69 protein-coding genes, 5 tRNA genes, 1 rRNA gene and 2 other annotated features (1 of these 77 only partly in view) are annotated in these 56616 nt (G+C 34.5%); all 75 genes read left to right on the plus strand.

The window, feature by feature from the left end:
- Window positions 1-94 (plus strand): 5S ribosomal RNA (gene rrf / locus BX659_RS13340); the annotation flags it as partial.
- 9 nt (window positions 95-103) lie between these two features.
- A tRNA-Asn gene (locus BX659_RS13345) sits at window positions 104-179 on the plus strand.
- Between the two features lie 257 nt (window positions 180-436).
- Window positions 437-898 (plus strand): CtsR family transcriptional regulator, encoded by a 462-nt coding sequence (locus BX659_RS13350; protein WP_097018195.1) that lies wholly within the window; start codon window positions 437-439, stop codon window positions 896-898.
- 4 nt (window positions 899-902) lie between these two features.
- Window positions 903-1412: a UvrB/UvrC motif-containing protein gene (locus BX659_RS13355; protein ID WP_097018194.1), complete on the plus strand. Its 510-nt coding sequence runs from the start codon at window positions 903-905 to the stop codon at window positions 1410-1412.
- A gap of 15 nt (window positions 1413-1427) precedes the next feature.
- On the plus strand, window positions 1428-2459 hold the full coding sequence (locus BX659_RS13360; RefSeq protein WP_097018193.1) for a protein arginine kinase: 1032 nt from the start codon (window positions 1428-1430) through the stop codon (window positions 2457-2459).
- 12 nt (window positions 2460-2471) lie between these two features.
- Window positions 2472-4904 carry an ATP-dependent Clp protease ATP-binding subunit gene (locus BX659_RS13365; RefSeq protein ID WP_216358798.1) on the plus strand — a complete coding sequence of 811 codons (2433 nt, stop codon included), beginning with the start codon at window positions 2472-2474 and terminating at the stop codon, window positions 4902-4904.
- A gap of 229 nt (window positions 4905-5133) precedes the next feature.
- A complete protein-coding gene (radA, locus tag BX659_RS13370) occupies window positions 5134-6495 on the plus strand; it encodes a DNA repair protein RadA (protein ID WP_097018192.1) in 1362 nt (453 codons plus the stop codon).
- Window positions 6496-6499: 4 nt separating this feature from the next.
- Complete coding sequence (disA, locus tag BX659_RS13375) at window positions 6500-7588, plus strand: DNA integrity scanning diadenylate cyclase DisA (protein ID WP_097018191.1); 1089 nt, start codon at window positions 6500-6502, stop codon at window positions 7586-7588.
- 75 nt (window positions 7589-7663) lie between these two features.
- Window positions 7664-8161 (plus strand): CarD family transcriptional regulator, encoded by a 498-nt coding sequence (locus tag BX659_RS13380; RefSeq protein WP_097018190.1) that lies wholly within the window; start codon window positions 7664-7666, stop codon window positions 8159-8161.
- A 308-nt stretch (window positions 8162-8469) separates the two neighbouring features.
- Window positions 8470-9570 (plus strand): PIN/TRAM domain-containing protein, encoded by a 1101-nt coding sequence (locus BX659_RS13385; RefSeq protein ID WP_097018189.1) that lies wholly within the window; start codon window positions 8470-8472, stop codon window positions 9568-9570.
- A 72-nt stretch (window positions 9571-9642) separates the two neighbouring features.
- Window positions 9643-10335, plus strand: coding sequence for a 2-C-methyl-D-erythritol 4-phosphate cytidylyltransferase (gene ispD / locus BX659_RS13390; RefSeq protein WP_097018188.1), 693 nt, complete (start codon window positions 9643-9645; stop codon window positions 10333-10335).
- Window positions 10332-10805, plus strand: coding sequence for a 2-C-methyl-D-erythritol 2,4-cyclodiphosphate synthase (gene ispF / locus BX659_RS13395; protein WP_097018187.1), 474 nt, complete (start codon window positions 10332-10334; stop codon window positions 10803-10805). The genes ispD and ispF overlap by 4 nt, the downstream gene beginning before the upstream one ends.
- 9 nt (window positions 10806-10814) lie before the next feature.
- Window positions 10815-11585 carry a HutP family protein gene (locus BX659_RS13400; RefSeq protein ID WP_172431913.1) on the plus strand — a complete coding sequence of 257 codons (771 nt, stop codon included), beginning with the start codon at window positions 10815-10817 and terminating at the stop codon, window positions 11583-11585.
- Between the two features lie 124 nt (window positions 11586-11709).
- On the plus strand, window positions 11710-13167 hold the full coding sequence (gene gltX / locus BX659_RS13405; RefSeq protein WP_097018185.1) for a glutamate--tRNA ligase: 1458 nt from the start codon (window positions 11710-11712) through the stop codon (window positions 13165-13167).
- Between the two features lie 12 nt (window positions 13168-13179).
- Window positions 13180-13406: a binding site (T-box leader), on the plus strand.
- Between the two features lie 42 nt (window positions 13407-13448).
- Window positions 13449-14096 carry a serine O-acetyltransferase gene (gene cysE / locus BX659_RS13410; RefSeq protein WP_097018184.1) on the plus strand — a complete coding sequence of 216 codons (648 nt, stop codon included), beginning with the start codon at window positions 13449-13451 and terminating at the stop codon, window positions 14094-14096.
- 5 nt (window positions 14097-14101) lie between these two features.
- Complete coding sequence (gene cysS / locus BX659_RS13415) at window positions 14102-15532, plus strand: cysteine--tRNA ligase (RefSeq protein ID WP_097018183.1); 1431 nt, start codon at window positions 14102-14104, stop codon at window positions 15530-15532.
- 240 nt (window positions 15533-15772) lie between these two features.
- On the plus strand, window positions 15773-16168 hold the full coding sequence (locus BX659_RS13420) for a Mini-ribonuclease 3 (RefSeq protein WP_097018182.1): 396 nt from the start codon (window positions 15773-15775) through the stop codon (window positions 16166-16168).
- Window positions 16169-16190: 22 nt separating this feature from the next.
- Entirely contained in the window at window positions 16191-17516 is a 1326-nt protein-coding gene (locus BX659_RS13425) for an FAD-dependent thymidylate synthase (RefSeq protein WP_216358797.1), read from the plus strand.
- Between the two features lie 106 nt (window positions 17517-17622).
- Window positions 17623-18354, plus strand: coding sequence for a 23S rRNA (guanosine(2251)-2'-O)-methyltransferase RlmB (rlmB, locus tag BX659_RS13430; RefSeq protein WP_097018181.1), 732 nt, complete (start codon window positions 17623-17625; stop codon window positions 18352-18354).
- A gap of 4 nt (window positions 18355-18358) precedes the next feature.
- The gene (locus BX659_RS13435; RefSeq protein ID WP_253250742.1) at window positions 18359-19171 is read left to right on the plus strand and encodes a VanW family protein; all 813 of its coding nucleotides are present in this window, start codon (window positions 18359-18361) and stop codon (window positions 19169-19171) included.
- Window positions 19172-19272: 101 nt separating this feature from the next.
- Window positions 19273-19917, plus strand: coding sequence for an RNA polymerase sporulation sigma factor SigH (sigH, locus tag BX659_RS13440; RefSeq protein WP_097018179.1), 645 nt, complete (start codon window positions 19273-19275; stop codon window positions 19915-19917).
- Between the two features lie 139 nt (window positions 19918-20056).
- Window positions 20057-20141: transfer RNA gene (locus BX659_RS13445), tRNA-Tyr, on the plus strand.
- Between the two features lie 131 nt (window positions 20142-20272).
- Window positions 20273-20349, plus strand: a tRNA-Gly gene (locus BX659_RS13450).
- Window positions 20350-20425: transfer RNA gene (locus BX659_RS13455), tRNA-Thr, on the plus strand.
- Window positions 20426-20512: 87 nt separating this feature from the next.
- The gene (tuf, locus tag BX659_RS13460; protein ID WP_097018168.1) at window positions 20513-21694 is read left to right on the plus strand and encodes an elongation factor Tu; all 1182 of its coding nucleotides are present in this window, start codon (window positions 20513-20515) and stop codon (window positions 21692-21694) included.
- 188 nt (window positions 21695-21882) lie between these two features.
- On the plus strand, window positions 21883-22032 hold the full coding sequence (gene rpmG / locus BX659_RS13465) for a 50S ribosomal protein L33 (RefSeq protein ID WP_097018178.1): 150 nt from the start codon (window positions 21883-21885) through the stop codon (window positions 22030-22032).
- A 24-nt stretch (window positions 22033-22056) separates the two neighbouring features.
- Window positions 22057-22133: transfer RNA gene (locus BX659_RS13470), tRNA-Trp, on the plus strand.
- A gap of 40 nt (window positions 22134-22173) precedes the next feature.
- Window positions 22174-22377, plus strand: a complete 204-nt coding sequence (gene secE, locus BX659_RS13475; protein ID WP_097018177.1) for a preprotein translocase subunit SecE — start codon at window positions 22174-22176, stop codon at window positions 22375-22377.
- A gap of 39 nt (window positions 22378-22416) precedes the next feature.
- Window positions 22417-22947 carry a transcription termination/antitermination protein NusG gene (nusG, locus tag BX659_RS13480; RefSeq protein ID WP_097018199.1) on the plus strand — a complete coding sequence of 177 codons (531 nt, stop codon included), beginning with the start codon at window positions 22417-22419 and terminating at the stop codon, window positions 22945-22947.
- 13 nt (window positions 22948-22960) lie between these two features.
- A complete protein-coding gene (gene rplK, locus BX659_RS13485) occupies window positions 22961-23386 on the plus strand; it encodes a 50S ribosomal protein L11 (RefSeq protein ID WP_068716007.1) in 426 nt (141 codons plus the stop codon).
- Window positions 23387-23447: 61 nt separating this feature from the next.
- Complete coding sequence (gene rplA, locus BX659_RS13490; protein ID WP_097018176.1) at window positions 23448-24143, plus strand: 50S ribosomal protein L1; 696 nt, start codon at window positions 23448-23450, stop codon at window positions 24141-24143.
- Between the two features lie 59 nt (window positions 24144-24202).
- Window positions 24203-24370 (plus strand) — a sequence feature (ribosomal protein L10 leader region).
- An 18-nt stretch (window positions 24371-24388) separates the two neighbouring features.
- Entirely contained in the window at window positions 24389-24910 is a 522-nt protein-coding gene (gene rplJ, locus BX659_RS13495; RefSeq protein WP_097018175.1) for a 50S ribosomal protein L10, read from the plus strand.
- A 25-nt stretch (window positions 24911-24935) separates the two neighbouring features.
- Window positions 24936-25304 (plus strand): 50S ribosomal protein L7/L12, encoded by a 369-nt coding sequence (rplL, locus tag BX659_RS13500; RefSeq protein WP_097018174.1) that lies wholly within the window; start codon window positions 24936-24938, stop codon window positions 25302-25304.
- Window positions 25305-25690: 386 nt separating this feature from the next.
- Window positions 25691-28939, plus strand: coding sequence for a DNA-directed RNA polymerase subunit beta (gene rpoB, locus BX659_RS13505; protein WP_097018173.1), 3249 nt, complete (start codon window positions 25691-25693; stop codon window positions 28937-28939).
- A 45-nt stretch (window positions 28940-28984) separates the two neighbouring features.
- On the plus strand, window positions 28985-32419 hold the full coding sequence (gene rpoC / locus BX659_RS13510) for a DNA-directed RNA polymerase subunit beta' (protein WP_097018172.1): 3435 nt from the start codon (window positions 28985-28987) through the stop codon (window positions 32417-32419).
- A gap of 203 nt (window positions 32420-32622) precedes the next feature.
- Entirely contained in the window at window positions 32623-32997 is a 375-nt protein-coding gene (rpsL, locus tag BX659_RS13515; RefSeq protein WP_097018171.1) for a 30S ribosomal protein S12, read from the plus strand.
- A 32-nt stretch (window positions 32998-33029) separates the two neighbouring features.
- Window positions 33030-33503, plus strand: coding sequence for a 30S ribosomal protein S7 (rpsG, locus tag BX659_RS13520; RefSeq protein WP_097018170.1), 474 nt, complete (start codon window positions 33030-33032; stop codon window positions 33501-33503).
- A 27-nt stretch (window positions 33504-33530) separates the two neighbouring features.
- On the plus strand, window positions 33531-35603 hold the full coding sequence (gene fusA, locus BX659_RS13525) for an elongation factor G (RefSeq protein ID WP_097018169.1): 2073 nt from the start codon (window positions 33531-33533) through the stop codon (window positions 35601-35603).
- A gap of 19 nt (window positions 35604-35622) precedes the next feature.
- Complete coding sequence (gene tuf, locus BX659_RS13530; RefSeq protein WP_097018168.1) at window positions 35623-36804, plus strand: elongation factor Tu; 1182 nt, start codon at window positions 35623-35625, stop codon at window positions 36802-36804.
- Between the two features lie 86 nt (window positions 36805-36890).
- Window positions 36891-37208 carry a 30S ribosomal protein S10 gene (rpsJ, locus tag BX659_RS13535; protein WP_097018167.1) on the plus strand — a complete coding sequence of 106 codons (318 nt, stop codon included), beginning with the start codon at window positions 36891-36893 and terminating at the stop codon, window positions 37206-37208.
- A gap of 33 nt (window positions 37209-37241) precedes the next feature.
- The gene (rplC, locus tag BX659_RS13540; RefSeq protein ID WP_097018166.1) at window positions 37242-37865 is read left to right on the plus strand and encodes a 50S ribosomal protein L3; all 624 of its coding nucleotides are present in this window, start codon (window positions 37242-37244) and stop codon (window positions 37863-37865) included.
- Window positions 37866-37886: 21 nt separating this feature from the next.
- Window positions 37887-38513: a 50S ribosomal protein L4 gene (rplD, locus tag BX659_RS13545; protein WP_097018165.1), complete on the plus strand. Its 627-nt coding sequence runs from the start codon at window positions 37887-37889 to the stop codon at window positions 38511-38513.
- Window positions 38513-38800 (plus strand): 50S ribosomal protein L23, encoded by a 288-nt coding sequence (gene rplW / locus BX659_RS13550; RefSeq protein ID WP_068715980.1) that lies wholly within the window; start codon window positions 38513-38515, stop codon window positions 38798-38800. Before rplD ends, rplW begins: the two co-directional genes overlap by 1 nt.
- A gap of 27 nt (window positions 38801-38827) precedes the next feature.
- Window positions 38828-39673: a 50S ribosomal protein L2 gene (rplB, locus tag BX659_RS13555; RefSeq protein ID WP_097018164.1), complete on the plus strand. Its 846-nt coding sequence runs from the start codon at window positions 38828-38830 to the stop codon at window positions 39671-39673.
- A gap of 22 nt (window positions 39674-39695) precedes the next feature.
- A complete protein-coding gene (gene rpsS / locus BX659_RS13560; protein WP_097018163.1) occupies window positions 39696-39980 on the plus strand; it encodes a 30S ribosomal protein S19 in 285 nt (94 codons plus the stop codon).
- 28 nt (window positions 39981-40008) lie between these two features.
- Window positions 40009-40350 carry a 50S ribosomal protein L22 gene (gene rplV, locus BX659_RS13565; protein ID WP_097018162.1) on the plus strand — a complete coding sequence of 114 codons (342 nt, stop codon included), beginning with the start codon at window positions 40009-40011 and terminating at the stop codon, window positions 40348-40350.
- Window positions 40351-40353: 3 nt separating this feature from the next.
- The gene (rpsC, locus tag BX659_RS13570) at window positions 40354-41001 is read left to right on the plus strand and encodes a 30S ribosomal protein S3 (RefSeq protein ID WP_097018161.1); all 648 of its coding nucleotides are present in this window, start codon (window positions 40354-40356) and stop codon (window positions 40999-41001) included.
- 20 nt (window positions 41002-41021) lie between these two features.
- Window positions 41022-41456 carry a 50S ribosomal protein L16 gene (gene rplP, locus BX659_RS13575; RefSeq protein WP_097018160.1) on the plus strand — a complete coding sequence of 145 codons (435 nt, stop codon included), beginning with the start codon at window positions 41022-41024 and terminating at the stop codon, window positions 41454-41456.
- A complete protein-coding gene (gene rpmC / locus BX659_RS13580; RefSeq protein WP_097018159.1) occupies window positions 41446-41649 on the plus strand; it encodes a 50S ribosomal protein L29 in 204 nt (67 codons plus the stop codon). Before rplP ends, rpmC begins: the two co-directional genes overlap by 11 nt.
- Before the next feature lie 17 nt (window positions 41650-41666).
- Window positions 41667-41924, plus strand: a complete 258-nt coding sequence (gene rpsQ / locus BX659_RS13585; RefSeq protein ID WP_097018158.1) for a 30S ribosomal protein S17 — start codon at window positions 41667-41669, stop codon at window positions 41922-41924.
- Window positions 41925-41950: 26 nt separating this feature from the next.
- Entirely contained in the window at window positions 41951-42319 is a 369-nt protein-coding gene (gene rplN, locus BX659_RS13590; protein WP_068715963.1) for a 50S ribosomal protein L14, read from the plus strand.
- Between the two features lie 31 nt (window positions 42320-42350).
- On the plus strand, window positions 42351-42671 hold the full coding sequence (gene rplX, locus BX659_RS13595) for a 50S ribosomal protein L24 (protein ID WP_143786670.1): 321 nt from the start codon (window positions 42351-42353) through the stop codon (window positions 42669-42671).
- A gap of 25 nt (window positions 42672-42696) precedes the next feature.
- Window positions 42697-43236, plus strand: coding sequence for a 50S ribosomal protein L5 (gene rplE / locus BX659_RS13600; RefSeq protein ID WP_097018156.1), 540 nt, complete (start codon window positions 42697-42699; stop codon window positions 43234-43236).
- Window positions 43237-43252: 16 nt separating this feature from the next.
- Complete coding sequence (locus BX659_RS13605) at window positions 43253-43438, plus strand: type Z 30S ribosomal protein S14 (protein WP_097018155.1); 186 nt, start codon at window positions 43253-43255, stop codon at window positions 43436-43438.
- Window positions 43439-43477: 39 nt separating this feature from the next.
- Complete coding sequence (rpsH, locus tag BX659_RS13610; RefSeq protein ID WP_097018154.1) at window positions 43478-43876, plus strand: 30S ribosomal protein S8; 399 nt, start codon at window positions 43478-43480, stop codon at window positions 43874-43876.
- A 28-nt stretch (window positions 43877-43904) separates the two neighbouring features.
- A complete protein-coding gene (gene rplF, locus BX659_RS13615; protein ID WP_097018153.1) occupies window positions 43905-44435 on the plus strand; it encodes a 50S ribosomal protein L6 in 531 nt (176 codons plus the stop codon).
- A 30-nt stretch (window positions 44436-44465) separates the two neighbouring features.
- Window positions 44466-44831 (plus strand): 50S ribosomal protein L18, encoded by a 366-nt coding sequence (gene rplR, locus BX659_RS13620; RefSeq protein ID WP_097018152.1) that lies wholly within the window; start codon window positions 44466-44468, stop codon window positions 44829-44831.
- 29 nt (window positions 44832-44860) lie between these two features.
- The gene (gene rpsE, locus BX659_RS13625) at window positions 44861-45364 is read left to right on the plus strand and encodes a 30S ribosomal protein S5 (protein ID WP_097018151.1); all 504 of its coding nucleotides are present in this window, start codon (window positions 44861-44863) and stop codon (window positions 45362-45364) included.
- Window positions 45365-45409: 45 nt separating this feature from the next.
- Complete coding sequence (rplO, locus tag BX659_RS13630) at window positions 45410-45853, plus strand: 50S ribosomal protein L15 (RefSeq protein ID WP_097018150.1); 444 nt, start codon at window positions 45410-45412, stop codon at window positions 45851-45853.
- 4 nt (window positions 45854-45857) lie between these two features.
- Complete coding sequence (gene secY / locus BX659_RS13635; protein WP_097018149.1) at window positions 45858-47117, plus strand: preprotein translocase subunit SecY; 1260 nt, start codon at window positions 45858-45860, stop codon at window positions 47115-47117.
- Window positions 47118-47134: 17 nt separating this feature from the next.
- Window positions 47135-47785: an adenylate kinase gene (locus BX659_RS13640; RefSeq protein WP_097018148.1), complete on the plus strand. Its 651-nt coding sequence runs from the start codon at window positions 47135-47137 to the stop codon at window positions 47783-47785.
- A gap of 458 nt (window positions 47786-48243) precedes the next feature.
- Window positions 48244-48465 (plus strand): translation initiation factor IF-1, encoded by a 222-nt coding sequence (gene infA / locus BX659_RS13645; protein WP_018249335.1) that lies wholly within the window; start codon window positions 48244-48246, stop codon window positions 48463-48465.
- 27 nt (window positions 48466-48492) lie between these two features.
- Window positions 48493-48606: a 50S ribosomal protein L36 gene (rpmJ, locus tag BX659_RS13650; protein ID WP_027339519.1), complete on the plus strand. Its 114-nt coding sequence runs from the start codon at window positions 48493-48495 to the stop codon at window positions 48604-48606.
- Between the two features lie 34 nt (window positions 48607-48640).
- On the plus strand, window positions 48641-49012 hold the full coding sequence (gene rpsM / locus BX659_RS13655; protein ID WP_097018147.1) for a 30S ribosomal protein S13: 372 nt from the start codon (window positions 48641-48643) through the stop codon (window positions 49010-49012).
- Between the two features lie 35 nt (window positions 49013-49047).
- Window positions 49048-49437 (plus strand): 30S ribosomal protein S11, encoded by a 390-nt coding sequence (gene rpsK, locus BX659_RS13660; RefSeq protein ID WP_097018146.1) that lies wholly within the window; start codon window positions 49048-49050, stop codon window positions 49435-49437.
- A gap of 60 nt (window positions 49438-49497) precedes the next feature.
- Complete coding sequence (rpsD, locus tag BX659_RS13665) at window positions 49498-50127, plus strand: 30S ribosomal protein S4 (RefSeq protein WP_097018145.1); 630 nt, start codon at window positions 49498-49500, stop codon at window positions 50125-50127.
- A gap of 115 nt (window positions 50128-50242) precedes the next feature.
- A complete protein-coding gene (locus tag BX659_RS13670; RefSeq protein WP_097018144.1) occupies window positions 50243-51184 on the plus strand; it encodes a DNA-directed RNA polymerase subunit alpha in 942 nt (313 codons plus the stop codon).
- Between the two features lie 33 nt (window positions 51185-51217).
- Complete coding sequence (gene rplQ / locus BX659_RS13675; RefSeq protein ID WP_097018143.1) at window positions 51218-51559, plus strand: 50S ribosomal protein L17; 342 nt, start codon at window positions 51218-51220, stop codon at window positions 51557-51559.
- A gap of 168 nt (window positions 51560-51727) precedes the next feature.
- Entirely contained in the window at window positions 51728-52588 is an 861-nt protein-coding gene (locus tag BX659_RS13680) for an energy-coupling factor transporter ATPase (RefSeq protein WP_097018142.1), read from the plus strand.
- The gene (locus BX659_RS13685) at window positions 52573-53427 is read left to right on the plus strand and encodes an energy-coupling factor transporter ATPase (protein ID WP_097018141.1); all 855 of its coding nucleotides are present in this window, start codon (window positions 52573-52575) and stop codon (window positions 53425-53427) included. The genes BX659_RS13680 and BX659_RS13685 overlap by 16 nt, the downstream gene beginning before the upstream one ends.
- A gap of 3 nt (window positions 53428-53430) precedes the next feature.
- Window positions 53431-54225: an energy-coupling factor transporter transmembrane component T family protein gene (locus tag BX659_RS13690; protein WP_097018140.1), complete on the plus strand. Its 795-nt coding sequence runs from the start codon at window positions 53431-53433 to the stop codon at window positions 54223-54225.
- 12 nt (window positions 54226-54237) lie between these two features.
- Window positions 54238-54972 carry a tRNA pseudouridine(38-40) synthase TruA gene (gene truA, locus BX659_RS13695; RefSeq protein ID WP_097018139.1) on the plus strand — a complete coding sequence of 245 codons (735 nt, stop codon included), beginning with the start codon at window positions 54238-54240 and terminating at the stop codon, window positions 54970-54972.
- Between the two features lie 206 nt (window positions 54973-55178).
- Window positions 55179-55607 (plus strand): 50S ribosomal protein L13, encoded by a 429-nt coding sequence (gene rplM / locus BX659_RS13700; protein WP_097018138.1) that lies wholly within the window; start codon window positions 55179-55181, stop codon window positions 55605-55607.
- Window positions 55608-55627: 20 nt separating this feature from the next.
- Window positions 55628-56023, plus strand: a complete 396-nt coding sequence (rpsI, locus tag BX659_RS13705) for a 30S ribosomal protein S9 (RefSeq protein WP_097018137.1) — start codon at window positions 55628-55630, stop codon at window positions 56021-56023.
- Between the two features lie 137 nt (window positions 56024-56160).
- Window positions 56161-56616 carry the 5' end (the start) of an alanine/ornithine racemase family PLP-dependent enzyme gene (locus BX659_RS13710; RefSeq protein ID WP_253250740.1) on the plus strand. It continues 615 nt past the right edge of the window, so the window shows 456 of its 1071 coding nt (coding positions 1-456); the start codon lies at window positions 56161-56163; its stop codon lies off the right edge, out of view.

The following is a 56616-nucleotide window of genomic DNA, read 5'->3' on the forward strand; positions in this document are numbered from 1 at the left end:
CACACCTGTTCTCATTTCGAACACAGCAGTTAAGTCCTCCAGCGCCGATTGTACTGCAGGGGCAGCCTTGTGGGAGAGTAGGTCACTGCCAGAATCGTAGTGTTCCCTGATAGCTCAGTTGGTAGAGCAGATGGCTGTTAACCATCGAGTCGCAGGTTCGAGTCCTGCTCGGGGAGCCATTTTTTATTTTTTGATACCTTATTTTTAAGGTATCTTTTTTTATTTGTATATATATTTTTTTCTGTTGAATACTAATTATTAATATTATAAAAAGATTTTATGTATAAAGTTAAGTAATAATTAATCTGAGAGAGCTAATTAATAATAATTGCTATTAATAAGACCTAATAGGATTTGTACTTTTATACTGTTTTTATTATATAATATAGATAAAGGTCAGAGTAGGTCAGAAAAGTCAATTTAAGGAGAGATTGGTATGAAAAGTCTTTCTGATAATATAGAAGACTATATTAAAAGTTTATTAGAAGCTAATAGCACTATAAAAATCCAAAGAAATAAATTAGCTGATAAATTTAAGTGTGTACCTTCTCAAATTAATTATGTTTTAAAAACTAGATTTTCTGTTGAAAGAGGTTATATAATAGAGAGTTATCGTGGTGGAAATGGATATATTAAAATTACAAAGCTTAGTTTAGATATTAATCAAAATCTAATAAATAGATTATACAATATAATAGGAAATTATATTAATCAAAAACAATCTTTTAGTATAATAGAACGATTATTTGAAGAAGATATTATAAGTTTTTCAGAAAAGTCATTATTAAAAACCATGGTCAATAGAGATAGTATAGGATTAAGCTTGCCGGCAAGGGATAAAGTAAGGGCTCGATTGCTTAAAAATGTCTTAGAGACTTTGTTAAGAGAAAAGGGGTGAGTATATGTTATGTCAAAACTGTCAAGAGAATGATGCAAAAGTACATGTAAGTAAGATTATTAATGGGGAAAAAGAGGACATATATCTTTGTGAAGAATGTGCTCATATAACTGGAGACTTAGATTTTGGTCTTGATTTTTCTTTTAATAATCTATTGACTGGATTATTAAATAATCAGTTTCATCCTCACCATAAAATTAATTTATCAAATAATAACATTAAATGTGAATTTTGTGAGTTGACTTATGACACATTTAGTAAAAGTGGTAGATTAGGTTGTAATGAGTGCTATAACTCCTTTACAGACAAGATAGATAAAGTTTTACGAAGAATTCATGGAAATAACAGACATACAGGAAAGATACCTAAAAGGGCTGGAGAGAAAGTAATGGCTAAAAGAAAGGTCAAAAAACTTAGAAAGTTAATGGATGAAGCAGTAGCAAAAGAAGAATTTGAAAGAGCAGCAGAGCTTAGAGATGAAATTAAAGAATTGAAAGATGAAATTGGTGAATAAGAAAGGAGGGGGATCATGACTGGTGAAGTTATAAGTCAATGGATGAAAAAGACAGGGCCGGATTCTGATGTGGTAATCAGTAGTAGAATCAGGTTAGCTCGTAATTTGGAAAACATTAGATTTACTAATCAAGCAAGTGATGATGAGTTAAAAGAAGTAATAGGTAAGATTAATAATTTATTATTAAATAATAATAAATTTGATTTAAATTTATTAGAATTAGGTGATTTGTCTAAGAATAAGAGGAATATGCTAGTAGAAAAACATCTAATTAGTCCTGATTTATCTGAAAAAAATATCAATAATGCAGTAGCATTATCTTCTGAAGAAATTATTAGTTTAATGATCAATGAAGAGGATCATTTGCGTTTGCAGGTTCTTTTACCTGGTTTACAGTTGCAAGAGGCATGGGAGATGGCCGATAAAATAGATGATTACCTAGAGCAAGAAATCAATATAGCTTTTGATGAAAAGTATGGTTATTTAACATCCTGTCCTACAAATGTAGGAACAGGATTAAGATCATCTATAATGGTTCATCTACCTGCCTTAACTATGGTAAATAGGGTCAAAAAATTTATATCTGCAATATCTCAACTAGGTTTAGCAGTTAGAGGGTTGTATGGTGAGGGAACCGAAACGGTAGGAAACTTATATCAAATATCCAATCAAGTAACTTTGGGAAGGTCTGAAGATGAGATAATAGAGAACTTAATAGAAGTAACTCATCAAATTATTACTCAGGAAAGAAATGCTAGAGAGATCTTATTAAAAGAAAAAGAGATATTTTTAAAAGATCAGATTTATCGTGCTTATGGCACTTTAAAGTATGCTTATAAGATATCTGTAGAGGAGGCAATGAAGCTTATTTCAAATGTAAGATTGGGTATTGATTTGGGTATAATAGAAGACATAGAATCTACGATTTTAAATCAGCTCATGGTAATTATTAGACCGGCTACTCTACAGGTGCTTAAAGGAGAAGAGATGACAATAGAAGATAGACATATTTATAGAGCACAATTGATAAGAGAAAGGTTACAGTGAGGAGGGAGTTAAATGATTTTTAGTAGATTTACTGACAGGTCTCGAAAAGTAATGGCGTTATCTCAAGAAGAAGCAAAGAGATTTAATCATAACTATATAGGAACAGAGCATTTGTTGTTAGGTTTAATTAAAGAAGGAGAAGGAATAGCTGCCAAAGCTTTAAAAAGCAGTGGTTTTAGCTTAGAGCAATTAAGAAAAAAAGTAGAAGAGATGATTGGAAAAGGGAAAGAAGAGGTTAGTGATAATAATCTACCTTTTACTCCTAGAACCAAGAAAGTTTTAAATTTATCTTTGGAAGAAGCAAGGCGTTTAGGTCATAACTATATAGGAACAGAGCATTTATTACTAGGACTGCTTAAAGAAGGAGAAGGAATAGCTGCACGAGTTTTAAATGAAGAAGGTGCAGAATTCAATAAGATCCAATCAGAAATTATTAAATTATTAGGGGGGACTAATATTAGTGGAAAAGGGAATTATTCTCCTAAAACTAGCTCAAAGAATTTACAGCAATTCAGTACAGATTTAACTCAATTAGCTAGTGAGAATCAGCTAGATCCAGTAATTGGACGGAGTAAAGAGATAGAAAGAGTAATCCAGATTCTAAGTCGTCGCAAAAAAAATAACCCATGTTTGATTGGTGAACCAGGTGTAGGAAAAACAGCAATTGTCGAGGGGTTAGCTCAAAAGATTGTAGAAGGTGATGTTCCTGAAACCTTAATGAATAAAAGGGTATTGGCCTTAGATTTAAGTTCTTTATTAGCAGGTTCTAAATATAGAGGAGAGTTTGAAAAGAGACTAAAAGCAGTAATGAATGAAATCAAAGAGTCTGGAGATGTTGTTTTATTCATTGATGAGTTGCATACATTGGTAGGTGCTGGAGGAGCAGAAGGTGCTATCGATGCTGCTAATATTCTAAAACCACCTTTAGCTAGAGGTGAACTACAGACTATAGGAGCTACAACTTTAGATGAATATCGTAAATATATTGAGAAAGACTCTGCTTTAGAGAGAAGATTCCAATCAGTTGGAGTTGAAGAGCCTAGTGTAGAAGATACCAAAAAGATTTTAAAAGGGTTGCGTGATGCTTATGAAGCTCATCATAGGGTTAAAATTACCGATGATGCAATCAATGCAGCAGCAGAATTATCCCATCGTTATATTGCTGACCGATTCCTACCTGATAAAGCCATTGATTTAATAGATGAAGCAGGTTCAAAAGCTAGGTTACAACAGAATACTGCTCCAAGTGAGATAAAAGAGTTGGATAAAGAATTAGAAAAAATTCAACAAGAAAAAGAAGCAACTATTAAAGCTCAAGAGTTTGAAGCAGCAGCTAAGTTAAGGGATAAAGAAAAGAGTATTAAAGAACGTTTAGAAGGGGTAAAGACTGAGTGGAAGAATGAAAAGGGAATGAACAATACTGATATTACTCGAGAGTGTATTGCTGGAATAGTTTCTGACTGGACTGGCATTCCTGTTATGAAGCTAGCTGAAGCAGAGTCAGATAAGTTGCTTAATTTGGAGGAAGAGCTTCATAATCGAGTTATAGGTCAAGATGAAGCTGTTTACGCTGTTTCTCAAGCTATTAGAAGATCTAGAGCAGGATTAAAAGATCCTAAAAGACCAATTGGTTCATTTATCTTCTTAGGTCCAACAGGTGTAGGAAAGACAGAATTAGCCAAAACATTAGCTGAAGTAATGTTTGATGATGAAGATGCAATGATTAGAATTGATATGTCAGAATATATGGAAAAGCATTCAGTCTCTAGACTGGTTGGTTCCCCTCCAGGTTATATTGGTCATGATGAAGGTGGACAATTAACTGAGAAGGTAAGGCGACGACCTTATTCAGTTATCTTATTTGATGAGATTGAGAAAGCTCATCCTGAAGTTTTTAATATATTATTACAGGTACTAGAAGATGGTCAATTAACAGACTCACAGGGGAGAACTGTAGACTTTAGAAATACAGCCTTGATTATGACTTCAAATGTAGGAGCTAATGTTATCCAGAATAAATCAGGTAGTCTTGGATTTAAAACTATCGAAACTAATGTAGAGAATAAAGAATATGAAGAGATGAAAAGTAGAGTAAAAACAAAGTTAAAAGAGACATTTAGACCAGAATTTTTAAATAGGTTAGATGAGATTATTGTCTTTCATGCACTTGGTGAGGAGCATATTAAAGAGATTGTAGACTTAATGCTAGAAGAATTAGAAAATAGATTAAAAGAGCGTAATATAAAAATTGAGATGAGCCAAGCAGCTAAAGAGATGCTTGTTAGAGAAGGTTATGATAGAGAATTTGGTGCAAGACCTTTGCGTAGAACGATAAGACGCCTTGTTGAGAACCCTCTTGCTGAAAAATTCTTATCTAAAGAATTTGATGATGGTGATACTATTAAGATAGACTTTGAGGATGATTCTCTAAAATTTACTAAATAGCAGAAGGGAGCAGTGGTGAATTCACCCTGCTTTCTTTTTATATCATTTCAACTTTATAGTGTTAATAACTGGTGATATTAACATATTAATCTATCAAAACATGTCTAAAACCTTTATAAAATCACTTGTTGACCTTAAATCTTCATAAAAGCTTGCTTACTTGTTAATTTTACAAAAAAATGTTATAATAAAATGCATGATATTAATTATTTAATTAGGTGATTTTTTAATGGCAAAGAAGAAAAGAAGGTATATATGTCAAAAATGCGGTTATCAGGCCTTAAAATGGAGTGGAAAGTGCTTAGGGTGTAATAGCTGGAATACATTAGTTGAAGAGATTATTGATACTAAAGAGCAGAAAAAGGAATCACAGGTGACTACGAATATAAAACCAGAAAAGATAAGTGAGATAGAGATTAAATCAGAAGATAGAAAGAAGACTGGTTTTTCAGAGTTAGATAGAGTATTAGGTGGAGGAATTGTCCCGGGCTCCTTAATTCTAATTGGAGGAGATCCTGGAATAGGTAAATCCACTCTTTTATTGCAAACAGCCTATAATGTTAGTCAGATATACGATAAAATTTTATACATATCAGGGGAAGAATCATCAAGGCAAATAAAATTACGGGCTGATAGATTAAAAACTGTTAACTCAAGTATGTATATATTAGCAGAAACAAATTTATTAACCATTATCAATAATGTTGAAGAGTTAAATCCTGATTTATTAATCATCGATTCTATCCAAACCATATATAATCCCAATTTGGAATCTGCTCCTGGAAGCGTTAGTCAAGTAAGAGATGGGACAGGGAGACTGATGAGGTTGGCTAAAAAGAACAATATTCCAATCTTTATTGTTGGTCATGTTACTAAAGAAGGTTCCATTGCTGGTCCAAGGGTTTTGGAACATATGGTAGATACGGTATTGTATTTTGAAGGAGATCGTCATTATACATATCGAGTTTTAAGGGCTGTCAAAAATCGCTTTGGATCTACCAATGAGATAGGTATCTTTGAGATGAGACAAGGTGGTTTAGCAGAGGTTTTAAATCCTTCCCAGTTATTTATTTCAGAAAGGGCTGATAATGTTTCAGGTTCTGTTATTATTCCTTGTATGGAAGGAAGCAGACCTATTTTAATAGAGCTACAGTCTTTGGTGAGTTCTGCTAACTTTGGGACACCAAGTAGAATGACAACAGGGGTAGATCACAAACGTGTCTCTTTACTTTTAGCTGTATTAGAGAAGAAGTTAGGAATTCACATCCAAGGACAAGATGTCTATATTAATATTGCTGGTGGTTTTCAAGTTGATGAACCAGCAGTAGATTTGGGGTTGATTGCAGCAGTTGTTTCTAGTTTTAGAGATATTGTTATACCTCAAGATTTTGTTATTTTGGGTGAAGTTGGTTTATCTGGTGAAGTAAGAGCCATCAGTCAAATTGAAAAGAGAATTAATGAAGCCAGTAAATTGGGCTTTACTAAATTTATTATACCTAAAAGTAATAGTGAAGAATTAGATTATTCAGATATAGAGATTTGTGGAGTTAGTAATGTCTATCAAGTCTTGGATCTTATATTAGGGGGGTGAATAAATGAGTTTCAATGATGAAGAGTTTACTGAAATCTTAAAATTGGTTGCTCCAGGAACCCCTTTTAGAGAAGGATTAGAGAATGTTTTACGAGCTAAGACTGGGGCTTTAATTGTAGTAGGTGATAGTGAAGAGGTCTTAGCGGCTGTTGATGGAGGATTTAATATTAATTGTGAGATGACTCCTACTAGATTATATGAACTTGCTAAAATGGATGGGGCGATTGTATTAAGTAGTGATGCCCAGAGAATTTTGTGTGCTAATACACAATTGGTTCCTGATCCTTCAATCTCTTCGGTAGAAACAGGTACTAGACACCGTACTGCTGAAAGAATAGCCAAACAGACTAGAGAACTTGTTGTATCAATTTCTCAAAGAAGAAATATAATAACTTTATATAAAGAAGATAAAAAATATATATTAGAGCAGATTAGTGTTATTTTAACAAAGGCTAATCAAGCAATTCAGACCTTAGAAAAGTACAGGAGTGTTTTAGACCAAGTCTTAACTAATTTAAGTGCTTTGGAGTTTGAAGATTTAGTTACTATTTCTGATGTAGCTACTGCTGTTCAGAGGGCAGAGATGGTATTAAGGATTGTTGAAGAAATAGAGAAGTATATCAATGAGCTAGGTAGTGAGGGTCGTTTGATTAAGATGCAGTTAGAAGAGTTAGTGGCCAATGTTAAAGAAGAGGGATTATTAATTATTAAGGATTATCAAGCTGAGATGGAAGGTGAAGAAGAGGTAAATGACGAAGAATCTATTGATATTTTTGAAAAGTTCTCTTCATATGTATCCGATGAATTGCTCAGTTTATCCACAATAAGTAAGCACTTAGGTTATGGTGGTAATATAAATGCTTTAGATCTATCTATTTCACCTAGAGGTTATAGGTTATTACGAAAGATTCCCCGACTACCAATGGCAGTTATTGAAAACTTGGTAGAGGTCTTTGGGGATTTTCAAGAGATACTCAATGCATCTATTGATGAATTAGATGATGTTGATGGAATTGGGGAAGTAAGAGCCCAGGCTATAAAAGAAGGATTGAAGCGGTTAAGGGATCAAGTCTTATTAGATCGGCATATTTAGTGGTATTCATTGACATTATAAGGCATATATGATATAATTAAAGGGAGTATCATGCATTGAATGGGGGTTGTGTTAATGTTTGAAGTGGGAGATAAGATTGTTTATCCAAACCATGGTGCCGGAACAATTATAGATATAGAACAAAAAGAGATTTTAGGAGAGAAGAAGCAATATTATATTATGAAATTACCAATTGGTGATATGAAGGTTATGATTCCTAAAGATAATGTTGAAGAGATTGGACTTCGTAATGTAGTTAATAGTGATATGGTCTCTAAAGTTTATCAAGTTCTAAAGGGAGACCAAAGTGAGATGTCTCAAAACTGGAATCGACGTTTCAGAGCTAATACTGAGAAGATAAAGACGGGAGATATCTTTGAAGTGGCAGAGGTTGTTAGAAATTTAACTATTAGAGATATTGTTAAAGGTCTGTCAACAGGAGAGAAAAAGATGTTGAATAATTCTCGACAAATTTTAATCAGTGAATTAGTTTTGGCTGAAGGTAAAGATGAAAAGGAAGTTGAAGAAAAAATCAATACTATATTTGAGGAACAAGAATTTGAAGAAGAATAAAATTTGACGTCAGGTTTACCTGGCGTTTTAGCTTTGTGAGTAATAATTATCAAATTTTTTATTTAAAGGAAATTTTTCATAAAATATTTAAATTTAAATATTTTAGGATAGTATAACCATTGAACTGTAGACTGGTATTTAAATTAAAGTTAAGTTGGATGGTAATGATGCTTGTTTAAAAAAGATAAAAAATAGGAAGGTTTGTCTTTCTATCTAATAGTTGTAAGAAGTCAAAAGGATAAATAAGAATGATTAATTTAAAACTTTAATGAAGAATAGGTAACTATTCTAAAAAGGAGGTGAGAAGGGTGTTAAATAAGTTTTGGAGATTAGTTTTTGCTACTGTTGGAGGAGTGTTAGGTTATCAGATTGTAGATTATTTGGGTTTGTCTGAAGAGATAACTTTGGATTTGTACAACCTTGTTACCAATAACAATATCTATGGAATAATAGTAGGAGCTTTACTAGGATTCATATTATTACCTTATATAGTAGAGAAGATTGTACAGTTTATAGTCAAATTCGAAAATAATTTAGAAGGAGTTCCTGGTAAGGACATTATAGCAGGTATCTGTGGATTGATAGTTGGATTGCTTTTAGGTGTGTTGATTGTCATTGCTTTTTCAATACAGTCTATTCCTACATTTGGTTTATGGATTCAAATAGCTATTAATTTGATTTTGGGATATTTAGGTTGGAATCTAGCGGTTAATAAGAGTAAGGAATTATTTAATATTTTAATACAAGCTAATAAGAAGGATAATTCAATAGAGGTTGATAATTCAGAAGTTTTAGGGGCAAGTTATAAAATTTTAGATACAAGTGCGATCATTGATGGTAGAATAGCTGATATTTGTCAAACTGATTTTATTGAAGGTGTAATGATTATACCTAAATTTGTTTTAGAGGAATTACAGCATATTGCTGATTCTCCTGATCTTTTAAAGAGAAATCGTGGTAGGAGAGGCTTAGATATTTTAAAGAAAATTCAAAAAGAGCTGGAAATAACTGTTGAAATTTATGAACAAGATTTCCATGATATTGATGAAGTAGATAGTAAATTGGTTAAATTAGCTAAAGTTTTAAATGGTAAAGTAATTACTAATGATTATAATTTAAATAAGGTAGCTGAACTGCAAGGTGTTTCTGTTTTGAATATCAATCAATTAGCTAATGCTGTTAAGCCAGTAGTGTTACCAGGTGAAGAGATGGAAGTTAAGATTATCAAAGATGGAAAAGAACCAGGACAAGGTATAGGTTACTTAGATGATGGTACTATGATCGTCGTTGATCATGGTAAAGATTACATTGGTGATAATATAGATATTCTGGTGACAAGTATTTTACAGACATCTGCTGGTAGAATGATATTTGCTAAACCTAAATTTTTAGCTAGACAAGCTTTATAGTAACTAATAATTGATTGCTGGCAACTGCTGGCAATCAATTATTAATGATTGGACTTAATGGAGGAGTTTTTAATGAAAGTAAGTGTAGTAATTCCGGCAGCAGGACAAGGTAAGAGGATGGAAGCTAATAAGAACAAGCAGTTTTTATTATTAGGTGGTAAGCCGATTTTGTCACATACAATTACTATCTTTGAAAGCAGTTCTAGTATTGATGAGATTATATTGGTTGCTCAAAGTGAAGAGTTAGACTATTGTCAATCTGAAATCATACATAAATATAATTTTAATAAAGTGAGTAAAATAATAGCAGGTGGAGCAACGAGGCAAGAATCGGTCTACAATGGATTGAAGGCTGTATCTGAAGATGCTGATTTTATTTTAATTCATGATGGTGCTCGACCATTATTGACAAATGAGCTAATTGAACATATAATTACAGAGGTTGAAAAGTATCAGGCAGTGGCTATTGGTGTTCCAGTAAAAGATACAATCAAAATAATCAATCAAGATAAAGTTGTTGTTGATACTCCAAAAAGGGATAATTTAATTGCTATTCAGACACCACAGGCTTTTAGAAGAAATTTGATATTAGAGGCTTATCAAAGAGCTTGTGAGGATGATTATTTAGGCACAGATAGCTCTAGCTTAGTAGAAAGGTTGAATAAAGAGATAAGAGTTATAGAAGGCTCTTATGAAAATTTAAAGATAACTACTCCAGAAGATTTGGAATTGGCAGAAAGAATTATATCAAGGAGGTTGGTATGAGAGTAGGTATTGGCTACGATGTTCATAAATTGGTAGAAGGTGAAAGCTTAATATTAGGTGGAGTTAAGATAGATTATTCCCATGGATTAGAGGGTCACTCTGATGCTGATGTTTTATTACATGCTATTAAAGATGCTTTATTAGGAGCGGTTGGAGAAGGAGATATTGGGCGTCACTTTCCCGACGATGACCCCCAATATAAAGGTATTTCTAGTTTAAAATTATTAGCTGAAGTAAGTAAACTAATCTTTAATAAAGGTTTTGAGCTTAATAATTTAGATGGTGTAATTATTGCTCAAAAGCCTAAATTAGCACCTTATATCAAGCGAATGGAAGAGAACATAGCTCAGGTTCTAGACGCTGATTTAGATAAAGTAAACATCAAGGCAACAACTACAGAAAGATTGGGTTTTGTTGGCAGAGAAGAAGGGATTGCAGCAGAAGCAATAGTAAGTGTAAAAGAGAGGTAGGTATAAATAATGTTAGTTAAAGAGCTAATGAGTTCGACTATAATTACAGTAAGTCCAGAAGCAACTGTTGGAGAAGCAGAACGGTTAATGAGTGTAAATAGTATTGGAAAAGTAGTAGTAGCAGATGGTAAGCAAGTAATAGGGATTGTAACTGATGGGGATTTAGTAAATCAGCATAATTTAAATATACTTATTAAAGAGGTTATGAAAGCAGAAGTAATCACAATAAATGAAAATAAGAGCATTCAAGAAGCTGCTCAGCTATTATCAGATAATCAGATTAGTGGAGTTCCAGTTTTGGATGATGAAGGAGAGCTTGTTGGTATTATTACTTCTTCTGATATTGTATCGGGTTATGTTAAAGAAGAGAGAACTGCAAAGTTATCTCCAGAAAGCTCTGCTATTTACTTATCGATGACTAGAAGTAGAGAATATGAAAATTACTGGTTAGATAAGATTAAAGGGTATGGGTATAGAGTTGCTATTACTCAAACTGGTGCAAATGCTGAAAATTTACCTATTAAATTAAGAGAAAGTACAACAGTAGCGGCCATTGCTCGAGGAGTTATCAGAGAAAACTTAAGAGAGAAGATGGCTGTATCTAATGCAGTTAAGGATGCTTATACTCAACTTAATCTGGTTAATCCTGGTTTGGGTGGAGGATTTAAAGTTGCTATTGTACGAGGTGAAGGTAGGCTAGCGGTAGCCGTATTTGGAAAGTTTGGACATGCTTTGGTAGATGGACCAGAACAGCTATCTGTAGGTATGAGTGTAATTTAATAATATATAAGGGCGGTCAGTTAAACTGGTTGCCCTTTGTTTTAGCAAGAGGATAGTTAGCTTGCAAAGGCTTATAAGATGTTTTATAATAAAAATAATTATAAATTATAGGAAGGAGAACTATATGAGTGATATTAGAGTAAGATTTGCTCCAAGTCCAACGGGGCAGATACATATTGGAAATATTAGAACAGCTTTATTTAACTACTTATTTGCTAAAAAGAATAATGGAACTTTTATTCTAAGAATAGAAGACACAGATAGAGAGCGTTCTACTAATGAATTTGAAGAGGTTATTCATCGTGAGATGGATTGGTTAGGTCTAGAATGGGATGAAGGTGTTAAAGTCGGAGGAGATCATGGACCTTATCGACAAATGGAAAGGTTAGATATTTATCAGGAGTATGTAGATGAGCTTTTAGATAAGGATCTAGCTTATTATTGTTATTGTACTCCTGAAGAGTTAGATGAAATGAGAGAAGAGCAGCGTCAACAAGGTCAACCACCACGTTATACTGGAAAATGTCGTTGCTTAGGTCAAGATGAAAAGGATAAGCTAGAAGCAGAAGGTAGAAAACCTGTTGTTAGGTTCAAAGTTCCTAAGGAAGAAAAAGAGCTTATTGTTGATGATTTAATTCGCGGAAGAGTATCTTTTAGTAGTGAGGTCATTGATGATTTTGTAATAGTAAAGTCTGATGGTATCCCTACATATAACTTTGCAGTAGTTGTAGATGATTATTTAATGAAGATTAGTCATGTTATTCGGGGAGAAGACCATTTATCTAATACTCCAAAGCAGCAATTATTATATGAGGCTTTGGGCTGGAAGTCTCCTAGATTTGCTCATCTATCAATGATTTTAGGCACTGATAAGTCTAAGTTGAGTAAAAGAAGTGGAGAGGCTTATGTATATGTAAGTGAATATCGTAAAAAGGGATATTTACCTGAAGCCTTAATTAATTTCTTATCATTACTAGGGTGGTCTCCAGAGGATGAAGAAGAGATATTAAATAAGGAAGATATTATTAAGCAGTTCTCTATAGAGAGAGTTAATAAAAGTGCTGCTGTTTTTGATGTAGAAAAGCTAAATTGGATGAATGGAATGTATATCAGAGCCGCTGAGTTAGATCAAATAGTAGAATTAGCAAAGCCTTATATTCTTGAAGCAGGTTATGATCTATCTGATAAATCTGAAGAGTGGATTGGCTTATTAGTAGACACTGTGAGAGGTTCTTTGGACTATTTGGCAGAAATTACTGATCATCTTGATATCTTTTTTGGTGAATTAGAATATACTGATAAAGAGAAGGTGGTGGAGGATTTTAAGCAAGATAAAGTGGACATAGTCTTTGAAACTTTAAAGGATAATATCCTTGCTTTAGAAACTTTAGATCCTCAAGAGATCAAGAAGATGTTAAAAAAGACTCTTAAAGAGTTACCTGTTGGAGGAAGATTATTCTATCACCCAACTAGATTTGCTTTAACAGGAAAAGGGTCAGGTCCAGAGTTATATAATGTAATTGCTTTATTAGGAAAAGAAGAATGTGCTAATAGGCTAGATAAAGCTTTATCTTTAAGGTGAGTTTTATAAAAAATAATGGCTATGAAAGGGATTAGTAAATTAGATTAATTCTTTTAGAGAGAAGGTATCATAGGCTGAAAATACCTTTAAGAATATCTAATTGAATGCCCCCTTGAGCTAAATAGCTGAAAAAGTATTAGTAGGTTATTTCGTTTAGTCAGCGTTATTTGACTAGAAAGTGAGTTATCTTACTAGTAGGGTAGCTAAGCAGAGTGGAACCACGGCCTGTCGTCTCTGAATTAAAGGGGATGACAGGTCTTTTTACTTGGGGGTGATAAATAATGTTATTGGAAAAAATTAAAGATGATATTACTGTTATTTTTGAGCGTGATCCAGCAGCTACCAGTATATTAGAGGTTTTATTAACTTATTCGGGCTTGCATGCAATTATTTTCTATAGGATAGCTCACCCATTATATAATATTGGTTTAAGGCTCATTCCTAGAATTATATCTCAGTTTGCTAGATTTATAACAGGGATTGAGATACATCCAGGGGCTAAAATAGGTTCAGGGTTCTTCATAGACCATGGAATGGGAGTTGTTATTGGAGAGACTACTGAAATAGGCGATAATGTTACTATTTATCAAGGGGTAACTTTGGGTGGGACAGGAAAAGAGACCGGAAAAAGGCACCCGACTTTAGGCGATGATGTGATGGTCAGTGCTGGTGCCAAGATTTTAGGTTCAATAAAGATTGGGAATAATGTTAAGGTAGGAGCAGGAGCTGTAGTCTTAAATCCAGTTCCTGATAATTGCACTGTTGTAGGGATACCAGGTAGAATTGTGATTAAAGATGGTAAGAAGATAAAGGATAAGTGTGTTGACTTAAATCATGGTGATTTACCAGACCCAGTACAGGAAATGTTAAATTGTATGAATAAAAGAATCAGAAAGTTAGAAGAAGAACCGATGATTGAAAGGATGTGAGTAAGATGACTTTAAAGGTATATAATTCTTTATCAGGAGAAAAAGAGATTTTTAAGACTTTGGAAGATAAGAAGGTTAAGATCTACTCTTGTGGACCAACAGTTTATGATTATTTTCATATAGGAAATGCTAGAGCCTTTATGGTACCAGATATTATCAAGCGTTATTTAACGTATAAAGGGTATGATGTATTGCATGTGATGAATTTTACTGATATTGATGATAAGATGATTAATAGAGCCAATGAGGAAGGGATCAGTGTTCAAGAGTTAGCAAATAGATTTATTACTGCTTTTTTTGAAGATATAGAAAGGTTAAATATTAGAAAAGCAGATATTTACCCTAAGGCTACAGAGCATATTGATGATATGATTGAGATGGTTAATAGGTTAGTAGAGGATGGATTTGCTTATGAGAGTAATGGCGATGTTTATTTTAGGGTGAGCAAATTTAGTGAGTATGGAAAGCTATCTAAGAAGAATTTAGATGATTTAGTTGCAGGTGCTCGAGTAGAAGTAAGTGACAAGAAAGAGAATCCATTAGATTTTGTTCTATGGAAAGCAAGTAAAGATGGTGAGCCAAGTTGGGAGAGCCCTTGGGGGGCAGGTAGACCTGGTTGGCATATTGAGTGTTCTGCAATGTCTAAAAGATATTTAGGTGAAGAGTTTGATATCCATACAGGTGGAGTAGATTTGACCTTCCCTCACCATGAGAATGAGATTGCTCAAAGTGAGGCTTGCTGTGACCACAAGGTAGTTAACTACTGGTTGCATAATGGTTATATCAATATTGATGGGGAGAAGATGTCTAAATCTCTAGGTAATTTCTTTACTACTAGAGAGATTTTGAATAAGTATCCAGCTGAGGTAGTGAGGTTCTTCTTGATTTCTAATCATTATCGTAGTCCAATTAATTTTAGTGACCAGGAATTAGATAATTCAGCCAAGAGCTTGAATAAATTAGAGAATACCGTAAATAAGATAGATTCTCTACTAGCACTTGAGGTTGTTGCAGGGGATTTAAGTGGAGCAGAGCTATTAAGTGTCTATCAAGAGAAGAAAGAGAAGTTAATAGAAGCTATGGATGATGATTTTAATACAGCTTTAGCAATAGGTGTACTCCATGAGTTAGCCAAAGAGGTCAATCGCTTTGTCAATAACCCTACTTTCGAATTAACTGCTGAAGTTAAGGTGAGTTTGGAGAAGATAAAAGGGTTGTTTGATAATTTTGCTAAGGATGTTCTAGGAATTCTAGTAGAAAAGAAAGAAGGTAATAATGATTTAGTTGACCCTTTGATTTCACTATTACTAGATGTTAGAGAGAAGTCGAGACAGAATAAAAACTACCAATTAGCTGATGAGATTAGAGATAGATTAGATGAATTGGGGATTGAAGTCAAAGATACTCCACAAGGAGCAGAGTGGAGTTTGAAGTAGTGGAGGGGATAAAATGAGGGATAATGCGACATTTTTACAGATAATAAATAATAATGAATAGTGAATAAATAAAATGATTATCTTCATTGAGTGTATAATGATTTAGAGTTTAACTATTATTTATACTTTATTAATTATTCTTTGGGTTAAAAAGTGTCGCCATATCCCCATAACCCGATACTAATTTTCTTAATTCAGCTAGCACAATAAATAAAGTTATCTTAATTGGAGGGGGAAAGAATGTTTGATGAATTAATTGAATTCCCAAGTCGTCCAGAGCTCTTAGCGCCAGATACAATGGCTTATATAGGTGATAGTGTTTTTGAATTATTTATTAGAAATTTGGTCTTAGAAAAAAATATGGCAAAGCCAAATCAACTACACCAAGAGGTTATCCAATATGTCAATGCTACAGCTCAAGCAAGTTTACTAGAAAAATTGAGAGATGACTTAACAGAAGAAGAGCTTGTCATTGTCCGGCGAGGTAGAAATATTAAAACAAATGTCCCTAAGAATGCAAATCCTGCTGATTATCAATATAGCACAGCCTTTGAGGCATTAATTGGTTATTTATATTTAGCAGGAAAAGAGCAAAGATTACTAGAAGTATTTAATAAGATTAAAGAAATATTATAGTCAGTTAAGGAAGAGGGTTTAGATGATGAAGATTAGTAACTTTGAAGAGACTGGGTTAGCCAAGGTAGAGTCATGGATTAAAGATAATAATATTAAAACTTTAAATATAGACACTCTTAAAGAGGCTTTGAAGGTAGTCAATATTTCATTCATAGCTGAAGGTATTAATAGAGTGCAAAGTACCTTATTGTGTGAACTCAAAGACTCCTATGTACAACAAAGTCAAAGGTATGTAACGATGGGTGAAGAGAGTTATTCTCTGCCTAAATTATCAAGTGCTGATAGTAGACAGGCTAAAGAGTTAACTGATAGAGCATTTAAGCTATATGAAAAGATATCTGAATTAAAAGAGGGGGATTTTAAAGGAAGACCTAAGAAGGAGCATTATAAATATGAAATTCCGATAGAAGATGGAAGGTATATCTTACCTCTTTCCGCTAAGACTAATATTTCAGTAGCTATGACTGGGAATAAGCTCTGTGAACTATTTGCTCTGCTCTATGATACAAGATATTTTAAGTTGTTTGAGGGTTTTAGAGCTGAACTTATAAAATATTTGCCTGATGTTCTGGTTAAATTATTAGAAGATAACCATAATACTAATAATATAAAATTAATGGAGCTTTTATACAAAGATGATATGGACAGAATATCTTCTGCTGATAATATGATATTATTAAATGCTTTCGATAATTTAGAGTTAAAGGTAGGTCTTGGGGCAATAACCAGCACTTCTGCAATTACTCCTTCTAAGAAGTTAGAATTATGGGGAGAAGAGGCTACTGATAAAGCTAAAGGGTTGGTACAAAGAGTCCTAGGCTATGGCCATGAAAGTATTGCTGAGCAGGCTAGAACTACCTTTGGGATGATGTGTAGTATGGTTACTTATCATCAACAGATTCGCCATAGATTACCAGAGAATCATAGAGAAGACTTAACTAACCTTATTCTAGATACAAAAAGAGAAGTGGTTATACCTCCAAGTATCAAAAAGTCTGCTTTTTGTCAGGAATATTTAAACTTAGTTAATGAGTTTAAAGAGTTTAGACTGTATATATTAAAGGAGTATGGTGAGGAGAAAGCATTAGCGTTTATATTAAATTGTGATCAAATTAAGTTGATAATTTCGACTAATGTTAGAATTGATAATACTATGTTAGCTGAAAGAATCTGTATGAATGCACAGTGGGAGATAAGGAAGTTATCTACTAAGAAATTAAGAGTTTTAAGAGAGTTATCTGAGATATTATATGAAAATTCTCTCCCTTCTTGTATACATGGCAAGTGTAAAGAAGGTAAATTAACATGTGGAAAACAACTAGAGATGAGAAAGAAGTTTTTATCTTAAGTTATATTATTAGAATTAAAATAACTTTGTCAGAGATTGTTTGAAAAAATATTGTGATCTTTATATAATTTAAAGGTAAAAGAAAAATGAAAGTGGTGGAATAATAATGGTCAATGTTGAAGGACGAAATCCTGTAATTGAAGCTTTAAGAGCAGGCAGAAGAATTGAAAAGATATTAGTATTACATTCGGCTCATGGTGGACCGATTGATGAGATTTATAAGCTGGCTAAGAAGAGAAATATAAAAATAGAGAAGGTAGACAATAATCAATTAGATAGCATGGCAGATTCTCATGCTCATCAAGGAGTAATAGCTGTAGCTGAGGAGTTAAAATATTGGGATATAGATGATTTAATTGAACATGCTAAAAAAGAGAGTGATGAGCCATTATTGATTTTACTAGATGAACTAAAGGATCCTCATAACTTCGGTTCTATATTAAGAACTGCTGATGCAGCTGGAGCACAAGGAGTGGTCATTCCTAATAGGAGATCTGTTTCCTTTACTCCTGTAGTAGCTAAATCATCAGCTGGCGCAATAGAATATGTACCAGTTGCTCAAGTAACTAATTTATCTCGAACTATAGATAAGTTAAAGGATGCTGGATTTTGGATTGGTGGTGCTGATATAGATGCAAAGCAAACCTGTTATCAAGCCAATTTAAAGGGGGCATTAGGGTTAGTCATAGGTAGTGAAGGTAGTGGTATGAGACGTCTAGTTAAAGAAAAGTGTGACTTCTTAATTAAATTACCGATGAAAGGTCATGTAGATTCATTAAATGCTTCAGTAGCTACTGGTATATTGATTTATGAGACTGTACGCCAAAGAGAGGAGTAGTAAAGTGTCAAATAAATCAACTTTGATAAATTCTTTATTTATTATAATGGTTCTTATATCTTCAAAGATTGTCTATGCTAATAGTTTGGATAAAAGTATTATAAATAATATAGAGGTTTATCAGTTAACTGATATTATATCTACTTATACAACTTATTTTGATAAAGGGGAAATGAATAGGTATAAAAATATAGCCATATCATCCAAAAAGATAAATGGTCAGTTGATTATGCCAGGAGAAATATTCTCCTTTAATGAAGTGGTAGGTCCAAGGACTAAGGATGCGGGATACAAAGAGGCTATAGAGATTATAAATGGAGAATTTGTACAGGGAATAGGGGGCGGGATATGCCAAGTATCTTCGACCTTGTATAACTCTGTCTTACTAGCCAACTTGGAGATTATAGAAAGAGATAATCATTCTCGCCCGGTGTCTTATATTCCCATGGGCAGAGGTGCCACAGTCTATTATAATTATATTGATTTTAAGTTTAGAAATAATAGTGATTCTCCTATAATTATCATAGCAAAGATAGTTAAGAATAAGTTAACAATTACTGTCTTAGGTAAAGATAAAGGTGAGTATGTTGAAATTATAACTTCTGCTAAAAAAGTACTAAAGCCTAAAGTGCTAAGGGAGATTGATAGAGGGTTACCTTCAGGAACAGAAGAAATTGTAGAGCCTGGTGCAAAGGGGTTTGAGATATTAGTAAGAAGAGTAGTAAAAAAGGGGAATAAAATTATAAAAAATGAATTTGTTTCTAAGGATATTTATTCACCTAAAGATACTATTATTAAAATTAATCCTAAAAATTAAATTAAGGAAAAAGTTACACCCATATCTACCTTGACTAAGAAAGATTACATAAGTTATAATAGAGGATGTAATCTTGAGGATAGGGTGGAGGGGGATTATGGGTGGAACAGAATCTAAATTACCAAGAATATATTGATTATGATAATATGACAGATGATGAAATTGTAGAATATGCTCAAAGTGGTGATAAGTTAGCTATAGAATATTTAATAAAAAAATACAAAAGCTTTGTAAAGATTAAATCAAGGTCTTATTTCTTAATTGGTGCAGATAGAGAAGATATTATACAAGAAGGTATGATTGGACTTTATAAGGCGATTAGAGACTACAGAATTGACAAATTGGCCTCTTTTCGTGCTTTTGCTGAGTTGTGTATTACTAGACAGATTATTACTGCTATCAAGACAGCAACACGACAAAAGCATCAGCCTCTAAATTCTTATATATCTCTTAATCGACCAATCTTTAGTGAAGAATCTGATAGGACGTTATTAGATGTATTACGAAGTAGTAAATTGTCTAATCCTGAGGAATTATTTATAACTTATGAATCTTATGAAATTTTAGAGACCAGTATAAAAAAAATGTTAAGTGATTTGGAGCTAAAGGTTTTGATGGAATATTTGAAAGGAAAGAGTTATCAAGACATAGCTATTTCTTTAAAGCGTCATGTGAAGTCAGTGGACAATGCTTTACAACGTGTCAAAAGGAAATTAGAAGAATTTTTAGAAAAGAATGATATTTAGGTTAAACTGGAGTAAGTGCCTAATAAATTAATTTAATCAATTTAAATCTCTAATAATTAAATTAAATTGTTTTATTTAGTTCTTGACCTTTGGTTTTAAAAAGAATATAATATTATTGTTGTTTATTTGATGTGTTTAAGGAGGGGTTCCCGAGTGGTTAAAGGGAGCAGACTGTAAATCTGCCGGCGACGCCTTCAGAGGTTCAAATCCTCTCCCCTCCACCATTAATATTTAACAGTTAATAGTTGACAGTTGATAGTTAAGTTCATAAAAAATAAGAACTTATATTTAAGTTTTTGCTTTTATGGTTTTGACTGTCAACTGTACACTATACACTGTAAACTGAACTTATTGTGCGGGAGTAGCTCAGTTGGCTAGAGCACCAGCCTTCCAAGCTGGGTGTCGCCAGTTCGAATCTGGTTTCCCGCTCCAGCCCACATAGCTCAGTAGGTAGAGCGCATCCATGGTAAGGATGAGGTCACCGGTTCAAATCCGGTTGTGGGCTCCAAATTTAATAATTAACATATAAACAGGTGATTTTGTATCACCTTTAATTTATATAATATGTTTCTACATAATCTAGGAGGGAAATAAAATGGCAAAAGAAAAGTTTGAGAGAACGAAACCTCATGTTAATATTGGTACAATTGGTCACGTAGACCACGGTAAAACAACAACTACCGCAGCTATTACAAAGGTATTATCAAAAGGTGTAGGAGGTTCTAACTTCGAAGACATCGATAATGCACCAGAAGAAAGAGAAAGAGGAATTACAATTGCTACTTCACACGTAGAGTATGAAACAGAAAATCGTCACTATGCTCACGTTGACTGTCCAGGACATGCTGATTATGTAAAGAACATGATCACTGGAGCAGCACAGATGGATGGAGCTATCTTAATCGTATCAGCAGCTGACGGACCAATGCCTCAAACAAGAGAGCATTTACTATTATCCCGTCAGGTAGGAGTACCAAAGATCGTAGTATTCTTAAACAAAGCTGACATGGTAGATGACGAAGAGTTAATCGAATTAGTAGAAATGGAAGTAAGAGAGTTAATGAGCGAGTATGAATTTGAAGGAGATGACGCTCCAGTAGTAGTAGGTTCTGCATTAAAAGCATTAGAAGAACCAGAAGGAGAATGGGCAGATAAGATCTTAGAATTAATGGATGCAGTAGATGAGTATATCCCAACTCCAGAAAGAGATACAGACAAAGAGTTCTTAATGCCAGTAGAGGACGTGTTCAGTATTACTGGACGTGGAACAGTAGCAACTGGACGTGTAGAACAAGGTGTTGTTAAAGTTGGAGATACAATAGAAATCGTAGGGATTAAAGATACAGAAACTACTACTGTAACAGGAGTAGAGATGTTCCGTAAATTAATGGATCAAGCACAAGCAGGAGATAACATTGGTGCATTATTAAGAGGTGTTAAGAGAGAAGATATCGAGCGTGGACAAGTATTAGCAAAACCTGGAAGTATTACTCCACATACTAAATTCAAATCAGAAGTATATGTATTAAGTAAAGAAGAGGGTGGACGTCATACTCCATTCTTCGATGGATATAAACCACAATTTTACTTCAGAACAACTGATGTAACAGGTTCAATCCACTTACCAGAAGGTGTAGAGATGGTAATGCCAGGAGATAACATCGAAATGGTAGGAGAACTAATCTCTCCAATCGCGATGGACGAAGGATTAAGATTCGCTATTCGTGAAGGTGGAAGAACTGTTGGTGCTGGTGTTGTTACTGAGATTATTGAATAATTAAGCATTAAATTGGTTATATTATTCTAATAGAAAAGTGGGTATTAATACCCACTTTTCTACTTTTTTTAGCGTTTTATCCAATGTAAATTATCATTGACTTTTATAAAGAGATATGATAGAGTGTATAGGGTGTAGGAAAGAACGTAAACTTTATTAAATGAACTACTTATTAGGAGGTGCCATCTATGAGAGAGGTAATTACTCTAGAATGTACAGAATGTAAAAGACGCAATTACACTACTAGTAAAAACAAAAAGAATCAACGAGAAAGATTAGAAATTAAAAAATATTGTAAATTCTGCAAAGAACATACTAACCATAAAGAGACTAAGTAATTTTACTTAAAATTGTTCTTATATAGGCTTGTGGCTCAATTGGCTAGAGCATCGGACTCCAAATCCGAGGGTTGGGGGTTCAAGTCCCTCCAGGCCTGCCAAATAAAAACGTTAATAATCATCAATGAGGATGTGGAATAAATGGCTGACAAAGGTGCTTGGGGAAAGACTACTAAATTTTTCCGTGAAGTAAAAGCTGAACTGAAAAAAGTAAATTGGCCAAACCGTAAAGAATTAGGATCTTATACTATGGTTGTAATAGTTACTGTATTACTTGTTGCGTTATTTATCGGAGGAGTCGATTTTGTATTTTCTAATATAATCAGGCCGATTATTCTTGACTAGAGGAGGTGTGGGTCCTACTAGATGTGGGGTCCCTTATTTATGAATAATAACATAGAATGGTATGCTATACATACTTATTCTGGCCACGAAGATAAGGTTAAAGCTAATCTTACTCAACGTATTAAGACTACTGGTATGGAAGAGAAAATATTTGAAATTGTAATTCCTACTGAAGAGAGAATTAAGGTTAAGAATGGGAAGAAAACAGTAGTTAAAGAAAAAATATTTCCTGGTTATGCTTTAGTAAAGATGATCATGGATGATGATTCTTGGTATGTTGTGCGAAATACGCCAGGAGTAATTGGTTTTGCTAGTGCTGGTACAAAACCAATCCCGGTTCAAAATACCGAAATGAATAAAGTGTTAAAAGATATGGGTATAGAAGAACCTAAAGCTGAAATAGACTTAGAAAAAGGGCAGACTGTTAGAGTTAGTGAGGGTCCTTTTGAGGATTTTGTAGGTGAAATTAAAGAGATAGATTATGAAAAAGCTAAACTTATGGTGTTGGTGTCAATGTTTGGACGAGAAACACCAGTTGAATTAGAATTTGATCAAGTTGAGAAAGTATAAGGAGGTGTAAGAGATGGCTAAAGAAATCACAGGTAAAATTAGTTTGCAGATTCCTGCTGGTAAAGCTAATCCAGCTCCTCCAGTTGGACCAGCTTTGGGACAACATGGAGTAAATATTATGGATTTTTGTAAGGCGTTTAATGCTAAAACTGCTGATCAAGCTGGTAACATTATACCAGTAGAAATCACAGTTTATGCAGATCGTTCTTTTGACTTTATTACTAAAACTCCTCCAGCTGCAGAACTATTAAAGAAAGCTGCTGGTGTTCCAAAAGGTTCTGGAGAACCTAATGTTAATAAAGTTGCTACAGTAAGTTTAGATGCTGTAAAAGAGATTGCTGAACTAAAGATGGAAGATTTAAATGCTGCGAGCCTAGAATCTGCTATGAGTATGATTAAAGGTACTGCTCGAAGCATGGGGTTTGTTGTTGAAGAATAATATAATTTCTTTTTATAAAAGTGGGAGGATTTTCCGCTAATACCACAAAGGAGGATTTTAAATGTCAAAAAGATATAAAGATGCATATACAAAAGTTGATAGGGATAAGTTATATGAAATCGAAGAAGCGTTAAAATTAGCTCAAGAAACTGCTACAGCTAAATTTGATGAAACTATTGAAGTATCTGTTAAATTAGGGGTTAATACAACTAAAAATGATCAACAAATTCGTGGAGCTGTTGTTCTTCCAAAGGGAACAGGTAAAGACGTTAAAGTGATCGTTTTTGCGCAAGGGGAAAAAGTTAAAGAAGCTGAAGCTGCTGGCGCTGACGTAGTTGGTGGAGAAGAATTAGCTGAAAAAATCAAAGAAGGTTGGTTTGACTTTGATGTAGTAGTAGCTACTCCTGACATGATGAGTGTTGTGGGTAAATTAGGTCCTATCTTAGGTCCAAAAGGATTAATGCCAAACCCTAAAGTAGGAACAGTAACTTTTGATTTGGAACAAGCTGTTAAAGATATTAAAGCTGGTAAGGTTGAATATAGAGCTGATAAAGGTGGTAACATCCACTTGCCTCTAGGAAAAGCTAGCTTTAGTTTTGATGATTTAGATGAAAACTTTAGAACAGTTATGGAAACTATAGTTAAAGCTAGACCTGCAGCTGCTAAAGGAAGATACTTACTTAATATTGCTGTATCAGCTACTATGGGGCCAGGTATTAAGATTGACCCTCAAGCGATTATTAGAATGTTAGGATAATTTATAAAAAAACTATTGACTTAAATAGATTGGTGTGTTATAATCACACTTGTGATAAAAAAGAATACGGTTTAAAGCTGTAGACAGTAGGTGCTTTAACAAGCTTAAATAATACCTGCCGAGGCTGGAGTGACTTGTACTTGATAACATACAGTGTAATTTATTTATACTGTTCGTATATAGTTAAAAAGTCTCCAGCTTTGCTGGAGGCTTTTTACTTTTTATTAAGGAGGTGGATGAACAGAATGGGTCAACGCCGTGAAAAAGAACTTGCCGTTCAAGAATTAATCGAGAAATTTAGTAATGCAAAATCAGCGATTTTAACTGATTATCGTGGTTTAAATGTTGCTGAAGTAACAGAACTAAGAGATAAGTTAAGAGAAGCTGGGGTTGAGTATAAGGTAGTAAAGAATACTTTAGCTTACTTAGCTGCTAAAGAAACTGGTTATGAGGGCATTAAAGAATACTTAGCGGGTCCAACTGCAATTGCATTCTCTGAAGAGGATCCAGTTGCTCCAGCGAAGGTATTATCTGACTTTGCTAAAGACCATGAAAATTTAGAAATTAAATCTGGTATCTTGTCAGGAGATATTTTAGATGTTGAAGGAGTTAAAGCATTAGCTGATATACCACCAAGAGAAGTGTTGCTTGCTCAAGTTGCACGTGGTATGAAGGCTCCAATCTCTGGTTTGGTATACTCATTAAAGTATCCAATCAACGGTTTGGTTTATGCGCTTAACGCAATTAAGGACAAAAAAGCTGAATAAATAAAAATTAGGAGGAATGATTTAAATGACTAAAGAAGAAATTTTACAAGCTATTGAGAATATGACTGTTTTAGAATTAGCTGAATTGGTTGAGGAATTAGAAGAAAAATTTGATGTAAGTGCTGCACCTGCTGTAGCTGCTATGCCTGCTGCTGGAGCTGCTGCTGGAGCTGCTGAAGAGCAAACTGAATTTGATGTAGTAATAACTGCTGCTGGAAGTAGTAAAATCAAAGTAATCAAAGCTGTTAGAGGTGTTACTGATTTAGGACTTAAAGAAGCTAAGGCATTAGTTGATGGCGCTCCTAGCCCAGTTAAAGAAGGAGTTTCTAAAGAAGAGGCTGAAGATATTAAAGCTCAATTAGAAGAAGCTGGAGCTAGTGTTGAAGTAAAATAATTTTACTTTAAAGCCGAATAAATTATAAATACAAAGCACTCTGTTATATAACAGAGTGCTTTTTTACCATAATTAAAATTTGTTTTTCTCCAATTTATTCTTTGCTTTCAATTCTATTACAAGGTGGTTGTTATTATATATTTAAGGAGGGTGTTTATATTAGTAGATATAAATTTCTCTTGCTTGACAATAACTTGTAATTGTGTTACTATTATTTATTGTTACAAGTAACTGATTGAAATAAAAGTGAATTAAATTTCATTATAAATGTATATTTTGTTTGAGAATACAAATAATAATTGTGTTTTATAGAGGTAATTTTTAATTAAAATAGATTATAGTTTTATTTATCTAGGCTGATAAAATCTGCGGGGGTGACTATATTTATGGCCAATCCAGCAAGCTCATTAAGAAGAGAAAGGCGTAGCTTTGCTAAAGTAGGAGAAGGGATGGAGATTCCTTTTCTTTTAGAAACACAAATTAAATCTTATAATTGGTTTTTAGAGGAAGGCCTATTAGAAATTCTACATGAAATCTCTCCTATTCAAGATTTTTCTGAGAATTTAGTATTGGAGTTCATTAATTATTCATTAGATGAGCCAAAGTATGATGAGTTAGAAAGTAAGAATCGAGATGTTACTTATTCTGCACCCTTAAATGTTAAAGTCCGATTGATTAATCAAGAGACTGGTGAGATTAAGGAGCAAGATGTCTTTATGTCTGATTTCCCACTCATGACTGAAAAAGGGACATTTATTATCAATGGGGCAGAAAGAGTAATTGTAAGCCAGTTGATTAGATCTTCTGGGGTTTATTTTGGAGAAGAAGTTACTAAAGATGGACGTCAATTATATAACGGTAGTATTATTCCTAATCGTGGTTCGTGGATTGAATTTGAATATGATAAAAAGGATATTGTTGCTGTAAGGGTTGATAGAGGTAGAAAAATTCCTTCAACTATTTTATTTAGATCTTTGGGTTATGGAACTGATGCTGAGCTGATTGATGCTCTTGGTGACCATCAAGTTATACATAATACAATTGAGAGAGATAATAGTGAGAGCCAAGAAGAGGCTTTGATTGCTTTATATAAGAATCAAAGACCTGGTGAGCCTCCAACTGTTGAGAGTGCTCAGAGTTTATTGGAGTCTTTATTCTTTGATACAAAGCGTTATGATTTAGCTAAAGTAGGAAGATATAAGATTAATAAAAAGCTTGGTTTAGATGTTGACCCAGAAAAGAGGATATTAACTAAAGAAGATATTGTTGAGACAGTTAGATATATGTTGAAGTTAATTGATAATCATGAAGGTGCTAAGATAGATGATATTGACCATTTAGGTAATAGAAGATTAAAGACTGTAGGAGAATTATTACAAAATCAATTTAGAATAGGTTTATCTAGAATGGAAAGAGTTGTTAGAGAAAGAATGACCATTCAAGATATTGATGTAATAACTCCACAAAACTTAATCAATACTAGACCTGTTGCAGCAGCTATCAAAGAATTTTTTGGTAGTAGTCAGTTGTCCCAATTTATGGACCAAACTAATCCACTCTCTGAATTGACTCATAAGAGAAGAATGAGTGCTTTAGGACCTGGTGGATTAAGTCGTGAACGTGCTGGATTTGATGTTCGTGATGTTCACCATACTCACTATGGTAGAATTTGTCCTATTGAGACTCCTGAGGGACCTAACATCGGTTTGATTGGTTCTACATGTATTTATGGTAAGACTAATGAATTTGGTTTTATTCAAACACCTTATCGTAAAGTAGTAGATGGTGTAGTGACTGATCAGATTGATTATTTGACTGCTGATGAAGAAGATGAAGTAATAGTTACTCAGGCTAATGAAAGGATAGATCAAGACGGGAAATTACTTAATGATAGAGTATTTGCCCGATATCATGAGGAAACTATTAAGGTTTCTCCTGCAAAGGTTGACTATATGGATGTATCTCCAAAACAGATTATTAGTGTATCTGCTGCTTTAATTCCTTTCTTAGAGAATGATGATGCTAACCGTGCTTTAATGGGAGCAAACATGCAGCGTCAAGCAGTACCTTTATTAAAAACTGATGCACCTCTTGTAGGAACTGGAATCGAGTATGAAGCTGCAAAAGATTCTGGAGCAACAATTGTTGCTAAAAATCCTGGAGAGGTTATGAAGGTTACTGGTGATAAGATTTTAATCAAGACCGATGAAGGTACAGTTGATAAATATAGAATACTTAAATTTACTCGTTCTAATCAGGGTAGTTGTGTTAATCAACGACCTATAGTTAGAAAGGGAGATCGAGTAGAAAGAGGAATGATCATTGCTGATGGTCCTGCTACAGACAAAGGGGAGTTAGCTTTAGGGCGTAACTCTGTAATTGCCTTCATGCCTTGGCAAGGATATAACTATGAGGATGCTATTTTAATTAGTGAAAAACTAGTTAAAGAGGATGCTTTGACTTCGGTTCATATTGAAGAATATGAAGCTGAAGCTAGAGATACTAAGCTTGGACCTGAAGAGATTACTAGAGATATCCCTAATGTTGGTGATGATGCACTAAAAGATTTAGATGACAGGGGAATTATCAGAGTTGGTGCAGAGGTCGAACCAGGTGATATCTTAGTTGGTAAAGTAACTCCTAAGGGTGAAACTGAGCTCTCTGCTGAAGAAAGGTTATTAAGAGCTATCTTTGGAGAGAAAGCTCGAGAGGTTAGAGATACTTCTCTAAGAGTTCCTCATGGAGAAGAAGGAATTATTGTTGATGTAAAAGTCTTTAACAGAGAAGATGGAGATGAGCTCAAAGCTGGAGTTAATAAACTGGTTAGAGTTTATATAGCTAAAAAACTAAAGATTACAGTTGGAGATAAATTGGCTGGACGCCATGGTAACAAAGGGGTTATTTCACGTATCTTACCTGAGGAGGATATGCCGTTTTTACCTAATGGTGAGCCAGTAGAGATTGTATTAAATCCTCTGGGAGTACCATCTCGTATGAATATCGGACAGGTATTAGAGACTCACTTGGGGATGGCAGCAAGAGCTCTAGGTATTCATGTTTCTACTCCAGTATTTAATGGAGCTACTGAAGAAGAGGTAGAAGATATATTAGAAGAAGCAGGATTAGCACGTGATGGTAAAACGCTTTTATATGATGGTAGAACTGGTGAAGCTTTTGAAAACAGAGTAACCGTTGGGGTAATGTATATGCTGAAGTTACACCACTTAGCTCATGATAAGATGCATGGACGTTCTACTGGACCATACTCTCTTGTTACTCAACAACCATTGGGTGGTAAAGCTCAATTTGGTGGACAGAGATTTGGAGAGATGGAGGTATGGGCACTAGAAGCATATGGTGCTGCTCATACATTACAAGAAATGTTAACTGTTAAATCTGATGATGTCGTTGGACGTGTACAGGCGTATGAAGCAATTGTTAAAGGGGAAAATGTACCTGAACCAGGTATTCCTGAATCCTTCAAGGTGTTAATTAAGGAAATGCAGAGTATTGGATTAGATGCAAAAGTATATTCTGAAGAAGAAGAAGAGTTATCAATTGAAGAACAAGAAATCAATGAAACTACCAAGAAATTAGGTTTAGACTTAATTGATGATGAGGGAGATGGAGAATAGTTATTAGTTATAAAAAACTAAAACTAGAGAAGGGGGAGTGTGCCCTTGTTTAATGTAAATAACTTTGATTCAATGAAGATAGGTCTTGCTTCGCCAGAGAAGATTCGTTCTTGGTCAAGTGGTGAAGTAAAAAAGCCGGAAACTATTAATTATCGTACATTAAAGCCGGAAAAAGAAGGTTTATTTTGTGAAAAGATCTTTGGACCCACTAAAGACTGGGAGTGCCATTGTGGGAAGTATAAGAGGGTTAGATATAAAGGTGTTGTTTGTGACCGTTGTGGTGTAGAGGTTACACGTTCTAAGGTAAGAAGAGAGAGAATGGGGCATATTGAGCTTGCTGCTCCTGTTTCTCATATTTGGTTTTTTAAGGGGATTCCTAGCCGTTTAGGACTAGTGATGGATATGTCTCCACGTTCTTTAGAAAAGGTTCTTTATTTTGTCTCTTATATAGTAATTGATCCAGGTGAAAGTCCTTTAAGTAAAAAGCAATTATTAACTGAGAACGAATATAGAGAAGCTAGAACAAAATATGGAGATAATTTTGAAGCTGGTATGGGTGCTGAAGCAATTAGAGAAGTGCTAAGAAATATTGAGTTAGATAAAGAGGTTGAAGAGTTAAGAGAGACAATTAAGAGTGTATCTGGTCAAAGGCGTAAACGTGCAGTGAGAAGGTTAAAGGTTCTTGAAGGTTTAAGAAATTCAGGAAACAGACCAGAATGGATGATTTTAGATGTTATCCCTGTTATTCCACCTGAATTAAGACCGATGGTCCAATTAGATGGTGGGCGTTTTGCTACTTCTGATTTAAATGATTTATATAGACGTGTAATTAATAGAAATAATCGTCTAAAAAGATTATTAGATCTTGGAGCACCTGACATTATTATCCGTAATGAAAAGAGGATGCTACAAGAAGCAGTAGATGCTTTGATTGATAATGGTCGTAGAGGCCGTCCAGTTACTGGAGCAGGTAATAGACCATTAAAATCATTAAGTGATATGTTAAAAGGTAAGCAAGGTCGTTTCCGTCAGAATCTTTTAGGTAAACGTGTAGATTATTCTGGACGTTCTGTAATTGTAGTTGGTCCTAATTTGAGGTTAGACCAATGTGGTTTGCCTAGAAAGATGGCATTAGAATTATTTAAGCCTTTTGTAATGAAGCGTCTTGTTGATAAGGAATTAGCCCATAATATTAAAAGTGCTAAAGGAATGGTAGAAAAGCTAGATTCAAGGGTATGGGATGTTTTAGAAGAGGTTATTAAAGAGCATCCAGTATTGTTAAATCGTGCACCTACTTTACATAGGCTAGGTATTCAAGCTTTTGAACCTATTTTAGTAGAAGGAAAGGCTATTAGAGTCCACCCATTAGTTTGTCCAGCATATAATGCTGACTTTGATGGTGACCAAATGGCTGTACATGTTCCTTTATCTGCAGAAGCCCAGGCAGAATGTAGATTATTGATGTTATCAACTTATAATATTTTGGCACCATCTGATGGTGGAGCTATAGCTGTACCGTCCCAAGATATGGTATTGGGTGCTTATTATTTAACTATTCTTAAGGATGGAGCTAAAGGTGAAGGTAAAATCTTTGGTTCTACAGATTCTGTAATTAAAGCTTATGAAAATGATCAAATTACTTTACAGACAAAGATAAAATATAGATTACCTAATGGTGAATGGATCGATACTGGAGCAGGAAGGGTAATCTTTAATGATGTTCTTCCTGAAGAGTTACCATTCTATAACGAAGTTTTTGATAAGAAACGATTAGGTAGATTAGTAAGTGAAAGCCATAGAAAATTAGGGCCAAATAAAACGGCTGAGATTTTAGATTCAGTTAAGAATTTGACATTTAGCTATGCTACTAAATCTGGTATTACTATCAGTGTAACTGATGTTGATATTCCACAAGCTAAATATGATATTGTAAAAGAGTCTGAAGATAAAGTAGATAAGATCGAGAAGCAATATCGCCGTGGTTTAATTACTGAAAGAGAAAGATACCAAAGGGTTATCGATGTTTGGAGTAAGGCAAAAGATAGAGTTACAGAGGCGCTAATTGATAATTTGGATGAGTTTAATCCAATTTATATGATGGCTACTTCTGGTGCTCGTGGTAATAAATCTCAGATAACTCAGTTAGGTGGTATGCGTGGTTTGATGGCGGATCCATCTGGTCGAATTATCGATATGCCAATCAAAGCTTCTTTCCGTGAAGGGTTAACGGTATTAGAGTTCTTTATCTCTACTCATGGTGCTCGTAAAGGTTTGGCTGATACAGCCTTAAGAACTGCCGATTCAGGTTATTTGACTCGTCGTCTAGTTGATGTTTCCCAAGATGTTATTGTTCGTGAAGAAGATTGTGGAACTGAAGATGGTCTATTAATTAAACCTATTTCAGAGGATGGAGAAATAATTGAGCCATTGAGTGAAAGAATTATCGGTAGAGTACCTTCAATTGATTTAATTCATCCAAAGACTGGTGAGGTAATTGTTCATAAGAATAAAACAATTACTGAAGAAATTATGGAAGAAATTGAAGCTGCAGGGATTGAAGAGGTAGAAATTAGAACTGTCTTAACTTGTCGTACTGAGCATGGAGTCTGTCAAAGGTGTTATGGACGTAATTTAGCAGATGGTAAGATGGTTAATGTAGGTGAAGCTATTGGTATTATGGCAGCTCAGTCTATCGGTGAACCGGGTACCCAGTTGACGATGAGAACATTCCATACTGGAGGAGTTGCTGGAGACGATATTACTCAAGGTCTTCCTCGTGTAGAAGAGTTATTTGAAGCTCGTAGTCCTAAAGGTCAAGCGGTAGTTACAGAATTAGATGGTCAGGTCAATATAGTTGAGAATGGTAGATCTTATAAAGCTGTCATTAAAACTAAAGATGGAAGACAGAAGACATATCAATTGCCATATGGTTCTGAATTAAGAATAAAAGATGGGGATTATGTTGAGGCAGGAGATAGATTAACCAAAGGTCCTCTAGACCCTGAAGATATTTTAAGAATCAGCGGAAAGAGATCTGTTCAAAAGTATCTGTTAAGAGAAGTTCAAAGTGTTTATAGATCTCAAGGTGTAGAGATCAATGATAAACACATTGAAGTAATTGTAAGACAGATGATGAACAAGGTTAAGATTAAAGAAGCTGGGAATACTGAATTATTGCCAGGTAGCCTAGTAGATATATTTGAATTCGAAGCAGTAAACGATAAAGTAATAGCAGAAGGAAAAGAGCCTGCAACAGCAACACCAGAACTGTTAGGTATTACTAAAGCTTCTTTAGCAACTGAGAGTTTCTTATCAGCTGCATCTTTCCAAGAGACAACTAGGGTATTAACTGAAGCTTCCTTAGAAGGTAAATCTGATAGTTTATTAGGTCTAAAAGAGAACGTTATTATTGGACAATTGATTCCTGCCGGTACAGGGATGAGAAGATATCGTGAAATACCTAGCGAAGTTGTTGAATAAAAAGACAAAAAAGGGTTGACAGTTTACTTACTAAGTGTTAAAATACGTAAGTGTGTTGTGATAAAGACTGTTTTCTCAGTAAATACTTTTTAGTTATAAATTAGGTATTAGTTTTAAATAATACACATAATTATGGGATGCAAGTTAACTTGCATCCCTATCATCAAATTATAATCTTAAACAAATTGGAAGGAGGTGGACTGATGCCAACTATAAATCAGTTGATCCGTAAAGGTAGAAAGAAAACTGCTAAGAAAAAAGGTGCTAGAGCATTAGAAGGCTCGCCACAAAAAAGAGGTGTGTGTACTAGAGTATACACTACTACACCTAAAAAGCCTAACTCTGCGTTGAGAAAGGTTGCTCGTGTTCGTTTAACTAATGGTAAAGAGGTTACAGCTTATATACCTGGTATTGGACATAACTTGCAGGAACACTCTGTAGTATTAGTAAGAGGTGGTCGTGTTAAGGATTTACCTGGTGTTAGATATACTATAGTACGTGGGGCTTTAGATACTGCAGGTGTAGAGGATAGAAAACAAGGTCGTTCTAAATATGGTGTAAAAAAACCTAGAGATTAGTTATTTTAGGATTATTGGAAGGGGGGTAAATGATGAGAAAAAATAGAGCTCAAGTTAGAGAGATAACTCCTGACCCGATATATAATAGTAAATTGGTAAGTCGTTTTATTAATTCTATTATGATTGACGGGAAGAAAAGTTTAGCAGAGAAGATTTTCTATGATGCAATGACAACCATTCAAGAGAAGGTTGAAGAAGAAGATGATGCAATGGAAATCCTAAAAACTGCATTAAATAATGTTATGCCAGTTTTAGAAATCAAAAGTAAACGTGTTGGAGGGGCTAACTATCAAGTTCCTGTAGAGGTTAGCAACCGCAGAAGAGTTACTTTAGGATTAAGATGGATCGTTGATGCAGCTAGAAAAAGAAGTGAAAGAACAATGGTTGAAAGATTTGCAAACGAAATCGTTGATGCTTATAACGAACAAGGTGGAGCTTTCAAGAAGAAAGAAGAAGTACATCGTATGGCTGAAGCTAATAAAGCTTTTGCACATTACAGATGGTAATCAAAGAATAAGGGAGGGTGTTATATAGTGCCCAGACAATTTCCATTAAAAAAGACTAGAAATATTGGAATTATGGCGCATATCGATGCTGGTAAGACTACAGCTACTGAACGTATTCTATTCTATACAGGGCGTGTGCACAAGATTGGGGAAACTCATGATGGTGCTTCTCAAATGGACTGGATGGAACAAGAAAAAGAACGTGGAATTACAATCACATCTGCTGCTACTACTTGTGAATGGGATGACCATAGAGTTAATATTATAGATACACCAGGACACGTGGACTTCACTGTTGAGGTAGAGAGATCTTTAAGAGTATTAGACGGTGCTGTTGGTGTATTCTGTTCAGTTGGTGGAGTTGAGCCTCAATCTGAAACAGTATGGAGACAGGCTGATAAATATAATGTTCCTAGAATTGCTTTTATTAACAAGATGGACAGAACAGGTGCAGACTTCTACAATGTAGTACAAATGATGGAAGATAGAATTGCTGCTAACCCAGTGCCTATTCAACTTCCAATTGGAAAAGAAGAAGACTTTAAGGGTTCTATCGATTTAGTTGAAATGAAAGCAATTGTTTATGATGAAGAATTAGGGATTAATTATGAGATTGTAGATATTCCTACTGAATTAGAAGATAAAGCACAAGAATATCGTGAATTATTAATCGAAGCAATTGCTGATCTTGATGAAGAGATTATGATGAAGTACTTAGAAGGAGAAGAACTTACAGTAGAAGAGATTAAGGCTGCTATCCGTAAAGGTACTATTGAGAATAAAATAACTCCTGTTCTTTGTGGTACAGCATTAAAGAACAAGGGTCTTCAACCACTATTGGATGCAGTTATTGCTTACTTACCATCTCCAGTTGATATTCCTCCTGTAACGGGTATTAGACCTAGAACTGAGGAAGAGGTTGTTAGACCTGCAGAGGATGATGCTCCGTTCTCAGCACTAGCTTTCAAAATTATGACTGACCCTTATGTTGGTAAGCTAGCATTCTTTAGAGTATACTCTGGAGTATTAGAATCAGGTTCTTACATCTATAACTCAACTAAAGAATCAAAAGAACGTGTAGGACGTATCGTACAGATGCATGCTAACAAACGTGAAGAGAGAGATGAAGTTTATGCAGGAGACTTAGCTGCTGCTGTAGGACTTAAAAATACAAGTACAGGTGATACTTTATGTGATCAAGATGATCCAGTTATCTTGGAATCAATGGAGTTTCCTGAACCAGTAATTCATGTTGCTATCGAACCTAAAACTCAAAAAGATGGCGATAAATTAGGAGAGGCTCTACAGAAATTAGCTGAAGAGGATCCTACATTTACTGTTAGAACTGATGAGGAGACTGGTCAAACAATCATTGGTGGTATGGGTGAATTACACTTAGACGTAATCGTTGATCGTTTAACTAGAGAATTTAGTGTCGAAGCTAATGTTGGTGAACCGCAAGTATCTTATCGTGAAACATTTACTAAGACAGGTACTGTTGAAGGTAAATTCGTAAGACAATCTGGTGGTCGTGGTCAATATGGTCATGTAGTTATGGATGTTGAACCATTAGATCCAGGTGAAGGATTCGAATTCGTTGATAAGATTGTTGGAGGAACTATTCCTAGAGACTATATCGGTTCAGTAGAACAAGGGGCTAAAGAAGCTTTAGAAAATGGTGTCTTAGCTGGTTACCCAGTTGTAGATGTTAGAGTTATTTTACATGATGGTTCTTATCATGAAGTTGACTCTTCTGAGATGGCATTTAAGATTGCTGGTTCTATGGCAATTAAAGATGGTGTTAAGAAGCTTAAGCCAGTATTGCTAGAACCGATTATGGCTGTTGAAGTTACAACTCCTGAGGAATACATGGGAGATGTAATTGGAGATCTTAACAGTCGTCGTGGACAGGTACAAGGTATGGATCAAAGAGGTAATGCTAGAATTGTTAGAGCAATGGTGCCATTATCTGAAATGTTTGGTTATGCAACTGACCTTCGTTCAAATACACAAGGTCGTGCTCAATATGTAATGCAAATGGATCATTACGATAAAGTTCCAGCTAATATTTCTGAAGAAATTATTTCAAAAGTTCAATAATAATTAGGAGGGAAATAAAATGGCAAAAGAAAAGTTTGAGAGAACGAAACCTCATGTTAATATTGGTACAATTGGTCACGTAGACCACGGTAAAACAACAACTACTGCAGCTATTACAAAGGTATTATCAAAAGGTGTAGGAGGTTCTAACTTCGAAGATATCGATAATGCACCAGAAGAAAGAGAAAGAGGAATTACAATCGCTACTTCACACGTAGAGTATGAAACAGAAAATCGTCACTATGCTCACGTTGACTGTCCAGGACATGCTGACTATGTAAAGAACATGATCACTGGAGCAGCACAGATGGATGGAGCTATCTTAATCGTATCAGCAGCTGACGGACCAATGCCTCAAACAAGAGAGCATTTACTATTATCCCGTCAGGTAGGAGTACCAAAGATCGTAGTATTCTTAAACAAAGCTGACATGGTAGATGACGAAGAGTTAATCGAATTAGTAGAAATGGAAGTAAGAGAGTTAATGAGCGAGTATGAATTTGAAGGAGATGACGCTCCAGTAGTAGTAGGTTCTGCATTAAAAGCATTAGAAGAACCAGAAGGAGAATGGGCAGATAAGATCTTAGAATTAATGGATGCAGTAGATGAGTATATCCCAACTCCAGAAAGAGATACAGACAAAGAGTTCTTAATGCCAGTAGAGGACGTGTTCAGTATTACTGGACGTGGAACAGTAGCAACTGGACGTGTAGAACAAGGTGTTGTTAAAGTTGGAGATACAATAGAAATCGTAGGGATTAAAGATACAGAAACTACTACTGTAACAGGAGTAGAGATGTTCCGTAAATTAATGGATCAAGCACAAGCAGGAGATAACATTGGTGCATTATTAAGAGGTGTTAAGAGAGAAGATATCGAGCGTGGACAAGTATTAGCAAAACCTGGAAGTATTACTCCACATACTAAATTCAAATCAGAAGTATATGTATTAAGTAAAGAAGAGGGTGGACGTCATACTCCATTCTTCGATGGATATAAACCACAATTTTACTTCAGGACAACTGATGTAACAGGTTCAATCCACTTACCAGAAGGTGTAGAGATGGTAATGCCAGGAGATAACATCGAAATGGTAGGAGAACTAATCTCTCCAATCGCGATGGACGAAGGATTAAGATTCGCTATTCGTGAAGGTGGAAGAACTGTTGGTGCTGGTGTTGTTACTGAGATTATTGAATAATTAAATTTATAGAAAAGGGAATGAGGAGTATTATTCCTCCTCATCTTTTTTCTGTCTAAATTAAACGTTATTTGGAGGTGAAAATTATGGCTGAACAAGCTACAGGTAAGATTAGAATTAGATTAAAAGCTTATGAACATCAGCTTCTAGATAACTCAGCAAGAAAGATCGTTGAAACTGCTAAAAAAACTGGAGCTGACGTTTCTGGACCGATTCCTTTACCTACTAAAAAAGAGGTGTTTACAATCTTACGTGCGCCTCACGTAAATAGTAAGTCTAGAGAACAATTTGAAATGAGAACTCATAAAAGATTAATTGATATTAAAGACCCAACACCTAAGACTGTTGACTCTCTAATGAGATTAGATTTACCAGCTGGTGTTGACATAGAGATTAAACTATAATATTTATATGTGTTTTAAGGAGGTGTAGAAAAAATGAAGGCGATTTTAGGTAAAAAAGTTGGTATGACACAAATTTTCACTGAAAATGGTGAAGTTGTACCTGTTACAGTTGTTGAAGCGGGACCATGTACTGTAATTCAAAAGAAAACTGAAGAGGTTGACGGATATAGCTCTGTACAATTAGGGTTTGTTGATGATAAAGAAAATAAAGTAAATAAGCCTCTAAAGGGACACTTCGATAAATATGGAGTTAATCCTAAAAAATATATTCGTGAATTTAGAGTTGAAGGAGCAGAAGCTCTAGAAACAGGAGATGAAATTAAAGCAGATACATTTGCTGAAGGAGAGAAGGTTGATGTAACTGGTATCTCTAAAGGTAAAGGATTTGCAGGTACAGTTAAGAGATGGAATTTTAATACTGGACCAAAAACTCACGGTTCTAGAAACTACAGAAGACCAGGTTCTATTGGTGCTGGATCTGACCCTGCAAGAGTATTTAAAGGGAAAAAGATGCCTGGACATATGGGACATGAACAAGTAACAGTTCAAAACTTAGAAGTTGTTAAAGTAGACCCTGAAAAGAACTTATTATTAATTAAAGGTGCAGTTCCTGGACCTAAAAAAGGGTTATTAACTATTCGGCAAACAGTAAAATAGTGTTAGGAAAGGGGGATAAAGATGCCTGAATTAGCTTTATACAATATTGATGGACAAAAGTCAGGGAACCTTGACTTAAGAGATGAAGTTTTTAGTGTAGAGGTAAATGAACATGTACTTCATGAAGCGGTTGTTGCTCAATTAGCGGCTAAGCGTGTTGGAAGTGCTAAGACTAAAACTAGAGGAGAAGTTGCTGGTGGTGGACGTAAGCCATGGAGGCAAAAAGGAACAGGTCGTGCTCGACACGGAAGTATCCGTTCTCCACTTTGGGTAGGTGGTGGAACTACTTTTGGACCACAACCTCGTAAATATAATAAGAAACTTCCTAAGAAAGTTAAAAAGTTAGCTGTAAAATCAGCGTTAACTTTAAAAGTTGAAGAAGGTAACTTAGTTGTTATTGATAATTTCAACTTTGCAGCACCAAAAACTAAAGAGATGGTATCTGTATTAAAGAGTTTTGATGCAGCAGACTCTAAAGTATTAATTGTACTTTCTGAAAAGAATGATAATGTTTATAAATCAGCTCGTAATCTTCCGGGAGTGAGAGTTGTAACACCTACTAAGGTAACTGTATATGATGTTTTAAATAGTAATAAAGTAATTATGACTAAAGATGCAGTTGCTAAAGTTGAGGAGGTGCTAGCATAATGAAGGATCCTCGGGATATTATTATTGCGCCTCATATTTCTGAAAGAAGTATGATGGATATGGAAGAAAATTGGTATACTTTTAAAGTAGCTATCAAAGCTAACAAGCCTGAAATCAAAAAGGCTATTGAAAAGATCTTTGATGTAAATGTTGAAAAAGTAACTACTAATCGTATGCCAGGTAAGAAGAGAAGAATGGGATATACTCAAGGTAAGACATCTAATTGGAAGAAAGCTAGAGTTAAACTAGCTGAAGGAGATAGCATCGAAATATTTGAAGGTGTATAATTTTTATAAGAAAAGGAGGGAGTAAAGATGGCGATTAAGAAATTTAAGCCAACCACACCGTCAAGAAGATATATGACTGTGGAGGATTTTAGTAACGTTACAACTGATAAGCCAGAAAAGTCTTTACTTAAGCCACTGAAAAAAAGTGGTGGACGTAATGCAAATGGTCGCATCACTGTTCGTCATCGTGGTGGAGGCCATAAGAGAATGTACAGAATTATTGACTTTAAAAGAGATAAAGATGGAGTTCCAGCTAAGGTAGCTACAATTGAGTATGATCCAAATAGATCTGCTCGTATTGCATTGTTACATTATGCAGATGGAGAAAAAAGATATATCATTGCTCCAAAAGGAATTAATGTAGGAGATGAAATTCTTTCAGGTCCTGAAGCAGATATCAAGCCAGGAAATGCATTAGCTTTAAAAGATATTCCAGTAGGTACTATAATTCATAATATCGAGCTTAAGCCAGGAAAAGGTGCACAAATGGTACGCTCTGCAGGTGCTAGTGCTCAGCTTATGGCTAAGGAAGGTAAATATGCAAATATTCAATTACCTTCTGGTGAAATGAGATTAGTTCATGTTAAATGTAAAGCTACAGTTGGTCAAGTAGGTAACGAATTACATGAAAATATTACTATCGGTAAAGCTGGAAGAAAGAGATGGATGGGTATTAGACCTACAGTTCGTGGTACTGTAATGAACCCTCATGATCATCCTCATGGTGGTGGTGAAGGTAAGAATAAAACATCTGGTAGACATCCAGTTACTCCTTGGGGTCAACCTACTATCGGTAAGAAGACTCGTAAGAAGAAGGCTTCTGATAAGATGATTGTTCGCAGCCGTCATGCGAAGAAGCGTAGAAGAAAATAATTAATGAGAGGGGGACATTAGATTGGGTCGTTCAATAAAAAAAGGACCATTTATAGATAAAAAGCTATTAGCTAAAGTTGAAGAGATGAACAAGTCTGGGAAGAAGAAAGTTATTAAAACTTGGTCAAGAAGTTCAACTATTTTCCCGCAAATGTTAGGGCATACTATTGCCGTTCATGATGGAAAAAAACATGTTCCTGTATATGTTACTGAAGATATGGTTGGTCATAAATTAGGTGAATTTGCACCTACTAGAACATTCAGAGGACATGGAGATCACACTGAAAGATCTACGTCACTTAAATAGAGTTTAGAGAGTAAAGGGGGGTTAAACCATGGAAGCAAAAGCCGTTGCTAAACGTATTCGGATTTCCCCAAGAAAAGCAAGGTTAGTTATTGACTTAGTAAGGGGTAAAGAAATTGGCGAAGCATTTGGTGTCTTAAAGAATACACCTAATAAAGCAGCAGGAATTATTGAAAAATTATTAGTTTCAGCTGTAGCTAATGCTGAAAATAATCATGGTATGATTGCTGATGAATTATATATTTCTGAAGCATATGTAGATGAAGGTCCAACAATGAAAAGATATAAACCAAGAGCAATGGGGCAAGCAAGTCCTATTAATAAAAGAACAAGCCATCTTACAATAAAAGTGGCAGAAAAAAAGGAGGGATAATGAATGGGTCAAAAAATTCATCCACACGGTCTTAGAGTTGGTGTAGTAAAAGACTGGGACGCTAAGTGGTATGCTAATAAAGAGGATTATTCTGATTTATTACATGAAGATTTAGAGATAAGAGACCATGTGAAGGGTAAAATGTATGACGCAGGTATTTCTAGAATCGTAATTGAAAGAGCTGCAAACAGAATTAAAATTAATATTCATACTGCTCGACCAGGAATGGTAATTGGAAAAGGTGGTTCTGAAGTAAACGACTTAAGAGCCGAATTAGAAGCTATGACTAGTAAACAAGTTCAAGTTAATGTTGTTGAAGTTAAAAATCCTGATCAAGATGCACAATTAGTTGCTGAGAATATTGCTGAGCAAATCGAAAATCGTGTATCTTTTAGAAGAGCAATGAAGCAATCTATTGGTAGAGCAATGCGTCAAAGAGGTGTTGAAGGAATCAAGGTTCTATGTTCAGGTCGTTTAGGTGGAGCTGATATGGCTCGTACTGAAGGTTATAGTGAAGGTAGTGTACCTTTACACACTTTACGTGCTGATATAGATTATGGATTTACAGAAGCGGACACAACTTATGGTAAAATCGGAATAAAAGTTTGGATTTATAAAGGTGAAATCTTACCTGAAATTAATGAAGACTAATCAGAAAGGGGGCCAATGACATGTTAATTCCAAAGCGTGTTAAACATAGAAAACAACATCGTGGACGGATGAAAGGTAAAGCTCAGCGTGGTAATAAAGTTTCTTTTGGTGATTACGGTTTACAAGCTCTAGAGCCTGCATGGATTAACAATCGTCAAATCGAGGCAGCCAGAGTTGCAATTACTCGTAAAATTAAACGTGGTGGTAAGGTTTGGATAAGTATCTTCCCTGACAAACCGGTAACTGCTAAGCCAGCTGAAACAAGAATGGGTAGTGGTAAAGGAGCTCCAGAACACTGGGTTGCTGTTGTGAAGCCAGGGCGTATAATGTTTGAACTTGCTGGTGTTAGTGAAGAGCTTGCTAGAGATGCTATGAGATTAGCAGCACACAAACTGCCTATTAAAACGAAATTTGTAAAACGGGAAGAAATGGATGGTGACAGCAATGAAAGCTAATGAGTTAAGAAGTTTAACTAATGCAGAATTAGAGCAAAAGTTAGATGAATTGAAAGAAGAATTATTTAACTTGCGTTTTCAAAATGCTACAGTGCAATTAGATAACCCTGCACGTATAAAAGAGGTTAAGAAGTCAATTGCTCGTGTTAAGACTATTTTAAATGAACGTGAACTTGGTATTAACCAAGGTTAATTGAGAGGAGGGTTAATATGGCTCGACGCAGTGCACCGCAAGAAAAGATCGGATTAGTTGTTAGTGATAAGATGGATAAGACTGTTGTTGTTGCAGTTGAAAGAAAGACTCAACATCCATTATATAAACGTGTTATCACTAGAACTTCTAAGTTCAAAGCTCATGATGAAAAGAATGAGTGTCGAGTAGGGGACAAAGTTAGAATTGTAGAAACTCGTCCTTTAAGTAAGACTAAGAACTGGGTAGTAGAAGAGATTGTTCAAAAAGCTGAATAGTTTTTAATTGAAAGGAGGGTTTTGAAGTGATTCAACAGGAATCTAGATTAAAAGTAGCAGATAACTCAGGAGCTAGAGAACTACTTTGTATTAAAGTTTTAGGTGGTTCTAAAAAACGTTATGCTTCTATTGGTGACGTAATCGTTGCTACAGTTAAAGAAGCTATCCCTGATGGTATGGTAAAGAAGGGTGACGTGGTTAAAGCAGTTATTGTACGGACAAAAAATCAAGTTAGAAGAAAAGATGGTTCATATATCAGTTTTGATGAAAATGCTGCTGTAATTCTTAGTAAAAACAATGAGCCACGAGGAACACGTATCTTTGGACCAATTGCTCGTGAATTAAGAGAGAAGAATTTCACAAGAATTATTTCTTTAGCGCCTGAAGTGCTTTAATTAAAGTTTTAGAAGAAAGGAGGCAATTGGGATGTCTAAGTTACATGTAAAAAAAGGCGATAAAGTTAAGGTTATCGCAGGAAAAGATAGAGGTAAAGAAGGAGAAATCCTAAAAGCTTTTCCAAAAGAAAATCGTGTTATCGTTAAAGGTGTAAATATCGTAAAAAAACATGTCAAGCCAACTCAAGAAAATCCACAAGGTGGTATTCTTGAAAAGGAAGCTCCAATTAATAGTTCTAATGTAATGTTAGTTTGCGGAAAATGTGGAGCACCTTCTCGTACAGGTAAAAAAGTTTTAGATAACGGTGAAAAGGTACGTTATTGTAAAAAGTGTGAAGAAGATATAGATTAATTGTTGATAGAAAGGAGGTAAAACTATGTCACTTTTAAAAGAAAAATATATTAAAGAGATAGCTCCTGCTATGGTAGAAAAGTTTAATTACGCTAATGTTATGGAAGTTCCTAAATTAGATAAGGTTGTTCTTAATATGGGACTTGGCGAAGCTGCAGAGAATGCTAAGGTGCTTGATCAAGCTGTTGAAGTTTTCCAAGCTATTACTGGGCAAAATCCTGTAATTACTAGAGCTAAAAAATCAGTTGCTAACTTTAAAATTAGAGAAGGTATGCCAGTTGGTTGTAAGGTTACTCTTCGTGGAGAACAAATGTATGAGTTCTTATATAAATTAATTAATGTAGCATTACCACGTGTTCGTGACTTTAGAGGTATTTCTGGTAAATCTTTTGATGGAAGAGGTAACTATTCTTTAGGTTTAACTAACCATACTGTTTTCCCAGAAATTAAGATCGATGATGTTGATAAAATTTTAGGAATGGACATTGTTGTAGTAACTACTGCTGAAACTGATGAAGAAGCTAAAGAGTTATTATCACTAATGGGTATGCCATTTAAAAAGTAATTAAGGAGGGGACAGAGTGGCTAGAAAGGCTAAAATAATAAAGGCTAATCGGAAGCCTAAGTATTCAACTCGACAAGAACATAGATGTCGTAAGTGTGGACGACCACATGGTGTTATTAGAAAATTCGAATTATGCCGTGTATGCTTTAGAGAATTAGCCCACGAAGGTAAATTGCCAGGTGTTAAGAAAGCTAGTTGGTAGAAAGTTTTAATGCTGTTAATTTGAAAGGAGGTATGAACAGTGAATATAACTGATCCTATTGCAGATATGCTAACAAGAATCAGAAATGCAAATTCTGTTTTAAAATCAGAAGTAGAAATCCCTGCTTCTAACCTTAAAGAAGAAATTGCTCGGGTTTTACAAGAAGAAGGTTTTATTAAAGGGTTTAAAAGAATCAATAATGGACCACAGGGTACAATTAAAGTATTCTTAAAGTATGGTGCTAACGGTGAAAAGATTATCAGTGGTATCAAGAGAATTAGTAAGCCTGGATTGAGAGTTTATGCTAATAAAGAAGATTTGCCTAAAGTTTTAGGTGGGTTAGGTATAGCTATTATCTCAACTTCTAACGGTTTAATGACAGATAAATCTGCTCGTAAAGCAGGAATTGGTGGAGAAGTTCTCTGCTACGTGTGGTAATAATTGAATAAAAAAGGAGGTGTAGATTATGTCTCGAATCGGACATCAGCCAGTTGCAATTCCTGAAAAGGTAGAAGTAACTATAGATAGTAATGTAGTGAAAGTTAAAGGTCCTAATGGAGAATTACAACAAGTAGTTAATCCAAGAATGGATATAAAAATAGAAGATAATGAACTTGTAGTAACTAGACCAACAGACTCTAAAGTAGATAAATCTATGCACGGTTTAACTCGTAGTTTAATCGTTAATATGATTGAAGGTGTAACTGAAGGGTTTAAAAAAGTTTTAGAATTAAATGGTGTAGGTTATCGTGCACTTAAAAAAGGTAACAATTTAGAGCTACAAGTTGGATATTCTCACCCTGTAGTGATTGAACCACCAAAGGGTATTGACTTTGAAGTAGACAAGAACAAGGTTATTGTTAAAGGTATTGACAAGCAATTAGTAGGTCAGGTAGCTGCTAACATTAGAGCTGTTAGACCACCAGAACCTTATAAAGGTAAAGGAATCAAATATGTTGATGAAGTTATCAGACGTAAGGAAGGTAAAACTGGTTAATAGTTAATATCCGATAAAGGAGGGAAGAGAATGAGCAAGTTAAGTAAAAGAGAAGCTAGGGAAAAAAGACATAAAAGAATCCGTAATAAGGTTCAAGGTACACCAGATCGCCCTAGATTAAATGTATATAGAAGTAATCAACATATCTATGCTCAAGTCATCGATGATTTTGCTGGCGAAACTTTAGTAGCTGCTTCTAGTGTCGATAAAGAGATCAGTGAAAAAGTTTCAAATGGTGGAAATAAAGATGCTGCTAAAACTGTTGGTGAATATATAGCTAAAAGAGCTTTAGATAAAGGAATAACTACAGTTGTATTCGATCGTGGTGGATATGATTATCATGGTCGTGTTAAAGCTTTAGCAGAATCTGCTCGAGAAAACGGATTGAAGTTTTAATTAATTTTTGAGTAAAAGGAGGGAAAAAGATGAGCAAACTTATTGACCCTAGTAAATTAGATCTAGAGGAACGAGTTGTTAATATTAACCGCGTAACTAAAGTAGTTAAGGGTGGACGTAGATTCAGCTTTAGTGCATTAGTAGTAGTTGGTGACGGTAATGGTCATGTAGGTGCTGCAATCGGAAAAGCTAACGAAGTACCAGATGCTATCCACAAAGCTATTGATGCTGCTAAAAAGAGTCTAGTTAAAGTTCCTTTAAAAGATACTACTATACCTCATGAAATCAATGGTATCTTTGGTGCTGGTAATGTTCTTCTAAAACCTGCTTCTGAAGGTACTGGAGTTATCGCTGGAGGTCCAGTACGTGCTGTTGTAGAATTAGCAGGAATTAAAGATATCTTAACTAAATCTTTAGGATCTAATAATCCAATTAATATGGTTAGAGCTACTATTACTGGATTAGCTAGTCTTAAAAATGCTGAAGATGTTGCTAAATTAAGAGGTAAAAGTGTAGATGAATTATTAGGATAATATATAATTTTAATTAATTTTTAAGTTGCTAAGGGGGTGAAAATTGTGAAATTACACGATTTAAAGCCAGCAGAAGGATCTAAAAAGAACCGCAAGAGAGTTGGTAGAGGTATTGGTTCTGGAACTGGGAAAACTTCTGGAAAAGGACATAAAGGCCAAAATGCAAGATCAGGTGGTGGAGTAAGACCTTTCTTTGAAGGTGGTCAGACTCCTTTATATAGAAGATTACCTAAAAGAGGATTCTCTAATGCTCAGTTTAGAAAAGAATATGCTATCGTCAATGTAAATGACCTCAATCGTTTTGATGCTGATACAGAGGTTACTGTAGAGGTATTAAAAGAAGCCGGTTTAATTAAGAAGGTTAAAGATGGTGTTAAGATCTTAGGAGATGGAAGCTTAGAAAAGTCTTTAACTGTTAAAGCCCACAAATTTACTAAGTCCGCAGCTGAGAAGATCGAAGCTGCAGGAGGAAAGGTAGAGGTGATATAACAAGATGCTATCAGCTCTAAGTAATGCGCTACAAGTTAAAGAGTTGAGAAAAAAGATTTTCTTTGTTTTAGCTATGATTGCTGTATACCGTGTTGGAGCTCATATTCCAGTTCCTGGTATCAATCCTGAAGCATTAGAGAAGTTATTTGCTGGTGCTGGTGTTTTAGGGTTTTTAGATATGTTTGCTGGAGGGGCTTTAAAGAACTTCACTATTTTTGCTATGAGTATCAGTCCCTACATAACTGCATCAATTATTATGCAGTTATTGACTGTTGCTATTCCAAAATTAGAGGAGCTTGTTAAACAAGGTCCTGAAGGAAAAACACTAATTACTCGTTATACAAGATATGCTACTGTACTTTTAGGAATTATCCAAGGTACAGGTATTACTTTGATGATAAGAAATTATGGAGCAATTAAGAATCCTTCTTTCTTTAATTTAGCTACAATTGTAGTAACATTAACTGCAGGAACTGTCTTCTTAATGTGGTTGGGTGAACAGATTACAGAAAAAGGAATTGGAAATGGGATATCATTAATCATTTTTGCTTCAATCGTTTCACGTTTTCCAACAGGTGTTATTCAGACAATTAAAGGACTAAGCGCAGGAACTATTAATATCTTTAATCTCCTACTTTTCTTAGTAATTTCAGTAATTGTAATTGCATTAGTTATCTATATTCAAGAAGGACAAAGAAAGATTCCAGTACGTTATTCCAAAAGAGTAGTAGGGCGTAAGGTTTATGGGGGACAGTCAACTCATATTCCTTTAAAGGTAAATCAAGCTGGAGTAATTCCAGTAATCTTTGCTTCTTCTGTTCTTTTATTCCCGGCTACTATTGCTCAATTTATTCAACAAAGCTGGGCTCAAGCTATAGCTAATGCTTTAAGTCCAGGATCAATTCTGTATATGATCTTATTCTCATTGTTGATTATCTTCTTTACTTATTTCTATACTGCTATTCAATTCAATCCAATTGAAATAGCAGATAATATGAAAAAACATGGTGGATTTATTCCAGGTCGTCGTCCAGGTAGACCAACAGCGGAATATTTAGATAAAATCTTAACTAGAATAACTTTGGCTGGTGCAATATTTTTAGCTTTAATTGCTATTTTACCTAATTTTGTTATGGAGTTTACCGGGATTCAAATGAAATTCGGTGGAACAGCTTTATTAATCGTAGTAGGTGTTGCTTTACAAACTATGCAGCAAATTGAAACTTATTTATTATCTAGACATTACGAAGGGTTTATGAAGTAATTCAAGGAGTGATATCGATGAACTTAGTATTAGTTGGTCCTCCAGGAGCAGGTAAAGGAACTCAAGCAGTTCGCTTACAGGAAGCTTATGGGATTCCTCATATCTCTACTGGAGATATGTTTCGTAAAGCAATTAAAGAAGAGACAGAATTAGGAAAGAAAGCAAAGGAATATATGGATCAAGGTAAGTTAGTACCAGATGAGGTTACTATTGGGATAGTTAGAGAAAGATTATCTCAAAAAGATTGTCATCAAGGATTTATTTTAGATGGTTTTCCTAGAACTGTAAATCAAGCCGATGCATTGAACTCAATCTTAGCTGATATGAATACTTCTTTAGATGCTGTTATAAACATTAAAGTAAGTGATGCAGAAGTTATTGATAGATTATCTGGTAGAAGAATCTGTAAATCATGTGGTGCTAGTTATCATGTTAAATTTAATCCACCAAAAGTTGCAGGTGTCTGTGATGAGTGTGACGGTGAGTTATATCAACGTGAAGATGATAATCCAAATACCATTCAGCAGAGATTAAATGTTTACTCTGAGCAAACTTCTCCTTTAATTAATTACTATCAAGAACGTGATTTATTAGAAACCATTAATGGGGAAGATAGTTTGGATAATGTATTTGTTGAAATTAAAGACTTATTAGATAATATTAAATAACGTAGATTGAGCAGAAGTTAATATTCAAAAGCTATTTATATAATATAGCTTTTTAGAAGTTTATTTTTTCGTCAACTGTCAAAAAGCTATGAGATATGGGGTGCTTGTTATGCCCCTAGTTGACGAATTTTATCTAAATAAATCAAACTTCTTCTTTTAAATTATTACGTTTTTAAATTATTAATAGATAAGGATGGGGTTTAATTAATTTTTCTATTAAACTTTTCAAGTTTTTGGTTTTCAGCTTATAGTGAGGACCATTTTACTAATGATGGTTGAACTGTATATGTTAGGACATTAACAGGAAACTATCACTCCTTTAAGGTTGAATTTTTAGGTCCTCATTCATATTAAACCCAACTTTAATTGAATAAAATATGATTTTTGTGATATAATGTTATACTGAGATGATAAAGTGGAATAATGTGTAAATTTGTTAAGGGGGTTAAAGATAATCAATGGCAAAAGAAGAGGCTATTGAAGTTGAAGGTACTGTAATTGAACCATTACCGAATGCGAAGTTTCGTGTAGAGTTGGAAAATGGTCACAAAGTATTGGCTCACGTTTCTGGAAAGATGAGAATGAACTTTATTCGAATCCTACCAGGGGATAAGGTGACTGTTGAACTATCACCTTATGATTTAAGTCGGGGTCGAATTACTTATCGTCATAAATCTTAATTAGAGTAAGATAGAAGGAGGGTTAATATGAAAGTTCGACCATCAGTAAAACCTATTTGCGATAAATGCAAAGTAATTCGTCGTAAAGGGAGAGTTTATGTTATTTGTGAAAACCCTAAGCACAAACAACGTCAAGGTTAATTTCTAATACTTTAAATTGGGAGGTGTAAATAATATGGCACGGATTGAAGGTGTTGATTTACCTAGAAATAAGAGAATCGAAATTGGTTTAACTTATATTTATGGAATCGGACGATCAACTGCTCAAAAAATTGTTGAAAAGACTGGAATTAATCCTGATACAAGAGTACGTGATTTAACTGAAGGTGAAGTAGCTGAATTACGTAGAGTTATTGATGAGGATTATCTTGTAGAAGGTGAATTAAGACGTGAAGTAAGAGGAAATATTAAAAGGTTAAGAGATATTGGTTCTTATAGAGGTTTAAGGCATAGAAGAGGTCTTCCAGTTCGCGGACAAAATACTAAGAATAATGCTAGAACTAGAAAAGGTCCTAAGAGAACTGTAGGAGCAAAAAGAAAGAAATAATAAGAAATTAAAATAGATAAATAAGGAGGGATACCATGGCACGTAGGGTAAAAAAGAAGAAGAAAAAGAAGAATATTAGAGTTCAAAAAGGTCAAGCTCATATTCGCTCTACTTTTAACAATACAATTGTAACTTTAACTGATGCTAAAGGAAATACAATTGCTTGGTCAAGTGCAGGTAATTTAGGTTTGCAAGGTTCTCGTAAAAGCACTCCTTATGCTGCTCAAATGGCTGCTGATAATGCAGCAAAGGAAGCAATGGAGTATGGTTTAAAAGAGGTTGAAGTTTTTGTTAATGGACCTGGTGCAGGAAGAGAAGCGGCTATTCGCTCATTACAAGCAGCTGGATTAGAAGTAACTCTAATTAAAGATGTAACTCCTATTCCTCATAATGGCTGTCGTCCACCAAAGCGTCGTAGAGTATAATCTGATATAAAATTTGATATAAAACTAGGATAATGATATAAACTTGGAGGTGTAACAGATATGGCAAGATATACTGGACCTGTTTGTCGTTTATGTCGACAACAAGGGGAAAAGTTATTCTTGAAAGGTGAAAGATGTTATTCAGATAAGTGTGCTATTGAGCGTCGTTCTTATGGTCCTGGAGATCAAGGAAGAGGTCGTCGTAGCAAATTATCTGAATATGGTTTGCAGTTGAAGGAAAAGCAAAAGGTTAGAAGAAGTTATGGTGTTTTAGAAAATCAATTTAAGCGTTATTTTGAAACTGCTGAAAGAAAGCATGGAATTACTGGTGAAAACTTCTTAGAGTTATTAGAAAGTAGATTAGATAATGTTGTTTATAGATTAGGATTTGCTACTTCTAGAAGTGAAGCAAGACAGTTTGTAAGACATGGACACATTAGTGTTAATGGTAGAAGAGTCGATATTCCTTCTTACTTAGTAAAAGAGAATGATGTAATAGCTATTAGAGAAAATAGCAAGAGTTTAAAGAGAATTAAAGAAGTTTGTGAGTTGAATGCTGATAAAGCTCTACCTTCTTGGGTAACAGTAGATATGGAAAAGAAAGAAGGAAAAGTATTAACAGCACCTGTTCGTGAGGAAATAGATCTTCCAATTAATGAGCAGTTAATTGTAGAGTTCTACTCTAGATAATAGCGGTTTAATTGTGGTTCTTTTGAACCACTTTGCTACTTTTGCAATTAATCAAGTTATCACCCTCAATTAGAGTTGTTGAAATCTTTTCTTAATTAAAGGGAGGGTTAAGTTAATGATTGAGATTGAAAAGCCAACTATTGAACGTATTGAATCAACAGATACCTACGGTAAGTTTGTAATTACCCCTTTAGAAAGGGGCTATGGGGTTACTTTAGGAAATTCATTGAGAAGAATAATGTTGTCATCTCTGCCAGGTGCTGCAATCACTTCAATTAAAATTGAAGGTGTACGCCATGAATTTTCTACTGTACCTGGAGTTGTAGAAGATGTAGCTGATCTTATCTTGAACTTAAAAGATGTAGTTATCAAAATGAATGAAGAAGAACCTCAAACTTTAAGGATTGAAGCAAATGGTGAAGGTGAAGTTACGGCTGGTGATTTTACTGTTAGTGGTGACATAGAGATACTTAATCCTGACCATCATATTGCTACTTTATCCGATGAAGGTGAATTTATATTAGAAGCTGTAGTAGAAAATGGACGTGGGTATGTATCAGCTGAGGATAATAAAGATGAAGAACATGTAATCGGTGTATTGCCTATTGATTCAGATTTCTCTCCTATGCGTAGAGTTAACTTTAAAGTTGAAGATACACGTGTAGGAAAAAGAAGTGATTTAGATAAGTTAACTTTAGAAGTTACTACTAATGGTAGTATTGATCCAGAAGAGTCTATTAGTTTATCTGCTAAAGTATTAGCAGAGCATTTAGACTTGTTTATTAATCTTAGTGAAGAGATTAATAATGTGGATATTATGGTAGAAAAAGAAGAAGAAGAAAAAGATAAACTGATGGAAACAACAATCGAAGAACTAGATTTATCTGTTCGTTCTTCTAATTGCTTAAAGAGAGCTGGAATCAACACTGTAGAAGAGTTAGCAAACACTTCAGAAGAAGACCTGATGAAGGTTAGAAATTTAGGTAAGAAATCTTTATTAGAAATCAAAGCTAAGATTGCTGAACTAGGTTTAGGTCTAGGAAAGCCTGAATTATAATAATTATAAATTTCAAAATAAGGAGGGATAGTTGTGGCTCAGCGGAAATTAGGTCGTAAAAGCGCACCAAGAAAAGCTTTATTTATTAGTCTAGCTAATGCTCTGTTCAAGAACGAAAGAATTGAAACAACAGAAGCTAAAGCTAAAGAAGTAAAAAGAATTGCTGAAAAATTAATCACTAAAGCTAAAAAAGGTACTCAACATCACCGTAGACAAGTAATGAGTACTCTTCAAGATAAAGAGACAGTACAAGTATTATTTGATGAGATTGCTCCAAGATTCGCTGAACGTCAAGGTGGATATACTAGAATTCTTAAAGTAGGTCCAAGACGTGGTGATTCTGCACCAATGGCTATCTTAGAGCTAGTAGAATAGTTAAAGATTAAAGTAGATAATTTAGTTTATCTATTTGCTGCTCTATTAAGTATAGCAAATTGTGTATCATAAAAAAATATAATCAATTAAACAGCCATAGTTACTTTATGATACTGGACGTAATCTTTATGTCCATAAGACTTGGACTTTCTTATTCGTCCGGTATAAATGGCTGTTTTTTTATATCAGGTTGGTGAAAAAATGGGATTAATTGAGGTTCAAGACCTTTATTATAAATATAATGATAGTGAAGAGTGGGTACTTAATGGAATTAATTTAGATATTAAAGATGGGGAATTTCTAGTAATTGTAGGACACAATGGCTCTGGTAAATCTACTTTAGCCAAAATGTTAAATGGATTATTAGTACCTAATCAGGGAACTGTAGATGTTAATGGGGATAAAACTTCTGATAGAGATAAGATCTGGGATATTAGACAGCAGGTTGGAATGGTCTTTCAAAATCCTGATAATCAGCTGGTTGCTAACATTGTAGAAGAGGACATTGCTTTTGGTCCTGAGAATTTAGGATTAGAATCCAGTGAAATTAGAAAACGAGTTGATAATTCTTTAAAAGCAGTTGCTATGGAAGAGTTTAAAAGATATGCTCCTCATAATTTATCTGGTGGTCAGAAGCAGCGTGTAGCTATTGCTGGTGTTTTGGCTATGCAACCTAAATGTTTGGTCTTAGATGAACCTACTGCAATGCTAGATCCAGTAGGTAGAAAGAGTGTAATGGATGCTATACAGAAGTTAAATAAAGGTTTAGGAATGACTATAGTTCATATTACCCATTTTATGACTGAGGCTATTCAGGCTGATAGAATTATTGTAATGGAAGAGGGGAAGATAGTTTTAGAAGGAACTCCTCGGGATATATTTAGCCAAGTAGATAAGATCAAAGAGTACCATTTAGATGTTCCCCAAGTTACAGAGTTAGCATTTAAACTTCACCAACAAGGTTTAAAGATAAGTCCTGATATTTTTGATATAGATAGGCTGGTGAATAAATTATGCTACTTGAAGTAAGGAATTTAAGTCATAATTATGATGTTGAGTTGAACCCTAACAACTATATTTTAAAGGATATTAATTTTAAAGTTGCTAAAGGGGAATTTATTGGTTTAATAGGTCATACTGGCTCTGGTAAGTCGACTTTAGTTCAGACCCTAAATGGATTGATTAGACCAACTGAAGGTAAGATTATGATTAACAACCAAGACATAACCAAAACTAAGAAGCTAAAAGAGATTAGAAAAAAGGTAGGGCTAGTCTTTCAATATCCTGAACATCAATTATTTGAAGAGACAATCTTTGCAGATGTTGCTTTTGGACCCAAGAATTTAGGTTTGAAGGATAAGGAAATTGAAGAGAGAGTAAAGAAGGCTTTAAAGTTAGTTAACTTAGATTTTGAAGAGTTCAAAGATAGATCTCCTTTTAGATTATCAGGTGGGCAACAAAGAAGAGTTGCTATTGCTGGAGTATTAGCAATGGAGCCTGAAATATTAATATTAGATGAGCCAACTGCGGGATTAGATCCTAAAGCAAGAAAAGAGTTGATTAAAGAGATAATTGATTTAAAAGATAAATTTGGTTTAACTATTATATTAATTTCTCATCGCATGGAAGAGGTTGCTCAATTGGCTGATAGAGTATTGGTATTAGAGAAGGGTAAATTGGTGTTAGAAGGTGCTCCTAGTTATGTCTTTGATCATGACCAGTTACTGGAAAGTATTGGTTTAGGTATTCCTCAGGTAACAAAGATAATGAAAAACTTAAAGCAGAAGTTAAATAATTTAGAAATTACTACAGATATCTTTACTGTGGAAGAGGCGAAAGAAGAAATTCTAAAGTTGATGAGAGGGTAAAAAATGTTAAATGATATTATGATAGGTCAGTATATTGAAAAAGATTCTCTAATTCATAATCTCGACCCACGGGCTAAAATATTAGTTATTAGTTTTTTTATTATTTCTATTTTCTTAATAGAATCTTTTTTAGGTTATGGTGTTTTGGCTTTATTTATTTTATTAACGGTATTCTTATCTAGGATTAATTTGAAATATATTCTAAGAAGTATTAAACCTTTGCTCTTTATTATTATATTTACCTTAGTTATTCATCTCTTTATGACCAAAGGTGGTAGAGTTTTATGGCATTGGAATTTTCTATCTATTGAAGAAGAAGGGCTAAGAATGGGATCTTTTATGTCATTGCGCTTGATTTTTTTGATTTCATATACCTCTTTGCTAACATTAACTACTTCTCCACTAGAGTTGACTGATGGTCTAGAAAGGCTATTAAATCCTTTTAAAAGAATTGGTCTTCCTGCCCATGAATTGGCTATGATGATGACAATTGCTTTAAGATTTATTCCTACATTATTGGAAGAGGCTGAGAAGATAATGAAGGCACAAAAAGCTAGAGGTGCTGATTTTGAGGGGGGGAATCTAATTCAGAAGGCTAAGAATTTAATTCCTTTATTAGTGCCTTTATTTGTAAATGCTTTTCGTAGAGCTGATGAATTAGCTCTTGCTATGGAGGCTAGATGTTATCGTGGTGGAGAAAATCGTACTAGAATGAATGTATTAGCCTTTGCACGGAAAGATTATATAGTAACAGTTATAAGTATAATATATTTAAGTTTAGTAGGTATATTTCTATAGTAGGTGAATTTAATGAGAAATTTAAAGTGTACTGTTTCCTATGATGGCAGTAATTATCATGGTTTTCAACGCCAAGAAAATGCTTTAGCCGTTCAAGAAGTAATTGAAAGAGCAATAGAGAGTCTAGTCAAAAAAGAAATTAAGATTATAGCTGCTAGTAGGACCGATTCTGGAGTTCATGCCAAAGGTCAGGTCTTTAATTTTAAAGTAGAAAGTTCTATTCCAACTGCTAAATTTCCTATAGCTTTGAATACTAAACTTCCTGATGATGTTGTAATAGTAGATGCTTGTGAAGTTGCAGATGACTTCCATGCTCGTTATCATACTGCTGATAAAATATATGAGTATCAGATATATAATGCTGAATTTCCTTCACCTTTTTATCGTAATTATGCTTATCATATTTATAATCAATTAGATTTGGATCTAATGAAGGAAGGGGCAGAATATTTAATTGGAGAGCGTGATTTTTCATCTTTTCGCTCTGCTGGTTGTAATGCTAAAACTCCAATTCGTAAGATTTTTAGTATAGATATAGATAGAAAAGATAGACTAATCAAGTTGAGTATTCATGGCAATGGGTTTTTATATAATATGGTCAGAATTATTGTCGGTACATTAGTCAAGGTTGCTTTGGGAAGGATAAATCCTAAAGCTATTCAAGACATACTATCGGCTAAGGATAGAAGCAAAGCAGGACCTACTGCACCAGCGCAAGGTCTAATTTTAAAGAGGATTAACTATTAATATCACTGATAGCTTTTAGTTATTATCTCAGTAAAGATAAATTATTAAATCTCTTAGTTAGGTAGATAGAAATAAATATTAAAAAGTCTTGACACTTTTTGCTGGTTATAATAAAATAATATACGTGATTGTGTTTGTCACTCATGCTGGCAGCCCCGGTCAGTGTAAGTTAATAATATAAATATAAGTTACAAGGAGGGAAGAAAATGAGCACATATATGGCTAAACCACAAGACATTAATCGTGAGTGGTATGTAGTAGATATGGATGGTAAAACATTAGGACGTGTAGCTACTGAGATAGCTAAGATTTTACAAGGTAAGAATAAGCCAATGTATACTCCACATATCGATACAGGAGATTTTGTAATCGTAGTAAATGCTGATAAAGTTCATTTGACTGGAAAGAAGTTAGAGCAAAAAATGTATCATAAACATTCTAGATACCCTGGAGGATTAAAATCAACTCCCTATGGTGAGTTATTAGCTAAAGAGCCTGAAAAGGTTATCGAGCTTGCTGTAAAAAGAATGTTACCTAAGAATAAATTAGGTCGTCAAATGTTTAAAAAATTAAAGGTCTATGCTGGTGCTGAACATCCACACCAAGCTCAAGAGCCTAAAGAATTAGAACTATAATACGGAAGGAGGAGATTTAAGTGGCAGCAGAAGTTGAATACTTAGGTACTGGACGGAGAAAAAATTCAGTTGCTCGCGTTAGATTATTGCCAGGTGACGGTAAAATCGTTGTTAACAACAAGCCTTTAGCTGACTATTTTGGTAGAGATGTTTTAGAGCAAGTTGTAAAGCAACCTTTAGAAGTAACTGAAACTTTAGGAGAATTTGATGTAGTTGTTTCAGTTGAAGGTGGAGGAACTTCAGGACAAGCTGGAGCTATTCGCCATGGAATTGCTCGTGCATTATTAGAAACTGAAGGTGACTATAGAGGTGCACTTAAGAAAGCTGGTTACTTAACTCGTGACCCAAGAATGAAAGAACGTAAGAAATATGGACGTAAGAAGGCTCGTAAGAAGCCACAATTTTCAAAAAGATAATCACATTACATCAATATATCTTACTTACTACCGAGGAAGGGTGTTTACTCTTCCTTTTTTCTTATGTGTATTGAAAATTATAATAGCTATTTAGTAAATACTATTTATATATGTAGTTGACATCGGAGGTAATTATAGTGTTAAATCCTAGAATTGAGATTAATCTAGCTGAGATAGAAAATAATACCAAAAAGATAGTTGAATTAGCAAGTAACAGAGGGATTGATATTTGGGCAGTTACTAAGGGAGCTACTGCTGACTTAAAGGTTGCTAAAGCTATGTTAGCAGGAGGTGCAGTTGGTTTAGCTGATTCTAGAATTAGAAATTTAAAAGGGTTAAAGAGTTTAGATTGCCCCTTAATGTTACTTAGAATTCCAATGTTGAGTGAAGTTAATGAAGTCGTAGAAATAGTCGATATCAGTCTGAATTCCGAGCTAGAGCTTATCAAGAGATTAAATCAAGTAGCTAACAGCAAGGGTAAAGTACATAAGATAATTTTGATGGTGGATCTAGGAGACAGACGGGAAGGGATCTTACCAGAAGATCTTTTTGAGGTGGCTAAAGTTACTAAGAAATTATCCAATATTGAGCTA

This window comes from Orenia metallireducens (assembly GCF_003001995.1).
GTDB lineage: Bacteria > Bacillota > Halanaerobiia > Halobacteroidales > Halobacteroidaceae > Orenia > Orenia metallireducens_B.

Bases quoted from the DNA above. Each gene is read 5' to 3' on its own strand.
- BX659_RS13350 (WP_097018195.1), top strand. From the start codon at position 437: ATGAAAAGTCTTTCTGATAATATAGAAGACTATATTAAAAGTTTATTA.
- BX659_RS13355 (WP_097018194.1), top strand. From the start codon at position 903: ATGTTATGTCAAAACTGTCAAGAGAATGATGCAAAAGTACATGTAAGT.
- BX659_RS13360 (WP_097018193.1), top strand. From the start codon at position 1,428: ATGACTGGTGAAGTTATAAGTCAATGGATGAAAAAGACAGGGCCGGAT.
- BX659_RS13365 (WP_216358798.1), top strand. From the start codon at position 2,472: ATGATTTTTAGTAGATTTACTGACAGGTCTCGAAAAGTAATGGCGTTA.
- radA (WP_097018192.1), top strand. From the start codon at position 5,134: ATGGCAAAGAAGAAAAGAAGGTATATATGTCAAAAATGCGGTTATCAG.
- disA (WP_097018191.1), top strand. From the start codon at position 6,500: ATGAGTTTCAATGATGAAGAGTTTACTGAAATCTTAAAATTGGTTGCT.
- BX659_RS13380 (WP_097018190.1), top strand. From the start codon at position 7,664: ATGTTTGAAGTGGGAGATAAGATTGTTTATCCAAACCATGGTGCCGGA.
- ispD (WP_097018188.1), top strand. From the start codon at position 9,643: ATGAAAGTAAGTGTAGTAATTCCGGCAGCAGGACAAGGTAAGAGGATG.
- ispF (WP_097018187.1), top strand. From the start codon at position 10,332: ATGAGAGTAGGTATTGGCTACGATGTTCATAAATTGGTAGAAGGTGAA.
- BX659_RS13400 (WP_172431913.1), top strand. From the start codon at position 10,815: ATGTTAGTTAAAGAGCTAATGAGTTCGACTATAATTACAGTAAGTCCA.
- gltX (WP_097018185.1), top strand. From the start codon at position 11,710: ATGAGTGATATTAGAGTAAGATTTGCTCCAAGTCCAACGGGGCAGATA.
- cysE (WP_097018184.1), top strand. From the start codon at position 13,449: ATGTTATTGGAAAAAATTAAAGATGATATTACTGTTATTTTTGAGCGT.
- cysS (WP_097018183.1), top strand. From the start codon at position 14,102: ATGACTTTAAAGGTATATAATTCTTTATCAGGAGAAAAAGAGATTTTT.
- BX659_RS13420 (WP_097018182.1), top strand. From the start codon at position 15,773: ATGTTTGATGAATTAATTGAATTCCCAAGTCGTCCAGAGCTCTTAGCG.
- BX659_RS13425 (WP_216358797.1), top strand. From the start codon at position 16,191: ATGATGAAGATTAGTAACTTTGAAGAGACTGGGTTAGCCAAGGTAGAG.
- rlmB (WP_097018181.1), top strand. From the start codon at position 17,623: ATGGTCAATGTTGAAGGACGAAATCCTGTAATTGAAGCTTTAAGAGCA.
- tuf (WP_097018168.1), top strand. From the start codon at position 20,513: ATGGCAAAAGAAAAGTTTGAGAGAACGAAACCTCATGTTAATATTGGT.
- rpmG (WP_097018178.1), top strand. From the start codon at position 21,883: ATGAGAGAGGTAATTACTCTAGAATGTACAGAATGTAAAAGACGCAAT.
- secE (WP_097018177.1), top strand. From the start codon at position 22,174: ATGGCTGACAAAGGTGCTTGGGGAAAGACTACTAAATTTTTCCGTGAA.
- nusG (WP_097018199.1), top strand. From the start codon at position 22,417: ATGAATAATAACATAGAATGGTATGCTATACATACTTATTCTGGCCAC.
- rplK (WP_068716007.1), top strand. From the start codon at position 22,961: ATGGCTAAAGAAATCACAGGTAAAATTAGTTTGCAGATTCCTGCTGGT.
- rplA (WP_097018176.1), top strand. From the start codon at position 23,448: ATGTCAAAAAGATATAAAGATGCATATACAAAAGTTGATAGGGATAAG.
- rplJ (WP_097018175.1), top strand. From the start codon at position 24,389: ATGGGTCAACGCCGTGAAAAAGAACTTGCCGTTCAAGAATTAATCGAG.
- rplL (WP_097018174.1), top strand. From the start codon at position 24,936: ATGACTAAAGAAGAAATTTTACAAGCTATTGAGAATATGACTGTTTTA.
- rpoB (WP_097018173.1), top strand. From the start codon at position 25,691: ATGGCCAATCCAGCAAGCTCATTAAGAAGAGAAAGGCGTAGCTTTGCT.
- rpsL (WP_097018171.1), top strand. From the start codon at position 32,623: ATGCCAACTATAAATCAGTTGATCCGTAAAGGTAGAAAGAAAACTGCT.
- rpsG (WP_097018170.1), top strand. From the start codon at position 33,030: ATGAGAAAAAATAGAGCTCAAGTTAGAGAGATAACTCCTGACCCGATA.
- tuf (WP_097018168.1), top strand. From the start codon at position 35,623: ATGGCAAAAGAAAAGTTTGAGAGAACGAAACCTCATGTTAATATTGGT.
- rpsJ (WP_097018167.1), top strand. From the start codon at position 36,891: ATGGCTGAACAAGCTACAGGTAAGATTAGAATTAGATTAAAAGCTTAT.
- rplC (WP_097018166.1), top strand. From the start codon at position 37,242: ATGAAGGCGATTTTAGGTAAAAAAGTTGGTATGACACAAATTTTCACT.
- rplD (WP_097018165.1), top strand. From the start codon at position 37,887: ATGCCTGAATTAGCTTTATACAATATTGATGGACAAAAGTCAGGGAAC.
- rplW (WP_068715980.1), top strand. From the start codon at position 38,513: ATGAAGGATCCTCGGGATATTATTATTGCGCCTCATATTTCTGAAAGA.
- rplB (WP_097018164.1), top strand. From the start codon at position 38,828: ATGGCGATTAAGAAATTTAAGCCAACCACACCGTCAAGAAGATATATG.
- rplV (WP_097018162.1), top strand. From the start codon at position 40,009: ATGGAAGCAAAAGCCGTTGCTAAACGTATTCGGATTTCCCCAAGAAAA.
- rpsC (WP_097018161.1), top strand. From the start codon at position 40,354: ATGGGTCAAAAAATTCATCCACACGGTCTTAGAGTTGGTGTAGTAAAA.
- rplP (WP_097018160.1), top strand. From the start codon at position 41,022: ATGTTAATTCCAAAGCGTGTTAAACATAGAAAACAACATCGTGGACGG.
- rpmC (WP_097018159.1), top strand. From the start codon at position 41,446: ATGAAAGCTAATGAGTTAAGAAGTTTAACTAATGCAGAATTAGAGCAA.
- rpsQ (WP_097018158.1), top strand. From the start codon at position 41,667: ATGGCTCGACGCAGTGCACCGCAAGAAAAGATCGGATTAGTTGTTAGT.
- rplX (WP_143786670.1), top strand. From the start codon at position 42,351: ATGTCTAAGTTACATGTAAAAAAAGGCGATAAAGTTAAGGTTATCGCA.
- rplE (WP_097018156.1), top strand. From the start codon at position 42,697: ATGTCACTTTTAAAAGAAAAATATATTAAAGAGATAGCTCCTGCTATG.
- rplF (WP_097018153.1), top strand. From the start codon at position 43,905: ATGTCTCGAATCGGACATCAGCCAGTTGCAATTCCTGAAAAGGTAGAA.
- rplR (WP_097018152.1), top strand. From the start codon at position 44,466: ATGAGCAAGTTAAGTAAAAGAGAAGCTAGGGAAAAAAGACATAAAAGA.
- rpsE (WP_097018151.1), top strand. From the start codon at position 44,861: ATGAGCAAACTTATTGACCCTAGTAAATTAGATCTAGAGGAACGAGTT.
- secY (WP_097018149.1), top strand. From the start codon at position 45,858: ATGCTATCAGCTCTAAGTAATGCGCTACAAGTTAAAGAGTTGAGAAAA.
- BX659_RS13640 (WP_097018148.1), top strand. From the start codon at position 47,135: ATGAACTTAGTATTAGTTGGTCCTCCAGGAGCAGGTAAAGGAACTCAA.
- infA (WP_018249335.1), top strand. From the start codon at position 48,244: ATGGCAAAAGAAGAGGCTATTGAAGTTGAAGGTACTGTAATTGAACCA.
- rpmJ (WP_027339519.1), top strand. From the start codon at position 48,493: ATGAAAGTTCGACCATCAGTAAAACCTATTTGCGATAAATGCAAAGTA.
- rpsM (WP_097018147.1), top strand. From the start codon at position 48,641: ATGGCACGGATTGAAGGTGTTGATTTACCTAGAAATAAGAGAATCGAA.
- rpsK (WP_097018146.1), top strand. From the start codon at position 49,048: ATGGCACGTAGGGTAAAAAAGAAGAAGAAAAAGAAGAATATTAGAGTT.
- rpsD (WP_097018145.1), top strand. From the start codon at position 49,498: ATGGCAAGATATACTGGACCTGTTTGTCGTTTATGTCGACAACAAGGG.
- BX659_RS13670 (WP_097018144.1), top strand. From the start codon at position 50,243: ATGATTGAGATTGAAAAGCCAACTATTGAACGTATTGAATCAACAGAT.
- BX659_RS13680 (WP_097018142.1), top strand. From the start codon at position 51,728: ATGGCTGTTTTTTTATATCAGGTTGGTGAAAAAATGGGATTAATTGAG.
- BX659_RS13685 (WP_097018141.1), top strand. From the start codon at position 52,573: ATGCTACTTGAAGTAAGGAATTTAAGTCATAATTATGATGTTGAGTTG.
- BX659_RS13690 (WP_097018140.1), top strand. From the start codon at position 53,431: ATGTTAAATGATATTATGATAGGTCAGTATATTGAAAAAGATTCTCTA.
- truA (WP_097018139.1), top strand. From the start codon at position 54,238: ATGAGAAATTTAAAGTGTACTGTTTCCTATGATGGCAGTAATTATCAT.
- rplM (WP_097018138.1), top strand. From the start codon at position 55,179: ATGAGCACATATATGGCTAAACCACAAGACATTAATCGTGAGTGGTAT.